Raw genomic sequence first — 57,671 nt, forward strand, 5'->3', positions numbered from 1 at the left:
CATAACTTCTTCAGTTAAAACAGGGGATTCAATAATAGTTGATGGTATTGAAGGTATATGTATAATAAACCCAGATGAAGCTACTATTAAAGAATACGAAGTTAAAAGAGAAACGTTCTTAAAAGAGCAAGAAGAACTTAGAAAACTTGTTGACGTAAAAACTGTTACTAAATCAGGTAAGAGAGTAGAAGTTTGCGGAAATATAGGAAAAGCTGAAGACGTTCAAGGTGTTATAGCTAACGGTGGAGACGGTGTAGGATTATTTAGAACTGAATTCTTATACATGGACAGAGATAGCGCACCTACTGAAGACGAACAATACGAAGCTTACAAATATGTTTTAGAGAACATGAAAAAGCAAGTAGTAATAAGAACTTTAGATATCGGTGGAGATAAAACTTTACCATACTTACCATTACCAGAAGAAATGAACCCATTCTTAGGATACAGAGCAATCAGACTTTGCTTAGATAGAAAAGATATATTCAAAGTTCAATTAAGAGCTTTACTTAGAGCTTCAATATATGGAAATCTTTGCGTAATGTTCCCAATGATTTCAGGACTTGAAGAATTCCTTCAAGCTAAAGAAGTTGTTGATGAGTGCAAAGCTGAATTAAGAAAAGAAGGAAAAGAATTCTCAGAAGAAATACAATGGGGTATAATGGTTGAAATCCCAGCTGCTGCTGTAATGGCTGACGAATTAGCTAAGCACGTTGATTTCTTCTCAATCGGAACTAATGACTTAATTCAATACACATTAGCTGCAGACAGAATGAGTGAGAAGGTTTCATACCTTTACAACCCAATGCACCCAGCTGTACTTAGATTAGTTAAAATGACTATAGATGGTGCACACAAACATGGTAAATGGGTAGGAATGTGTGGAGAGATGGCAGGAGATGAAGCTGCTATTCCAACACTTGTAGAATACGGATTAGATGAGTTCTCAATGAGTGCTTCATCAATTTTAGGAGCTAAGAAAATAATATTAGAACAAGAATAATATTGTTTGTATAACTTTTAAGCACCTAGGTTAAAGCCTAGGTGCTTTTTTACGTATAGTAAAAGTTATGATAACAACTTTTTTATTAGGAATTAGTTTTTTTTTATGGTTAAAATTTATAAAAGTATTAATATAATGTCCTTTTTTGGAAAAATAAAATAAAAATTCATAAAAAACCTAAAAAAATTATAGTTTTGTAGAAAAATGACGAAAAATAAGAGTAAAACTTATTTTTTAGGGGGAAATAAATTGATAAAAAAATTAAATTTAGCAGCTAAACTGAGTATAATAATAGGTTTAGTAACATTATTAGGAGTAATAATACTTGGAGAGATTTCTCTTCAAAATGTAAAACAAAGTTCATTTAGGCAAGCTAAAGAAGAAGCAAAGCAAGTAGCTAAAGCTTATTCAATAGAAATAGAAGATACTTTATTTATGTCAAAAGCATCATTAGAATCTATAAGAGAAACATTGATTTTTGCAAAAGAAGATAATAATTTAGGAAGAGATGATGTTATAGAATTACTTAAAGGAGCTCTTTCTAACAATAAGAGCATTCTTGGAGTATATACTGTTTGGGAAAAGGATGCCTTTGATAACAAAGATAAAAATTATAAAAATAAAGAAGGTTCAGATGAGTCTGGGAGATTCATACCTTATGCAGTTAGAAAAGGTAATGATATAGTATTAGAAAAGTGCGATGATTTTGAAAAAGAGGGAACAGGAAATTATTTTTTAGTTCCTAAAAAGACAAAGGAAGCATTTTTATCAGAACCTTATAAATATAATTTTTCTGGTGAAGAAAAATCTATAGTATCTTTAAGTATACCTATAATTATAGATAAAGAGTTTGTTGGTGTGCTTGGAGTTGACTTAGAGTTAAGTAAAATTGAAAGTATAGTTAATGAAGCGAAGCCTATGGGAGGATTCGGAACTGTTATGACAGATAAGGGAACTATAATAGCTGATGGTAATGATAAAGATATCGTTGGGAAAAACTTAAGTGAGGTTGATTCAGACTCTAAAGCTGTATTAGAAAAGTTAAAAGAAGATAAAATTTTTGAAACTGTAACTGTAGATCCAAAAATAAATGAAGAAATACTTTCAGCTTATGCACCTATGAAATTGGAGGGAATTAATAGTAGCTGGGCATTTTTAGCGAATGTACCTGAAAAGAATTATAAAGCAGAATATAATAAATTATTTAAAATATTAATTTCTGTAAATATAATAATAGTATCACTAATGATTTTGGCAGTATTTTTTATAGTTAGAAAAATGATTAAACCTGTAACTGTAGCTGCAAATTACTTAGAAAAATTAGGCGATGCAGACTTTACAGAAGATGTTCCAAAAGTTCTTTTAAATAAAAGTGATGAAATAGGGGTTTTAGGGAGATCTTTAGAAAAGATGCATCATAATATAAGTGATTTAGTTATTGGTGTTAAAGAAGAAGTTAAAAAATTAGATGATTCAGTTTATGAAACTGTTATTAATATAGGTGATTTAAATGAGAGTATTGAGGAAGTAGTAGCTACGACAGAAGAGCTTTCAGCTGGTATGGAGGAAACGGCAGCATCTACAGAAGAGATGACTGCAACTACAAACGAAATTGAAAGTTCAGTAGAGACTATAGCTGAAAAAGCACATTTTGGAGCTAAAGCAGCTATGGATATTAAATCTAGAGCTAATAATTTAAAAGAAAACTTCTTAAAAGCAAGAGAAGATGGAGTTAATGTTTATAATGATAACAAACAAAGCCTTGAATCTGCTTTAGAAGAAGCAAAATCAGTAGAAGAAATTAAAAGTTTAGCAGTAACTATAATGCAGATAACAGATCAAACAAACTTACTTGCACTTAATGCAGCGATTGAAGCTGCAAGAGCCGGTGAAGCTGGAAAAGGCTTTGCTGTAGTTGCAGATGAAATAAGGAATTTAGCAGAAAACTCAAAAGAAGCAGTAGAGAAGATACAAGAAATAATAGCAAAAGTAACTACATCAGTAAAAAGCCTTTCTTGTAGCGCAAATGATATGATGGAATTTGTAAATATAAACGTACAAAAGGATTATGAGACTATGCTAAATGCAACAGATAAGTATAATGAGGATGCTGAATTTGTAAAAAATATGGTTGATGAATTTGATAATGCATCTAATCAAATAGTACTTGCAATAAAAGAAATGGTAGAGGTTTCAGATAATATATCTAAAGCTTCAACAGAGGGTGCAAACGGAACTACAAACATAGCTGAAAAATCAAACGAGATTTCAGTTAAAGCACAAGAAGTAAAAAGGTTATCTGACGAGTCAAAAGAAGGAAATGATAAGCTTATAGAATTAATATCAAAATTCAAATTAGAAGACTAATAAAAGGCTTGCCAAAAATTTTGGCAAGCTTTTAGTTTTGTTTTAATCGTAATCTTAAAAAAGTATAAGATAAGAAAATTAGGTTATAGAGTGCTAAGCTAAAAATATCTATCTTTTCACTAAATAATAAAATAACCATTATATGAACATAAGTTAGAAAGAAGAAAAGATAAGAAAACCTCTGAATAGATTTCCATTTCTTATATCCTAAGGATTTTCTATATTTATCAAATGATGTTATAAATAGTGGAATCATAATAATAAAAGCTATAAGGCCTATAACTATTAAACTTATATAAGAAAGGCTTAAATTAGGTTTATTTATAAAGGCTATTAAAAATTTATAAAGGTATATAATTCCATGAGGTAATAAAAGAATAGAGGCTATTATTGCAAGTTCTGCACGTATTCTTAAAAGCCTTTTAGTTATTTCAAACCTTTTGTTAAGAGCACCTGCAAACATTACAAGAATAAAGAAAGATAAAGAAATAAAACCCTTCATAAAAGAACGTTCTATAACAAAGGGAAACCCAGATAATTTAAATCCAGTTGAGATTTTTATTATCTCATAAATAGATACTAATAATGATATGATTGCTGAAATAAAGAATAATAGATTTTTCTTAAGTTTAATTTGTTTTTCGAAAACTAAACTTAAGAAGCTAACTATTATTAATGATACTAATAAGTACATAATTGATACAACTCCTTAAATGAAAATAATTATCAATATTATAATATTGATTTATGGTATCCTTGTCAATGTAAAATATTAGAATTTAAAAAAATAATAAAAGAAGTAATAGTAATAGGCGCATTTAAAATAAAATTTAATAGTTGCCTTTTTGTGTTAAAATATGTTTATAAATTAAAGCCCAGGAGGAAGAGACTGTGGAAAAAGTTTTAAAGATGTTTATTTCATTTCTAAAAATAGGTGCATTTACCTTCGGTGGAGGATATGCGATGATTCCTATTATAGAAAAAGAAGTAGTAGAGAAAAATGAATGGGTAAGTAAAGATGAGTTTATGGATATGCTTGTTGTTGCGCAAAGTTTACCAGGTGCTATGTCTGTAAATACATCTATATTTATCGGATATAAAATAGGTGGAGTTTTAGGTGCTGTTATGGCACTTTTAGGAGTTGCACTACCTTCATTTCTTATAATTCTATTAGTAGCTACTGTATTTATGCAATTTAGATCTAATTATTATGTTAATCTTGCATTTAAAGGTATATCAGCTGCTGTTCCAGTTTTAGTTTTAACAGGAGTTGTAAGTTTATCTAAAGGTGTAGATAAAAATAAGCGAAATATAATTATATTTGTTATTTCTCTTATAGCACTTATAATTTTTAAGGTTAATCCTATAATAGTTATAATAATTTCAGCTATTTTTGGAGCAATATTTTTAAAAGGTAAGGTGGAGTAGATGGGATTATTGTTAAACTTATTTTTTACTTTCCTAAAAATTGGTGCAGTAAGCTTTGGTGGAGGGTATGCTATGATACCATTTATCCAAAGAGAGATTATAACAAATCACGGGTGGATAAGTAGTAATGATTTTATGGATATCATAGGTATATCTCAAATGACTCCAGGACCAGTTGCTATAAACTCAGCAACATTTGTAGGGTATAAGGTAGACGGGGTTTTAGGATCAGCTTTTGCGACTATAGGTGTTGTTTTTATGTCATTTGTATTAGTAAGTATCGCATCTAAAGCTATGGATAAATTTAAAGAGTCTAAGATATTAAAAGGAGCTCTGCAAGCTATGAGGCCGGTTTTAATTGCACTTATAATACAAGCTTTTTATGACTTAGCGCTAGAAGCATATGTTGACTTTAAAGCTATAATAATAACAGTTATAGTTGGATTTATATTATTTAGAACAAAGATACACCCGATACTTAGTATAGTGATAGCAGCTATACTTGGAATTATTATTTACGGAGGATTTTAATAAACTATGAGTAGAAAAATGGGGGAGCTTTATAATAAAGCTGTAAAATACCATGATGAAGGTGAATTAGATAAAGCTATAGAAGTATGTGAAAAAGCTATGGCAGAAAGTCTTAAAAATCAAGCGATTTTAAATTTAAAAGGTATTATTTTATATCAAAGAGGAATGCTAGATGATGCTATAACAGTTTGGAATATAAATAGAGAATTCAATGATAATGATATGGCAAAATCTTATATTAAAGATTCTATAAATGATAGAGAAAAAGTAGAACTTTATAAAACTTCAGAATTTCTTTTAAAGAAACTCGAGATAGATAAAGCTATAGAACTGCTTAATAGGTGTAAAAAAAGTGATTTTAATACTATAAAAGTTAATACAGCTTTAGGGAAATGCTACTTAAAAAAGGGAATGCCAAAAGAAGCTAAAGAATACTTAAATGAAGCTTTAATAGTAGATAAAAATTATAAAGAAGCAAAAGCTTTGATAAAAGAAATAAATGAAATTTATGGTGATAATAAAAGTCTAAAGAATAATAAAAAAATTTACATAATTACATTTTTGATAGCGATACTTGCTGGTGGGTGTTTTGGAATATACAACATGGTAACTAAAGGTGAAGCTAAAGCAAACTTGCCTTCAGAAACTGCAGATAATAAAGTAGAGGTTCAAAGTAAAGAGGAAGAGAAAAAGGTTACTGAAGATAAAAAAGAAGAAATAAATAAAGAAAAGGCTTTAGATGCAGATAAATTAAATAGTGCAATAAAAAATAATGATTATTATAGTATGGCAAGTATCTTAGGAGATTTAAATATAGATAATTTAAATGAAAAAGATAAAAAGTTATACAATAAAGCTAAAAAAGAACTAAAAGCTGAAGGCGTTCAAAAGTTTTATGATAACGGTCAAAAATATTTTAATGATAAACAATATAAAAAGGCACTAGATGAATTTTTAATAGCACTTCCTTATTCTAAAGGAACTTATTTAAACGAACATGTTTTATATTATTTAGGAGTAACAGAAAGTGAACTTAAAGATAATAAAGAAGCTATAAAGTATTTAGAAGTGTATTATAAATATTATAGTGATGGGACTTACGTAGATGAAGTTCTTTACAGACTAGCATTATTAAACGAGAAGACTAATATAGAGGATAGCAAATTATATGCAAGAATAATTAAAGATAAATATGCAAATTCTATGTATAATAACGATAAAATCAGTAAGATAATAGAAAACTAAAGTTTGGGATGTGATATATACTATGGTAAAGGTAATTAAAGATATTGAAATTTATAGTCCAGAGTTTATGGGTAAAAGAGATTTAGTTATAGTTAATGATAAAATCGAAGGGATTTATGAAAAGGTAAATATACCTAAAGATTTTATACAAATTGAAGAGATAGAAGGAAGCGGGAAACTGTTATTTCCAGGGTTTATAGATTCTCATATCCACCTAACAGGTGGAGGCGGAGAAGGAGGGTTTAAAACTAGAACTCCAGAGATCGATTTAAGTAGCATAACTAAAGGTGGAATAACTACTGTTGTAGGGTGTAGGGGAACAGATAGCGTTTGTAGAGATATGAGAAGTGTAGTAGCTAAGGTTAAGGCTTTAAAAGAAGAAGGTATATCAGCTTTTTGCTACACTGGCTCTTACGACGTTCCGGTTCAAACTATGACTGAAAGCATTAAAGGGGATTTAATGCTAGTAGAAGAAGTTATAGGAGTTGGAGAAATTGCTCTATCAGACAACAGAAGCACTCAGCCTAGATTAGACCAATTCATAAATCTAGTAGCTCAAGCTAGAGTAGGAGGACTTCTATCAGGGAAAGCTGGAATAGTTAACGTTCACTTAGGTGGCGGTGCAAGAAAGATGGACTTTTTATTTGAGATGTTAAATCAAAGTGAAATTCCAGCAGATCAAATCCTTCCAACTCATATGAGTAGGACAAAAGAACTATTAGAATCAGGGGTGGAGTGGGCAAAGAGAGGTGGCTCTTTAGATATAACTTCTAGTGCTGATATAAATCACTTAGAAAAAGATGAAGTTAGACCTTCTAAAGCTTTTAAATACCTTTTAGAAAAAGGAGTAGAGATAGAAAAGATAACATTCTCTTCTGATGGCAACGGAAGCATGCCTGTATTTGATGAAGGTGGAAAGCTTGTAGGTATGGGTATATGCAGCGTAGAAACTCTTTATAGAGAAATTAAAGACTCTATTTTAAGTGAAGGAATAGATATAGAAAAAGCTATAAGTACCATAACTAAAAACGTAGCAAATATATTAAAGCTCTCTAATAAGGGAAGTATTGAAAAAGGAAAAGATGCAGATTTAGTTATAGTAGATAAAGATACTTTAGATATAAATACAGTTATAGCAAGAGGCAAAATAATGGTTTCAGAAGGGGAACCTGTAGTGTTTGGAACTTTTGAAAATAAGTAAAAAAAAAGTAGGTTAAGATTTATAATAAATCTTGCCTACTTTTTTTAGATCGCAAAACTATCAAAATTAAAGACATTATTATAATATTATCCAATAATTAGAAAAATACAGGTAAAATAGATATAGTAAACAACTAATTTTCATATTAATTAGATAACTAATCTTTAGATTTCTTAATAAATTTTTAAAAATATAAAGTTTGTTTATCTTTCATTTACAGTAAAGTGCAACTGTGCTAATTTATATAAAGTATAGATAGTTTAGAAGGGGAATAAAAGGTGGAAAATTAATGGAGAAGAAAAAGCTTACTACAGCAAATAAAGTTAAGTTTATTATATTAATATCTATAATCGTAATTGCTGTTTTATTTATAGGAGATCATTACAAGTTTATTGAAAGTTTAGATGTAGATAAAATATGTGCATTTATTAAAGAAAGAAGTGGATATGCAGCTGGGATTTATCTTTTATCGTATGTTATAAAACCATTTTTATTTATAGTTCCAACAAACGTTATGGCGATAGTTAGTGGTATAGTGTTTGGCCCTGTTAAAGGGTTTATTTTAACTATGATAGGCTTCTTTATAACAGGAACAATAGCATTTTTTGTTTCAAGATATCTTGGGAGAGATTTTGTAGAAGGTTTTCTTGGAAATAAATTTATGAAGTTAGACGACAATATAGAGAAAAATGGATTTAAAATTTTATTTTTACTAAGATTACCACCTATTTTACCATATGACCCTTTAAGTTATGCTTGTGGATTAACTAAGATTAAATATAAAGATTTTATATTAGCTTCTTTATTAGGGGTATTGCCTGAAACTATTTGCTATTCAATAATAGGAAAGAATATAAGTAATCCTCTTTCACCACAATTTATTATTCCAATGTTATTTTTACTTTGTGGAGTAATATTTTCTAAAAAAATTATGGATAAAAGAAAAAAATAATAAAAGCTCTAAGATAAATTTAAATTTATCTTAGAGCTTTTTCTATATTTAAAATAATTTTAAAAATAAAGTATAAATAAGCATAGTATCTTATAAGAATATAGTAATAGTTATTTTAATTAGAGATTTAGAAGGGGGGATGTAATATGGGAAATTTGGAAGTTTTATTTAAAAAGGCAATAGAAGAAGGGAATATAAATAAAGTAAAAAAATTAATAGAGGACTGTGATTTTATAAAGGTAAAGGATAAAGTAGGCTATGGAATACTTAATAAGGCTGTCTTTACTTTCAATAAAGAAAAGGATGTAGATATTAAAAATAATATTATAAAAATAATAAATATTTTGTGTGAAAGTGGTGTTGATATAAATAGTGAATCTTTAAAGTTTAGTAATTTAGGAGTGACACCATTAAAGTCAGCAATAATATTAAACGATTTAGAATTAGTTAAAAGTTTAATAGATTTAGGTGCGGATGTTAATAAAGAAGATAAATTAGACCCTTATTCTCCACTTATGAGAGCCTTTGCACATTCAAATTTAGATATTATAAAGGAAATAATTAATAGTGGCGGGGACACAAAGTATAAAAATAATGTTTCGGAAGGACTATTACATGTGTTTTGTATGAATAGCAGAAAAGAGTTGTTTAATGAAATGATTTGGAGTGAGGTTAATTTTAGAATGGAACTTGATAGTAAAACAAAACAAGGAATGACACCTTTAATGGTAGCTTGTATATACGGAAATATAGATATGGTAAATTACTTACTAGAAGCAAAAGCAAGTATTAACGAAAAAGATACAAAGGGAAATACAGCACTTATTTGGACTGTCACTAATCCTTTAGATATAACAGAAGAGGAAAGACTAGATATAGTTAGAATACTACTAGAAAACAACTGCGATTTTAAGATAGTTGATAATAAAAAGATATCAGCCTTAGAATGGAGCATTAGTAAGGGGTATTTCAAAATTGCAAAAGAAATTATGGAAGAGTATAATGATGGAGAAAATATAGTTTTTGAAAGGTCAAAAACGCCAATACATTACGCAGTTACTGGTAGATCTAAGATTAAAGAAAGAATAAAATTTATAAATGATGCAGTTAAAAGAGGATGTGACATAAATTATGTTAGTGAAAAAGAAAAGTCTATCCTTCCTATTAATATTGTACTTGCACATTTATTAGGATATAAAGTAGAAAATATAGTAAAAGATGAGCTGCTTTTAGCACTTATAAAAAATGGAGCATCACTAGTTAAGGGTGTATTAGTCTCTAAAAAATTAGGTTTAAATCAAGAAGCTATTTTGGAGAGTATGATATAGATATATTTAGATAATGCTAAGATTATATGATCTTAGCATTATTTTAAACAATAAAAAAGTAATCGTTTTAAAATACTTATAGGTAATTACCTATAAGTACTATAAGAAATAAATCATTTTATTATTTCAAAATAATAGTAAAATTACAAAAGGAGAGGTGATTTACGTGAGCGAATTAAAAGAGATACTAAGAAAAGAAATAAGAGAATTTAGAGAGCAAGGTCATAAATTCGTAAATAAAGAACTAAATGTAGCACAATTTAAAGCTATATCTGGAGGAATGGGAGCTTATGCTCATAGAGGTGGAGAAACTTTTATGATAAGGATAAAAACTCCATCAGGAATGGCTTCAAAAGAAGATTTAAATAAAATCTATGAGTGGGCAACAAGATATAAATTAGAATCAGTTCACCCAACAACAAGAGAAGCAGTTCAATTACATGGGTTAACAATAGATGAAGTCTGTGATGTAATGGAAGAAGCTTTAGATTATGGAATAATAACAAGAGGCGGTGGAGGTAACTTCCCAAGAAACGTTGCAATGTCACCACTTGCAGGAGTTTTAAAGGATGAACCATTTGATGTTACTCCTTATGCAAAAGCGATAAATGATCATATAGCTAGTAAGGTTTATACTTACAAATTACCAAGAAAATTAAAAATTGCGATGTCTAGCAATGAGAATGATGAAGCTCATTGTACAGCTGTTGATATGGGGTTTGTAGCTATAAAAAATAACGGCGAAAATGCATTTTCATTATATATAGGAGGCGGACTTGGAAGAAATCCAAGAACAGCTGTAAAATTCGATGAAATAGTAAAACCAGAAGAAATAATATATCACGTTGAAGCTATGACAAATCTTTTCATGGCTGAAGGTGATTACAAAAATAAAGGAAAAGCTCGTATTAGATATATAGCAGATAGGATGGGAGACGAAGCTTTTAAAGAATGTTATAAAAAACATTTAGAAGAAGTTTTAAAAGGAAAAGACCTTACTATAAGCGTAAAGCCTGTAACTATATCTAAAAAAGGAATAAAAACTGATATAAAGCATAAAAGATTAGTAGAGCAAAAAACTGAAGGTCTATATAGTGTGTACTTCCACCCAATCGGAGGAATCTTAAAAACAGAAGATTTAAAAATGATAATTGACTTAACTAAAGATATGGAAGATGTTGATTATAGATTTGCAATGACAGAAGGAATGTATATAAGAAATCTTAACGGAGAAGAAGCTTTAAAAGTATTAGAACTTACTAATAACAAAGGCGGAGAGATTGACGTAATGCAATCTATTTCTTGTATAGGAGTTCCTGTTTGTCAAATGGGGTTATGTAATAGCCAAGGTTTATTAAATAACATAGTTAATCTTTTAAAAGAAAAAGATGTTACGAAAGATTTATTGCCAAAGGTTCACATTTCAGGTTGTGCAAACTCTTGTGGAGTACACGAAATTGGAGAAATTGGATTTACAGGTAAATCAAAAAGAGTTAATGATGAAGTTAAAAAATGTTTTGAATTACATGTAGGTGGATCATTTAAAGTAGGAGAAACTAAGCTTGCTAAAGTTTATGGAGATATCGTAGAAGACGAGATTCCAAACTATATTTATGATTTATATAAAACATTAGAAGAAAAAAATGTTAGATTCGAAACTTGGTATAAGGATAACGAATCAGAGTTTCTAAAAATAACAAAAAAATATTTAGTCTAATTAATTAAGAGGTAGCTTTAAGCTACCTCTTTTTTTGTATAGGAAATAAAATCAACAATAAAGTGGTTAGATAAATATATTAACGTAATATTTTTACTTAAAACATAAAATAAGTATAAAGTGGTTAAAAAAATGTATTAAAGTAGATTAAAATGAAGAATATGATTGAAAAAGATAAGAATATACATAATTCATAAATAATTTGTAAATGAATTTATAATAGTTTTTAAATAGGGGGATATAAGATGATACAGTGGGTAGTAAACAAAAATCTTAATTTTATAAAAAATGAATTAGGAATCACAGATGAATATAAAATAGATGATATAAGATATGGACTTGAAACTATAATAGGTGAGACTTTTAAGTTAACTATTATTATGATTTTATCTATTCTTATAGGAAAAGGTATAGAATTCTTTACTGTAACAGCTTTATTATTTACAATAAGGACAGCTATAGGGGGAACTCACGCTAAAAGTTTAATGGGGTGCCTCGTTAAGAGTACAATTTTATATATGTTTTTATTTTTTGTATCCTCTAAGATACATACTATTCCAATTGTTGTAAATTACGTTTGTATTGCGATAATAATGTATGTGTTAAGTACAGTTAAATATAAGACTAAGTTAGATAAAAGTGGAATAGATGAGAGAAAAAATTTATTCTTAAGGCTAAGGCTGATTATTACAGCTGGAGGATTCCTTTTATTAACTGGTTTTTGGTTCAATAGTTTATATAGCTTAGTTTTTTTTACTGAGTCTATTATGATATTAGATTACTTAAAAGTGAGGAGAGAAGAAAATGTTAAAGAAATTAGGGTTAAAGAGTAATGTTGCAAAGTATATGGGAGTTTTAAGCCTTTTAGTTGCTAATGTTGCATTAAGCAATTACTGCTATGGAATTATAGGTGAGCCAGAGTTACCAAAAAGAGTAAAAGAAGAAGCTTAAAATTTATATTATTTTTAAGAAACATATTTATCTTTAAGGTTAGTTCTATTATTATATAGAACTAGCCTTTATCTCGTTGGAATTTAAAGCATGGTGGTGTATAATATAGGTAAAATTGTATTTATAAGCAATAAAGAGAGGAAACGCGATGAGGGTTTTAATACTAGAAGATGAAAAAATACAAAGAGAAAATTTAGCAAAGCTTATAGAAAGATTATATATAGATATAAAGACCTATTCGGCACAAACTATAAGAGAAGCGGAAGAAATAGCAAAAAATAGTGAAATAGATATGTTTTTTATCGATATAAACTTACCTGATGGCTCAGGGCTTGAATTTGCGAAAAGTATAAGGAAGATAGAAAAGTATGAACACGTAGGGATGGTATTTATAACAACTCAAGTTATACAGATAATAGAGGCGTTTAAAAGTACACATTGCTATGATGTTTTAATAAAACCTTTTAACGAAGATGATATTAAAAATATAATAGATACATTTCACAAAAAGATAGTAAATACTTCTTCTTCTGATAATGGAAACTTTTTGATAGTCCCAGTAGAGTCTGGGGTATCTATAAAGATATACGAAGAAGAAATAATATTTGTTGAATATTTAAACAGAAAGTCTGTTATACATACCATTAAAGGTGTTTTTGAAAGTAAGAATCTAACTTTAAGTAATATACTAAATATGTGTGTAAACGGAAATATATTAAGGTCCCATAAATCATACCTTGTAAATGTTAAATATATAAATAAGATTGAAAAAGTATATGCTAAATTAAGTAATGTATATTTTACAAATACAGAAAAAAAAGCACAACTTAGTAGTAATTATAAAGAGATTGTTTGTGAAAAATGGGGTATAGAGTAATGCCTATAATAACAATACTTGAAATGCTAACTACAATTATTTTTAGGAATATAATTGTTGGAGAAAAGAAAACTAAATATTTATTAGTATTTTTTCCTGTATCTATATTTATAATGTTTTTAAATGAGTACTTTTTAAAATATTATAATAATATGGGAATAATAATCATAATGAGTTTAATTTCATTTATACTTTATAAATTAACTAAAGATGATTTGATTAAAGTTGTTATAGATGTAGTATTATCTACTACAGTTATGCTTTTAGGTGAATTAATAGGGTATGCATCTGGAGCTCTTTTAGAATTTAACAACCAGTGGATAATTCTAGTTTTAGCTATGATTATGTGGATAGTTTTTGGATATATGTTATATAAAATAGATATTTCTAATAAATTAGAATCTATATTTAAAATGCAAAACAGTAAAGTTGTAGTAAATATATTAATAAACAGTATATTAGTATTTTTATTATTTAAATCATTAAATGATAAAGGATTGCTTGGAAGTAGACTAGTTGTTGAAATGACAATTTATATAATAATATTTATAGGACTTACCGTTAATCTTTTTATAACTATTACAGGAGAATTAAAAGAAAAGAATAGATTACAGATGGAAAACGACTTTAAGCCGATATTTGATGAATATATTTTAAAACTTAGAGCAAATGAACACGAATATAAAAATCACCTTAATACAATTTATTCAATAATAAATATATCTGAGGAAAAAGATATAAAAGAAAATATAAACAATTATATCGGAAACATAAAAGATAATAATCATTTAAACAATCTATTATATATTGATAATACTATTTTAAAAGCTGTTTTATATAGTAAAATGTCTGCTGCAGAGGAACAAGGAATAGAAATAAAATACGATGTAACAGATAATTTAAACGACATAAAGCTAGATCAAATGGATTTAGTTGTTCTTTTAAGCAATTTATTAAATAATGCTATAGAGGCTGTCGAAGGTATAAAAGATCCTTGGATTTATGTAAATATAGAAAGTTCTGATTTTAAAGGGATCAAAAAGCATCATATAAGCGTTAGCAATAAAGTAGTAGATAAAATAGAAGCTTTAAGTGCTATAAATAAGGGAATAACAACTAAGGGCGCTAATCGTGGCTACGGATTATATAATATTAAAAAGATAGTAAATAAATCAAAAGGAGATATTCTTATAGAGGCTCTGGAGGATTACATAAAAATTGAAGTATTTATTTAAAGAGTAAGATATAAAAATCTTACTCTTTTTAAATTTATGGGAGAACATAAGGTTGACTTTTTTTGTATATAATATGAATAAAGTTACGAAATTATGTATGAAATTATTTTAAAAGTAAATATATGAGTGATTTTGATATTTTGAACTGATAAATAAAATTTCTTTGTCATAACGTGTAAAATAGGTTATGTAAAATAAATCAAATACATATAAGATATTGATTTATTCCGTGTTTTATGGGGGTTAAAGGGATTTAAAGTCTATTGTGTTTAAATAGCTAGAAAGGGTTGATATTGCATATTATGCTGTGGGGGCATAAAAAGTAGAGTGGGGACTTTACTTGTATCACTAGCTATGGACATAAAAAAGAATATATTAGGGTTACGTGGGGTTTAGGAGAGGTTTTTTTCATAAATTAGGTTAAGTCATCAAACAGAGAAAAGAGCTTAATTGAGGGGGAGTTTTTATAAATATTGTCTTAATTTCTTATAAGGGGTAAACTTAAATAAAGAAAATTATTTAAGGAGGAAATTATGGCAAAGAAAACAAGCAAAAACAATGATTTATTGTTTAGTGCAAGAGATAAAACTAACCCTAAAATATATTCTTTAATTCTTGATTTAGTTAATAACGGTATGGAAGTAGAGGCTAGAGAAGTTTTAAAGATAGATTATTTATTAGAATATACAAGTAGATGTATAAAACAAAGAGATTTAAATGAGGCTAAAGAATCGTTAGATAGTGCTATAACTAGAATAAACGGATTAAAAGTAAATGGTGTAGATACATCATACTTAGAGTACCTATATAATGGTATTTTAAAGAAGTTAAAATAGGGGAATAACTACATACTAAAAAAATCAATACATAGATTAAAGGTTAAAGTTTTTTATTTTTAAAAACTTTAACTTTTTTTTATTTATTTTTAATAATAATATGTTATAATTAATAAAAATTATTAGTTAATTAGAATTATAAAAGATGACGGTTATAAATATTAGTTAAATATCAAATAATATAAAAAAGGAGTGAGTATATGTTTAATAGAGAAGAAGATAATAGAATGTATTTTGGTAATTTAATAAACGGTAAGTGGGAGAATGGTTCAAATGAAAAAAGAATAGAAATAAAATCTCCAGTTGATGATAGATCAGTAGGGTTTATTCAAGCTATGTCAAAAGAAGAGGTCGATAAGGTAATAGATATAGCAGTTGATGCACAAGTTAAGTGGAGAGAGATGCCAACAAATCAAAAGTCAAGAATACTTCATAACGTAGCAGATCTTCTAGAAGAGAGAATAGAAGAAATTGCAGAAGTTCTTATGGTTGAAATAGCAAAAGATAAAAAGAGCTCAATGTCAGAAGTAAAAAGAACAGCAGACTTTATAAGATTTACAGCAGATACAGCAGAAAATATAAAAGGAGAATCACTTCCAGGAGATTCTTTCCCAGGATTTAAAAATGATAAAATATCAATAGTAACTAGGGAACCTTTAGGAGTAGTTTTAGCTATATCACCATTTAACTACCCAGTAAATTTAGCAGCTTCAAAAATAGCACCAGCTCTTATGGCAGGAAACACAGTAGTATTTAAGCCTGCTACTCAAGGGAGTATTTCAGGGCTTTATCTTGCAAAAGCATTTGATGAAGCTGGAGTTCCAAGTGGAGTTTTAAATACTATTACAGGAAGAGGTAGCGAAATTGGAGATTACGTAGTAACTCATCCTAAAATAGATTTTGTTAACTTTACTGGAAGTAGTGAAGTCGGTAAGAGAATTTCTAAAATAACAGAAATGAAACCACTTTTAATGGAACTTGGAGGAAAGGACGCAGCTATAGTTTTAGAAGATGCAGATTTAGATTTAGCAGTTAAAAATATAGTAAGCGGTGCATTTTCTTATTCAGGCCAAAGATGTACAGCAGTTAAGAGAGTTTTAGTTTTAGAAAGTATTGCAGATGAATTAGTATCAAAGGTTAAAAAAGAAATGGAAGCTTTAACTGTTGGTAATCCTTTAAAAGAACAATGCACAATAGTTCCTTTAATAGATAAGAAGTCAGCTGATTTTGTAGAAGGTTTAATAGATGAAGCTAAAGAAAAGGGAGCAACTCTTTTACTTGGTGGAAATAGAACAGGTAATTTAATTTACCCAACTCTATTTGATAATATTACCACAGATATGAGACTTGCATGGGAAGAGCCTTTTGGGCCTGTACTTCCTATTATAAGAATTAAAGATATAGAAGAAGGAATAAAAATTGCAAACGAATCAGAATATGGTCTTCAATCTTCTGTATTTACAAAAGACATAAATAAAGCATTTTATGTTGCAAACAAACTTCAAGTAGGTACTGTTCAAGTAAATAATAAAACTGAAAGAGGACCAGACCATTTTCCATTCTTAGGAGTTAAATCATCAGGTATGGGAACACAAGGAATAAGATATTCAATTGAGTCTATGTCTAGACCTAAGGTAACAGTTATAAATTTAGAAATGTAAAATAAAAATGGTGCTTTGAATTTTAGATAAATCTAAAATTTAAGCACCATTTATTTAGGTGAATTTTTATTGTTTAAAGAAAGTATGATTACCAATTTTTTTGGAATCTTTCTTAGACGTTTCTTTCATCCAAGTGCAAGTTGCAATAGATGGGTTATAGAAGAAAAGAGCATCGTTTGTTGGATCTTTTCCTCTAATAGCTTCGTAAACTGCATCATAACAAGACTGGTCAGGTTTAGCCACCAACTTACCATTAATTACGCAAGAAAACGCGTTTTTTTGGAAAACAACTTTTTCTATAGTATCTGGGAATTTAGGGTTTGTAACTCTATTTAGTACGACTGATGCAACAGCTACTTTTCCAGTAAAAGGTTCTCCTCTACTTTCGCAATATACTAATTTAGCTAAAAGGTCTATATCAGCTCTAGTAATCTCAAGGGAAGCACCATTGTGATTAAAAACCTCTATATCCTCTTTAGAATTTTTTTCGATTTTTTTTGAAGATGTTGTAGTTACGTCAGTACTTTTTGCATCTCCTATAATTTTTTCGTTTTTAATATTTAACTTTTCGTTTGTAATGCTTGAAAAGCTGAAATGAGGTGCTACAAAAGATATAGCTTCAGCTGTAATACAAGACGATACAACTAGATAAGTTAATAAAAGACTGAAAAATTTTTTCATAAAAAACCTCCTCTTTAATAACCCAGTCCAGTTGATAGTCTTGCCATATTTATTTAAACTTATACTTAACTATTTTTATATTTATCTAAATCTTTTAAAAATTTATCATAAAGCTTAGAAAAATCATCATATTTTGAACATGCATTTATGGAAGAATCTAATGATGAGGATATAGATCCTTTAAGTTCAGTTATATAAAGTCCATAGATATCTATTAGATTTTCTATAGATTTTTGAAGATATAATGCATCTTCTGGAACACTTAAACAAAAATACTCATCTTTTATTTTATTTAAAGTATTTTTTTTGTTTTCTATATCAGTAGTAAGAGTATCTAAAGACCTGTTGTTTTTGTATATATCTTCTATAGCTGGTTTTAAGTCTTCATTTATTTTGTTGAAATTAGTTATAATACTAGTTAAAGATGTGATGAAGTTTCTTTTAGTATCATTATTAATTTGTGTTAAGTTATTCATTTCAAGTAAAGTTTCAAAATATATCTTAGTAAACTTAAAAAAGCTTTCTGAATCCTTTGAAATTAAATTCTTAACTCCAAGTTTAGTTATGTTTTCTACTTCTTTATAAAAAGAATCAAGATTTTTATTATACTCATTAATTTTATCTTCTAATCTAGAACTTTTAGGGTTTGTATATAATTCTAATGAAATTTTAAAAAGATTAATGTTTGTATCTAGTGCTTTTAATATTGCTTTTTGTGTAGTGTCTAATGAAGTTAAATCTAGTGTATTTAGTTCATTTTTAATTCTTTCAAGTTCGACTAAATTAGAAGAAAGAACTTGTTTTGAGATTTCTGGATTTATACTATTATCATTTATAGCTAATTTTAAATTATCATTAGCTAAGTTTATTTCATTTGCTAATGTATTTAGTTTTTTTAAATTTCTATTTGTAGGACTAAAACTTGTAAAAATTAATAATACTATAGGTAATAGTATAGCGACACATAATATAGTAGCGAGCTTTTTATTTTTTGATAGAAAGCTTTTTATGATATTTTTAAGTTCTAAAAACTTTTTAGATATTTTCTCCAAAGTTTACCACCCCTTTTCATAATCTAACAAACGTAACTTTGTAAATTATATTCATGAAAGTAAAAGAATATTATAAAAAGCCACAAAAAAGTAATTCTATATATGTGTAAGGTAAGCTTTTTTGTTGTATAATTTAAATGGAGAAGAGGTGAAACTAATGCAGGAATTTTTCTTAGGAACTTTAAATTCAGTAAAAAATATATCAATTTGGTCTGTATTAGATATTTTAGTTGTTGCTTATATTTTCTATAAAGGTTATATACTAATAAAAGAAACTAGAGCAGAACAACTTCTAAAAGGAATTTTATTTATAGTTATACTTATACCGATAAGTTACATATTACATCTTAATATGCTTAATTTTATTTTAAATAAAACATTAACTATAGGTGTACTTTCTGTTGTGATTATATTTCAGCCTGAAATTAGGCGTGCACTTGAACATTTAGGAAGAAGTGCATTTGATGATATGCACACAGCAGGAATGACTAAAGAATATAGAGATAAATTAGTAGATGAGATAGTTACAGCAACAGAAGATTTAGCAGAAACTAAAACTGGTGCTTTGATAGTTATAGAACAAGGAACAGGTCTTGGAGAAATATTAGGGTCTGGAACGATTTTAGATGCTGAAGTTAGTTCAGCACTTCTTGAAAATATATTTGTTGTAAATACTCCACTTCACGATGGAGCTACAATAATAAGAGGAGATAGGATATATGCTTCTGGCTGTGTACTTCCTCTTACAAACAATAACGCTATAAACAAAAAATTAGGAACTAGACATAGAGCTGGTATAGGTCTTTCAGAAAACTCAGATGCTTTAGTTATAATAGTATCAGAAGAAACAGGAACTATATCGTTAGCTATGAATGGAAGGCTTACTAGAAATTATAACGGTGACAAATTAAAAACTACTTTAGTAAGTATAATGAATAGTAGAAGTGAAAAAAGAAGTAAAAATGCTAGTGAGAAGGTGAAGACATGGATAAGGGGAATAAAAAGGAAAAAATAATTATTAAACTTATATGCCTTTTATTATCATTTGGTCTTTGGATATATGTAACTAACGTTGAAAACCCAATTCAAACATATACCTTAAAAAATGTTCCAGTAAAGCTTACAAACACAGAACATTTAAAGGATTATGATTTAGCTATAGCTCCGAATCAAAACTTTACAGTAGATTTAAAACTAGAAGGTGATGCAAATCAACTTTATTCAGTTAATAAAGATCAATTTAATTTAGTTGCAGATTTAGGAGAGTATGCACTAAAAAAGGGTGAAAACAATGTTCCTATAGAAATAAAGGATATGCCAAGTAACATAAATGTTAAAAGTGATAAAACGCAAAGTATAAAAATTATTTTAGAATCGTACGAAACTAAAAAATTTAAAGTAACATCGAATGTAAATGTTAATTTTGCAAATGGTGTTTACAAAGATTCAGTAACTCCAACAGAACAAACAGTTACTGTTTCAGGTCCAGAATCTGCTGTAAACAGCGTAAGTGCTGTAAGTATGATTGGAGAAGTAAATGAAGTAAATGAAAATATTACTAAAAACTTTGGCTTGCAGCCTTTAAACGAAGATGGAAATCTAGTTAAAGGGGTAAGCCTAAGTGATACTCAGGGAACTTTAAATATAAAGGTTAGTAAGGGGAAAGTTGTAAATATTGACCCAGATTACACAGGGCACTTACAGGATGGATACTCTTTAAGTAAAAGCGAACTTTCAAAAAGTACAGTTCAAGTATTTGGAGAAAATAAAGATTTAGAGGCTATATCATCAATAAAAACAGAGAAAATAGATTTAAGTAATATTACTTCAGATGTAAGTAAAAAAGTTAATCTTGTAATTCCTCCAAACGTTAAGGTAAGTCAAAATACAGTAAATATTAATTTAGGTGTAACTAAAGAAGAACCTAAAACAAAAGAATTAAATGTTTCTGTAAATTACACAGGTCTTGGTGAAGGATTAACATTAACAAATCAAGGAACTACTACAAAAGTAGTAATACAAGGCTTAGATAGCTACATAAATACTGTAGGTGAAAAAGACCTTACTGCAACTGTAGATTTAAGTAGTTACAAGGATTCAGGGACATTTGATGTAGAACCTATAGTGAAATTAGTCACAGAAAATAAAAATATAACTATAAAAACTGTGGATAAAGTAAGTTTCACTGTGAATAAACCTGATAAGGAAAAAGAAGTATCAAGTGAACCTAAAAGATAGGAGAATTTTATGCCAATTAAATTAAACAATATAGTATTAGATATAGATGAAGATATAACTCTTTTGAAACAAAAAGCTGCAAAAAAGCTTAAAATAAAAAAAGAGGATATAAAGGATTTTAAAATAATTAGAGAAAGTATAGATGCTAGAAAAAAAGATATAATAAAGTTTAACTATAGTGTATTAGTTAAATGTGAAAACGAAAAGAAGATAGTATCAAAGCTAAAAGATAACTCTATAATTTTTGAAGAAGAAAAAGAAATGGAGCCATTTATCTATGGAGATAAAGAAATAAAAGGAAGACCGGTTGTAATAGGGCTTGGACCAGCTGGGCTCTTCTCGGCGCTAACTTTAGCAAAGCACGGATATAAGCCTTTGATTTTTGAAAGAGGAGAAGATGTTGATACTAGAACAGAAACAGTAGAAAAGTTCTGGAAAGAAGGAAAGCTTATCCCTAATTCAAACGTCCAATTTGGAGAGGGGGGTGCTGGAGCCTTTTCTGATGGAAAACTTACAACTAGAATAAAAGATAAAAGATGTGAGTTTGTAGTAGAAGAATTAGTTAAAAATGGTGCACCAGAAGAGACTGCATACCAAGGAAAACCTCATGTTGGAACTGATATATTAAAAGACGTAGTTAAAAACATAAGAGAAGAAATAAAATCTTTAGGTGGAGAAGTTCATTTTAATTCTTTATTAGAAAAAGTTAATATAGAAAATGGTGAATTAAAAAGTATAGTAGTTAACGGAAAAACTATAGAATGTAACTGCCTTGTTTTAGCGATAGGACATAGTTCAAGAGACACTTACGAAATGCTATATGAAAATGGAATAGAGATGGAGCAAAAAGCATTTGCAGTAGGTGTTAGAATTGAACATCCTCAAGAGATAATAAACGTAAGCCAATACGGAAAATATGCAAATCATAAAAGACTTAAAGCAGCAGATTATAGACTAACTTACCAGAGTGAAAAGCATAATAGAGGAGTATATTCTTTTTGTATGTGCCCTGGAGGAGTTGTAGTAGCGGCAGCTTCTGAAGAGGGAAGACTTGTATCAAATGGTATGAGTTATCACGCAAGAGATTTAGATAATGCAAACTCAGCATTAGTTGTTACTGTAGGACCAGAAGATTTTGAAGGAGATCATCCACTTTCAGGTATGGAGTTTCAAAGAAAGTATGAAGAACTTAGCTTTAAACTAGGTGGAGGAAATTATAAAGCACCTATACAGCTTATAGGAGACTTTTTAAATGACAGAAATTCAACGAAACTTGGAAGCGTTATTCCAAGTTATAAACCTGGATACGAGTTTAAAGAACTTAAAAACTGCCTTCCAGAAGAAGTAGTTGAATGTTTAAAAGAAGGTATAGTTTTCTTTGGCAAAAAGATAAAAGGCTATGATATGGAAGACGGAGTTTTAACAGGAATCGAAACTAGAACATCAGCACCAGTTAAAATGCCTAGAGATAAGATGCTTCAAAGCGTAAGTGTTAAAGGGCTATATCCTACAGGAGAAGGTGCAGGTTTTGCTGGAGGTATTATTTCAGCAGCTGTAGACGGTATAAAAGTTTCTGAAAGAATAATGGAAGAATTTAAAAAATAGCAGTTATATAAAGCTACCTCAAAACAAATATTTGTTTTGAGGTAGCTTATTTTTATAAATAAATATTCAATTAAATTTTCTGAAAACTTGGCTTTTGGATAAAAAATCTGATACAATGTATATGTATTTCGTTATAAAATTAACGATATTTTATTGAAAAAATGGATTATAGTTCAAAAAATATTTAATATATAAAGAAAATCAAGAGGTGTGGTATTACAATGAGTAAAAATTTTGACGATTTATTATCAAAGGTTAAAGAGGTTAAAATTAAAAAAGTAGCAGTAGCAGTAGCGCAAGATGAACCTGTTTTAGAAGCTGTTAAATCAGCAAAGGAACAAGGGATAGCAGATGCTATATTAGTAGGTAACAAAGAAGAAATCAAAGAATTAGCTGATAAAATAGGAATGGATTTAACTAAATTTGAAATAATTCATGAGCCTGATGTTAAAAAAGCTGCCCTATTCGCTGTTCAACTTGTTTCAAGTGGAAAAGCAGATATGGTAATGAAAGGATTAGTAGATACAGCTACATTCTTAAGAAGCGTTTTAAATAAAGAAATAGGTTTAAGAACTGGAAAATTAATGTCTCACGTAGCAGTTTTTGAAATAGAAGGAATAGATAGATTAATATATCTAACAGATGCTGCATTTAACACATTCCCAGATTTAAAAGCAAAATCTCAAATCATAAATAATGCAGTTACAGTAGCTCACGCTTGTGGTTTAAAACTTCCAAAGGTAGCACCAATTTGTGCTGTAGAAGTAGTAAACCCTGATATGCCAGCAACTATAGATGCATCAATCCTTTCAAAAATGAATGAAAGAGGTCAAATAAAAGGTTGTATAGTAGATGGACCTTTAGCTTTAGATAATGCTATTTCAGAAGAAGCAGCACACCACAAAGGTATAACAGGACCAGTTGCAGGTAAAGCTGATATATTATTATTACCAAACATAGAAGTTGCAAATGTTATGTATAAAAGCTTAACTTACACAGCACCTTCAAGAAACGGTGGATTATTAGTAGGAACATCAGCACCAGTTATCTTAACTTCAAGAGCTGATTCATTCCAAACTAAAGTAAACTCAATAGCACTTGCAGCATTAGTTGCAGAATCATTAAAAAGATAGACAGTAGGTATAAGAAGGAGGAGAAAATAATGGCTTATAAATTATTAATTATAAATCCAGGTTCAACTTCAACTAAAATTGGAGTTTATGAGGGAGAAAAAGAAATATTAGAGGAAACTTTAAGACATTCATCAGAAGAAATAGCAGCTTATGATACAATTTTTGATCAATTAGGATTCAGAAAAGAAGTTATCTTAAATGTTTTAAAAGATAAGAACTTTGATATAAATACTTTAGATGCTGTAGTTGGTAGAGGCGGAATGCTTAAGCCGATTCCAGGAGGAACTTATAAAGTAACAGATGAATTAATAGAAGATTTAAAAGTTGGAGTTCAAGGGCAACATGCTTCAAACTTAGGAGGAATCCTAGCAAGAGAAATAGGGGATAGCGTAGATGTTCCATCATTTATAGTTGATCCTGTTGTTGTAGATGAACTTTGTGATATAGCAAGAATTTCAGGTACACCTGAATTGCCAAGAGTTAGTAAATTCCACGCTCTTAACCAAAAAGCAGTAGCTAAAAGATATGGTAAAGAGTCAGGAAAAGGATATGAAAACTTAAACCTTATAGTAACTCATATGGGTGGAGGAGTTTCAGTTGGAGCTCACAAAAAAGGTCAAGTTGTAGATGTAAATAATGCTTTAGATGGAGACGGGCCATTCTCACCAGAAAGAGCTGGAAGTGTTCCAGTTGGAGAACTTATAAAAATGTGCTTTAGCGGAGATTATACAGAAAAAGAAGTTTACAGTAAGATATGTGGAAAAGGTGGTTTAGTAGCATTATTAAACACTAACGATATGAGAGATGCACTTAAAGCTATGGAAGAAGGGGACAAAAAAGCTGAATTAGTATTTAATGCATTTATCTATCAAGTAGCTAAAGAAATCGGAGCTATGGCTACAGTACTTGAAGGAAAAGTAGATAGAATTTTATTAACAGGTGGAATTGCGTATTCAGACGTAGTTGTTAATAAAATAAAAGAAAGAGTAGGATTTATATCTGAAATAACAGTATATCCAGGAGAAGATGAATTATTAGCACTAGCACAAGGTGCAATAAGAGTTCTTGATGGGGAAGAATCTGCAAAAGAATATTAAAATTAAAAAAGGCTTATGTACTATTTAGTACATAAGCCTTTTTTTATAAATTAATCTAATGTGAACTTTAAAACTTTATCTCTAACATCTTCAGCTGTATATAATAATTCTTGAGCACTATTATTTATAGTATCAAATGTTGAGCTTTGTTCGTTAGCTGAAGCATTAACTTCTTCAGTGATTGCAGCTATTTGCTGAGAAACACTAGCAACTTCTGAAATGTTTTTAAGAACCTCATCTTTTTTATTATTTACTGTAGATATTTCGTTTGATATATTTTGAGTTATATTTACCATCTCTTTTAATGATGATTGCATTTCAGTAAATGATGATTCCATAAGTGTGAAATACTCATTTTCATTTATATTAAGTTTTTCAGTAGTATTTAAAGTGTTTTTAGTATTTTTAACTAAACTATCAATTTTTGAAATTATCTTACCTATATTTAAAGTAGCAACTTGAGTGTCGCTTGATAATTTTCTAATTTCTTCTGAAACTACAGCAAAGCCTTTTCCAGCTTCTCCAGCTCTTGCAGCCTCTATTGCAGCATTTAAAGAAAGTAAATTAGTTTGTTCTGCTATTTGGTTTATAACTTCTAAGAAGTTTCCTATATTATTAACCCCTAAAATAAGGTCATCTATTGTTTTCTTTAATTCAATAAAGCTTTTTGAAGATTCTTCTTTTGAATCTAATAAGTTATCAAGGTTTGAATTGTTATTTGCAAGTGCATTAACTACATCATCACTACGGTCAACCATAATGTGATTATGGTTATCAAGAGTTATCATAGCTTCTTCTAATTCTTTAGTTTTAGATTCGCAATCATTAGCTTGGTTTGCTGAATCACAAATTCTTTCAGATATATCGTTAATAGCTAAGACTATTTCGCTATTAGTTGCACTAAGTTCTTCATTAACAGCAGACAGGTTACTTGATTGTTCGTTTACTGTGTTTATAGAACCTTGTATATTTAAAAGAGTTTTAGAAAGGTTTGAAACTGCAATATTTACTTCTTTAGCTAAATCTTCAATCTCATCTCCAGAATTAATATCACTTATTTTGAAGCTTAAATCTCCGTTTGCAAGCCTTTTAGTATAATCTTTAAGCTTTAATATTGGCTTTGTAAAGTTTTTAGATACAAATACTGTAGCTATTATAGCTAATATTAAAATAACAATAGTTGAAAGTAATGAACTATATAAAAGACTTCTTATTGGAGCCATTATATCAGTAACGTATCCAGTAGAACAAACTGTCCAGTTTAGTCCTGGAATTATAGTTTTAACGCCTATTTTATCTTCGCCGTTATAATTGTAATATATAGCTTCAGAATTTTCGCTTAATTTTTCTGATTTTTCAATATTTAAATTAAGAGGTTTACCTACAAGTTCTTTATTAACATTAAAAATAACATTAGATGTTGAATCTGTTAAAAATACATTATATCTATCGTGATTATAAGTTTTTAAAATATTTGCAAACTCATCAGCTGTTATATCTTTACCTATTATACCTACAAAGTTATGATTTTTATCATAAATACTTTTAGCAAGTACTATTATTGGTTTTGCACCAGCTTCATTTGAAATTAAAAGATTTGAAACTACGCTATCTTTACCATTTTTTAATTCTTTAAAGTAATCTCTAGTTGAAACATCGCAAAACTGCGCAGTAGGGTCACCAGTTGCTACAACTATTCCATCTTTATTTACTATATATTCATTGAAAATAGAATCAGATTCCATCTGTTTTTTAAAAGCATCAGTGATTTGTTTTTGAGAATCTTTAACTTTGCTATCATTATTTTTTATTTTATTTATATCTACTGTTGCAAAGTCAGAGAAGTTTGGATCGTATATAAATCTATCTAATTTAGCTAATTCATCTTGAACTGCATAGTGAATAGTATAAGATATTCCTTTAACATCAGAACTAAATGTTTTAAAAATTTGATCCTCTTGTGATTTTTTTGCAGTTAATAAGTTTATAGACGTGGAAGCTATTTGGCTAAGTATAAGCAAAATACCTATAGTTAAAAGTAATTTACCTGTAATTGATTTAAAAATCCGCTTGGTTTTTAGTGTTTTCTTAGAATTATTCATTTTAAATTCCCCTTTTGTTTATAATTTTTAAACTTTATTTAATTATATTATCGTTATAAAATAACTTTTATTAAGTAAAAAAAGGTAAAAAATAATAAGTAATATTATGGAAAATTGAATTTTAATGAGAATTATGGTTAGCCTTAAATGTATATAAGTAATATAATTAAAGTAAAAAAAGGTAGGGATGGATTTTGAGAACAAGTTTAAATATATCTAATTCACTTAACTTAATAGGAGAAATGACTAACGATTCAAGGTTTCAAGTTTTAGAATTTGATGAACTTAGAGGTGCAACGGATGTAGATACAGCCTTTGATTTAAATGTTTTAAATAGAGGTGGAGTTAGGCTAAAACAAGTTAGAGTTCTTTTAGAAGATAGCGCTGTTAGAATAGAAGCTGGGCTTTTAAGCTATATGAAAGGCGATATAGAAGTTTCTAATAAATCTGGCGGGGTTATAGGGATATCTAAAAAGTTTATTAAAAGCAAACTAACAGGAGAAGAAATGTTTAAGCCTAGATATCAGGGTCACGGTGAAATATATCTAGAACCTACATTTAATCACTATGCTCTAGTAGAACTTGAAGACGATGAAATAATAGTAGATGATAGACTATTTGTAGCCTGCGAAGATACTGTAGAAGTTAAAGTCACAAGCCAAAAGACTATATCATCAGCGCTTTTTGGAAATGAAGGATTCTTTCAAACTAAAATAAAAGGTGAGGGGATAGTAGTACTTCAAATTCCAGTTCCAGAAGAAGAAATATTTAAATGCAGAATAAATGAAGATGTATTAAAAGTAGATGGTAGTTTTGCAATTTTAAGAACAGGGGATATAGAGTTTACAGTAGAAAAGTCAGCCACATCTATCTTTGGAAGTGCAACTAGTAAAGAAGGGCTTTTAAATGTTTATAGAGGTACAGGAGAAGTTTGGCTTATTCCTACAAAAAGTGTTTACGATAAAATGAAAACAATGAGGATTAAAGAAGATATTTCAGATTTAGACTTAGATAATGATAAAAATTAATGCTTTTATACGATAAAGTTGTGAATTAATAAAGTAAAATGTATAATGAAAGCTAAGTAAGCATCATTTAGGAAGAGGGGATTTTATGGATTCAAGTAACTCAAAAATTAAAAGTGAAGAATTAGATTTATTATTTAAGGCTATCTTAGAATTAGAAAATATAGATGAGTGCTATAAATTTTTTGAAGACGTGGCAACTATAAATGAGATTAAAGCCCTAGCGCAAAGAATACATGTCGCTAAATTATTAAATGATAAAAAGACCTATACAGACATAGCAGATAAAACAGGGGCAAGTACTGCAACTATAAGTCGTGTTAATAGATGTCTAAATTATGGGAGTGAAGGGTACAAACTTATTTTAAAAAGATTAGAAAATGATGAAAAATAAGAATTTATAACATTGTCAAACAAATTGTGAAATTATATACTATATAGTAGAGGAAAATTACAATTAATCTAAAGAAAGAGGTAAATTTTTATGAGTAGAATGTTTGGAACTGATGGTGTAAGAGGAATCGCAAACACTGAACTTACAGCACAGACAGCATATAATCTTGGTAGAGCAGGAGCGCATGTTTTAACAGAAGGAACACACAAGCCTAAGATTTTAGTTGCTAAAGATACTAGAATATCAGGGGACATGTTAGAAGCAGCTTTAGTAGCTGGTATACTTTCAGTTGGAGCTGAAGCTATAGTTTTAGGAGTTATTCCAACACCAGCAGTAGCACATTTAACTAGAGAGTATGGAGCGGATGCAGGGATTATGATATCAGCATCTCACAATCCTGTAGAGTATAATGGTATAAAATTCTTTAATGGAAACGGATATAAATTATCAGACGATTTAGAAGATAAAATTCAAGCTACTATAGAAAATGGATTCGAAGGGGTATTAAGCCCTGTAGGAGTAAATTTAGGAAGAAATAGAGTTGAAATATCAGCTTTAGATGACTATATTGAGTTTGCAAAGAAAACTATAAATGGTAAGCTTGAAGGTTTAAAAGTTGCATTAGATTGTGCAAATGGAGCTGCATATAAAGCTGCAGTAAAAGCATTTAGAGAATTAGGTGCAGAAGTATACGTTATAAATGACAATCCAGATGGAACTAATATTAACGAAAAATGTGGATCAACTCACCCAGAAGAGTTAATGGATTACGTAGTTAAAAAAGGATGCGATATGGGATTTGCTTTTGACGGTGATGCGGATAGATGTTTAGCTGTTGATGAAAAAGGTAACCTTATAAACGGAGACTTTATCTTAACTTTATGTGCAAAATACTTAAAAGATAAAGGTGAACTTAAAGATGATACTTTAGTAGTTACAGTTATGAGTAACCTAGGATTAGATATTGCTTGTAAAAACTTAGGTATTAAAACTTTAAAAACTAAAGTTGGAGACAGATACGTTTTAGAAGAAATGGTTAAAAACGAATATGTTTTAGGTGGAGAGCAATCAGGACATATAATATTCTTAAATAACAACACAACAGGTGATGGACTAGTTACAGCACTTAACGTAGCAGCTGTATGCAAAGAATCAAAGAAAACATTAGGAGAACTTGCAAGCGTAATGAAAGAACTTCCACAAGTTTTAGTTAATGCTACAGTTCCAAATGAGATGAAAAACATCTACCTAACAGATGAAGAGATAAAGGCAGAGATAGAAAGAATGGAAAAACTTATGGATGGTAAAGGAAGAGTCTTAATAAGACCTTCAGGAACAGAACCATTAGTAAGAGTTATGCTAGAAGGTGAAGACCAAGAGGAAATCGATAGATTAGCTCATAACCTAGCAGATATGATATTAGCTAAATGTAAATAAGATATTTAAAAGCAGATATATTTTTATATCTGCTTTTTTTAATCCTTAAAAACAGCATTAAGCTAAGTAAATTATTACAAATAACTCTTTAAAATGGTATAATATTCCTAAAGGGTTTAGGAGGGGATTTTTATGTTTGCAACAGGTTATCCATCATTAATAATAATTAGAGTTAAAAATAACACTAAGGAAATTATCGACAATCTAGTTTTTTATTATGAAAACGGAAGTAAGAAAACAGAAATAAAAATAAAAAAAATCAAGCCGAATAAAGAAGTTCAAACTGGAATTTCAAGTATTTATGCAAATGGTAATGAGTTAAAGTTAAACTTTTACTCTAAAGATAGTTTAATCTATGAAAAAGTAGAGAGAGACGATAAAAAATTATTAGTAATAAATATAAATTCAGTAGATGAATTTAAAAATTTAGAATTTGAAGTAAAAGAAAAAGAGATGTGACTAGGATTTAAAAATCCTAGTTTTTTTATTTTCAGATTACTTTATAAGTAAATCTTAAAAAATATTTTAACCTTTATATAAAAATAAAAAAGACAAAAAATTAAAAAAGTATTCATATAAAAGACTTTTTATAAATAAACTATCAAAAATAAGAGGTTATTTTAAATATATTAATAATTGAATGTTTGCGAAGCTAAAACAAAAAGCTCAATATGTAAAAAATACCAATTTTTATTGACAGGGTAATAGTGGAGTAGTAAAATTTTACAAAAGACGAATTGAATATGTTTTAATATAAATGCAAAGAAGGAGACCTTTATAAGCAGTTTAAAGTTTTAGAGAGTCCGTGGTTGGTGAAAATGGATACTTTAAGTTTATAATTATCACTCCAGAGCAGAGGTCTGAAAAAAGAGTAGGATTTGTCCGGTGGCATCCGTTATATGCAAGGGTTTGTTAGAACCTAGTGATATTAGAATTAAGGCGGTAGTATATCCACTTCTTATGATTTTTATCATTAAGAGTGGTTTTTTTATACACAAAGAAGAAAATCAATATTTATAAAAGGGGGCTTTTTATGGATAAGCATGTGTTATCAGTATTAGTTGAAAACTCATCGGGGGTATTAAGTAGGGTTTCAGGACTATTTTCAAGAAGAGGATATAACATAGACAGCTTAACTGTAGGGAAAACTGAAAATCCTGAAATATCTAGGATGACTATAACTTTAAATGGGGACGATGATATTTTAGATCAATTTCAAAAACAGCTAAGTAAATTACAAGAAGTTATAAGGGTCTACGAACTCAAACAAGAGGAATCTATGTATAGGGAATTAGTTTTAATTAAAGTTCGGGCTGCTTCTGAAAATAGAGCAACTATAAACGAAATCGTAAAAATATTTAGAAGTAAGATTATAGACGTTTGTCCTGAAACTTTAACTATAGAATTAACTGGTGATGAAAACAAGATTTCAGCACTTATTAAGTTAGTTGAGGAATTTGGTATAGAGGAATTAGTAAGGACAGGTATTACGGCACTTGAGAGAGGAAATCACACAATTAATTCATAAATTATGGCAAATATTTATTAAAAAGGGGGTGGCTATAAATTATGGGGAAGGTTCAGATATTTGATTCTACACTAAGAGATGGGGCACAAGGGCAAGGAATATCTTTTTCAATGCAAGATAAGATAAAAATAGTAAAAGCTCTAGATAATATAGGTGTATCTTATATAGAAGCTGGAAATCCTGGTTCTAATCCTAAGGATATGGAATTTTTTAAGATGGTAAAAGAATTAAAATTAGAAAATTCTAAGCTTTGTGCCTTTGGTTCTACAAGAAGGCCGAATGTAAAGGCAGGGGAAGACTTAAATGTTATAAATCTTTTAAAAGCTCAAACTGATGTTGTAGTTATTTTTGGGAAGGCTTGGAGCTATCAAGTTGATAAAATTCTAAAAACTACTTTAGAAGAAAATCTAAGTATGATACGAGATACAGTAAGTTTTTTCAAAAGCAAAGATAAAGAAGTTATATTTGATGCGGAACATTTCTTTGATGGATATAAAGAAAATAGTGAGTATGCTATTAAAACAATTGAATCTGCAGAAGAAAGCGGTGCGACTACTATTGTTTTATGTGATACAAACGGTGGAACTTTACCAGAAGAAATAAAAAATATAACAAGTGAAGTTAGACAAATAGTTAAATCTAAAATAGGTGTTCATTGTCATGATGATATAGGAATGGCTGTTGCAAATTCTATAATGGGAGTTTTAGGAGGTGCAACTCAAATTCAAGGAACATTTATAGGGGTTGGAGAAAGATGCGGAAATGCTAATTTAAGTTCAATTATACCAACTCTTAAATATAAGCTAGGGTTAGATTCTATAGATGAATCTAAAATAAAAGATATAACTTCTACAGGAAGATATATAGCTGAGATATCTAATATAACTTTAAAAGAGGAGTTAGCTTATATAGGGACATCAGCATTTGCACATAAAGGCGGGATGCATATTGATGCAGTTTGCAAAGAACCTAAAGCTTACGAGCATATAAACCCTGAATTAATTGGAAATAATAGGAGATTTCTAATCTCAGAAGTTAGTGGAAAAAGTACAGTTTTAAAAGAGATTCAAAAGATATTCCCAAATTTAGATAAAAATAGTGAAGAGGTTGTAAAAATAACAGAAAAACTAAAAGAATTAGAATTTGAAGGATATCAATTCGAAGGGGCAGAAGGAACTGTAGAACTTGTTATGAGAAAGATGATAGGTAAATACAAACCTTTCTTTAAATTAAAAACTTTTAAAACTATTGATGAAAATATATTAGGTGATGATAAAGAATTCACATCATCTGCAATTATAAATGTTGTAGTCGATGGAAAAGAAGAGATAAGTGCAGCAGAAGGAGACGGACCTGTAAATGCTTTAGATAAAGCTTTAAGAAAGGCTTTAGAAGTATTTTATCCTATGTTAAATTCAGTAAAACTTGTAGATTATAAAGTTAGGGTATTAGACTCAGAAAGCACAACTAAAGCAAAGGTAAGAGTGTTAATAGAATCAACTGATGGAGTTGAAAATTGGAGCACAGTTGGGGTTTCAAAAGATGTAATACAAGCTAGTTGGATAGCTTTAGTAGATTCTATTGAATACAAACTTATAAAAGATATAGAAAGAAAAGTTAGAACGTATTTTTAAAAAGAGGGGGCTAAAAATCATGGGAATGACTATGACTCAAAAAATTCTTGCAAAGCATGCAGGACTTAAAGAAGTAAAGGCGGGGCAATTAATAGAGGCAGATTTAGATTTGGTTTTAGGAAATGATATAACAACACCTGTTGCTGTTAATGAATATAAAAAGTTTGGTTGTAAGGAAGTATTTAATAAAAGTAAAATAGCAATAGTTCCAGACCACTTCACGCCTAACAAAGATATAAAAGCAGCAGAGCAGTGTAAATATATTAGAGAATTTGCAAACGAAAAAGGAATTGAAAACTTTTTTGAAATAGGTGAAATGGGAATAGAGCATTGCTTAATCCCAGAAAAAGGACTAGCAGTAGCTGGAGATGTTGTAATTGGGGCAGACTCACATACTTGTACTTATGGAGCATTAGGTGCATTTTCAACGGGGATAGGCTCAACTGATATGGCAGCTGGTATGGCTACAGGGAAGTGTTGGTTTAAAGTTCCAAAAGCCTTAAAGTTTGTATTAAAAAATAAACCAGCAAAATGGGTATCTGGAAAAGATATCATACTTCATATAATAGGTGAAATTGGAGTAGATGGAGCTTTATATAAGTCTATGGAGTTTGTTGGCGATGGGTTAGATTATTTATCTATGGATGATAGGTTTACTATGGCTAATATGGCTATAGAAGCTGGAGCTAAAAACGGAATATTTAAAGTAGATGATAAGACTATAGAATATTTAAAAGAACATACAAAAAGAAATTGGACTGTATATGAAGCTGATAGTGATGCAGAGTATGATGAAGTTTATGAAATAGATCTAAGTAAATTAAAGCTTACTGTAGCTTTTCCACACTTACCAGATAACACAAAAACTATAGATAAAATTCCAGAAATAGAAATAGATCAAGTAGTTATAGGTTCTTGTACTAACGGTAGGATGTCAGACCTTAGAGTAGCTAGAGATATATTAAAAGATAAAAAAGTTAAAAAGGGAGTTAGGTGCATTGTTTTCCCTGGAACTCAAAAGATATATCTTCAAGCTATAAAAGAAGGAATAGTAGAAGACTTAGTTAAAGCTGGTGCTGTAGTTTCAACTCCAACTTGTGGTCCTTGTCTTGGAGGGCATATGGGAATCCTTGCAAAAGGTGAGCGTGCAGTATCGACTACAAATAGAAACTTTGTTGGAAGAATGGGACACGTAGAATCTGAAGTATACCTTGCAAGTCCAGCTGTTGCAGCTGCATCAGCTATAACAGGTAAGATAGAAAATCCGGAAAATGTGGTATAGGAAAGGGGAGATATAAAGATGTTAGCTAAAGGCAAAGTTTTTAAATATGGAGATAACGTAGATACAGATGTAATAATACCTGCAAGATATCTTAACACTTCAAGTCCAGAAGAACTTGCAAAACATTGTATGGAAGATATAGATTCTGATTTTGTAAATAAGGTTAATAAAGGGGATATAATAGTTGCAAATAAAAATTTTGGTTGTGGTTCAAGTAGAGAACATGCACCACTTGCAATAAAAGCTTCAGGGGTAAGCTGTGTTATTGCAAGCACTTTTGCAAGGATATTTTATAGAAATTCAATCAATATAGGTCTTCCAATATTAGAGTGTGAAGAGGCTGTGAAAAATATAGATCCTAGTGATGAACTTTCAATAGATTTTAATACTGGGGTAATTAAAAATCTTACTAAAAATGAAGAGTATAAAGGGGAAGCTTTTCCAGAGTTTATGCAAAAAATAATAAATAGCGAAGGACTTATAGGATATATAAAAAGAGAGTAGAGAAAAAGGGGGCTAGATAAATGAAATATAATATAGCGGTTATTCCCGGGGATGGAATAGGAAAAGAAATAGTTAAAGAAAGCATTAAAGTATTAAATGCAATTTCAGAAAAATTTGGGCACAGATTTGATTATAAATACCTTTTAGCTGGAGGGATTGCAATAGATAAAGAGGGAACTTCACTTCCTCTTGAAACTTTAAAAGAATGTAAAGAAAGTGATGCGGTATTACTAGGTGCTGTAGGTGGACCAAAGTGGGATGACCCTAATGCAAAGGTTAGACCAGAACAAGCTCTTTTAGGTTTAAGAGGTGAAATGAATTTATATTGCAATTTAAGACCGGCAGTATTATATGAACCTTTAAAAGAATCATCTCCTTTAAAAGAAGAAATAATAGGGGAAGGTCTTGATATCTTAGTTGTAAGAGAATTAACTGGCGGAATTTACTTTGGTAAAAGAGGAAAAAATGAAGTTTTTTATAATGATAAAAAAGTAAATAGCGCTTACGATTCTGAGGAATATAACGAAGAAGAAGTAAGAAGAATTGCTAAAATTGCCTTTGAATCAGCTATGAAAAGAAATAAAAAGGTAACTAGTGTTGATAAAGCTAATATATTAGAAAGTTCAAGGCTTTGGAGAAGGGTAGTTTCTGAAGTATCCAAAGATTATAAAGAAGTTACTTTAAATCATATGTATGTCGATAATGCGGCGATGCAATTAGTAAGAGATCCAAAACAATTTGATGTAATAGTAACAACTAATATGTTTGGAGATATTTTATCTGATGAAGCATCTATGATTACAGGCTCTATAGGAATGCTACCTTCAGCCTCGCTTGGAGAAGGAAGATTTGGTATGTATGAGCCGATTCACGGAAGTGCACCTGATATTGAAGGAATGGGAAAAGCTAATCCTTTAGCGACTATACTTTCAGTTGGAATGATGCTTAGATATAGCTTCGATCTAGAAGAAGAAGCAAACTCTATAGAAAAAGCAGTTATAAAAGTATTAGAAAAGGGATATAGAACATCCGATATTATGAGTCTTGGAAAAGAACAAGTAGGGACAGAAGAGATGGCGAGTTTAGTTATAAAAGAAATAGAAGGGATGTAATATTTATGAGAAGTGACAGAGTAAAAAAGGGAGCATCTAAAGCTCCTCATAGATCTTTATTTAAAGCTATAGGTTTAACAGATGAAGAAATAGATAGGCCTTTAATTGGTATAGTTACATCCCAAAATGATATAATTCCAGGTCATATACATTTAAATAATATAGTAGAGGGAGTTAAATCAGGAGTTTTATCAAACGGTGGAACACCTTTAGTATTTCCAACTATCGGTGTTTGTGACGGAATAGCTATGGGGCACATAGGAATGAAATACTCTTTAGCAACTAGAGAACTTATAGCTGATTCTATAGAATGTGTAGCAAATGCACATGGGTTTGATGCTTTAGTGTTTGTTCCTAACTGTGACAAGATAGTTCCAGGAATGATTATGGCAGCATTAAGACTTAATATACCCTCAGTAGTTGTAAGCGGGGGGCCTATGCTTTCAGGAAGACATAAAAATAAAAATATTTCGCTTTCTACTATGTTTGAAGCTGTTGGTGCTTTTGAAGCGGGGAAGATAGAGAAAGCAGAACTTCTTGATATGGAAAATAAAGCATGCCCGACTTGTGGCTCTTGTTCTGGAATGTTTACTGCAAATTCTATGAATTGTTTAACGGAAGCATTAGGGCTTTCTCTTCCAGGAAACGGAACAATACCAGCGGTTTATTCAGAGAGAATAAGACTTTCAAAAGAAGCTGGAAAGGCTGTTATGGAAGTATTAAAAAAAGATATAAAACCTAGAGATATAGTAAATGAAAAATCTATAAGAAATGCATTAACCGTAGATATGGCACTTGGATGTTCTACAAACTCAGTACTTCATTTAACGGCTATAGCAAACGAAGCTAAGGTAGAAATGAATTTAGATATTATAAACGAAGTTTCAAATAATACTCCAAACCTTTGTAGACTTGCGCCAGCTTCAGACACTCACATAGAAGATTTATATTTAGCTGGTGGAATAACTTCTGTTATGAATGAATTATCAAAAAAAGATTTATTAGATTTAGATTGTTTAACAGTTACTTGTAAAACTCAAGGTGAAAATATAAAAAATGCTACAGTAAAAGATTATAGTGTAGTTAAAAATATAGAAAATCCTTATAGCAAAACAGGTGGTATTAGAGTATTAAGAGGAAATATAGCATTAGATGGTGCGGTAGTTAAAAAGTCAGCAGTTTCAGATGAAATGCTAAAGCATAGCGGACCTTCTAAGGTGTTTAATTCAGAAGAGGAAGCTATAGAAGCTATATTATCTGGAAAAATAGTTAAAGGCGATGTAGTAGTTATAAGATATGAAGGTCCAAAGGGTGGGCCGGGAATGAGAGAAATGCTTTCACCTACAGCTGCAATATCAGGAATGGGGCTTTCAGGTAGCGTTGCACTTATAACAGACGGAAGGTTTAGTGGCGCAACTAGAGGGGCAGCTATAGGGCATGTTTCTCCAGAAGCTGCAGAAGGTGGAAATATAGCATTGATAGAAGACGGAGATATTATTTCTATAGATATATTAAATGGAAAATTAAACTTAGAAATTTCAGAGGAAACTTTAAAAGAGAGAAGAGAAAATCTAGTGCTTTTAGAACCTAAAATTAAAGAAGGATATCTTTATAGATATGCAAAATTAGTTAGTTCTGCAAGTTCTGGGGCTGTATATAAGTAATAGTTTAAGGAGGGGGAGAAATTGTTATTAACTGGGGCAGAAATATTAGTTAAAACTTTAATAGATGAAGGTGTAGATACTATCTTTGGGTATCCAGGTGGCGCTGTTTTAAATATTTATGATGAGCTTTATAAAAGTAAAGATAAAATAAATCACATACTTGCATGTCATGAACAAAATGCAGCACATGCAGCTGACGGATATTCAAGGGCAACTGGGAAAGTTGGAGTTTGCCTTGCAACTTCAGGGCCAGGTGCTACAAACTTAGTAACTGGAATAGCTACAGCTTATATGGATTCAATACCGCTTGTAGCTATAACAGGAAATGTAACTAAGCCACTACTTGGAAAAGACAGTTTTCAAGAGGTTGATATTTATGGAATTACAATGCCTATTACTAAGCATAACTATATAGTAAAAGATGTAAGAGATCTTCAAAGAGTAATAAGAGAAGCCTTTAAAATAGCAAAAGAAGGAAGACCAGGACCAGTCCTTATAGATATACCAAAAGATATAACAGCAAATAAAGCTATATATGAAGAAGAAATTGCCTGCACTATAAAAAAGGCTAAGAAAAACTATGATGATTTAGATGTTTTAATAGACCTTATAAATAAATCTAAAAAGCCTTTTATATATGCAGGTGGTGGAGTAATTGCATCAAATGCTTCAAAAGAACTTTTAGAGTTTAGTGAAAAGATAGATTCACCAATTTGTACATCTCTTATGGCGCAATCAGCTATAGATAATAATCATAGATTATATACAGGTATGATAGGAATGCATGGAACTAAAGCTTCTAATATAACAGCTACTAAATGTGACTTACTTATAACTTTAGGCGCTAGGTTTTCAGATAGAGTTGTATCAAACTCAGAACATCTAGGGAATGCAAAAATAATTCAAATAGATGTAGACCCAGCTGAAATAAATAAAAATATAAAAGTTGATGCGCATGTTATAGGAGATTTAAAAGAAGTATTAAAACTTATAACAGAAAATATAAATGAATCTAAAAAAATAGAATGGAATAAAGCTGTAAATAGTTTAAAAACAGAAAGTAATGATGATTCTTTAGAAAATCTAACTCCAGAGTTTTTATTTAAGACTTTAAATAGCTTAGATGATGGAAATATGCTTATAACAACAGAGGTTGGGCAGCATCAAATGTGGGCAGCACAGTATTTTGATTTTAAAACGCCTAGAAGTTTTATTTCATCAGGTGGACTTGGAACTATGGGATATGGGCTTGGTGCATCTATTGGGGCAAAGATAGGAAGACCAGAGTCTACTGTAATTAATATAGCTGGTGATGGAAGTTTTGGGATGAATTCTAACGAATTTGCAACAGCAGTAAAAAATAAATTACCTATCATAGTTATTATTATGAATAATAATGCTTTAGGTATGGTAAGGCAGTGGCAAACTTTCTTTTATGATGGAAGATATTCCGAGACAACTTTAGATAGACAAACAGACTTTGTAAAGCTTGCAGAAGCTTATGGAGGCGTAGGTTATAGAGTAACAAAGAGAAGTGAACTTAAAGAGGTTTTAGAGGAAGCTTTAAAATCAAAAGTTCCTGTAGTTATAGATTATTTAATAAATAATGATAAAAAAGTTTTTCCAATGGTTGCACCTGGTGCGCCAATAAATCAAATAATAAGTGAAGAAGATGTTTAAGATATAAAAAGGGGGAAGAAAAAATGGCAAAAATGTTTTATGAAAAAGATACTAATTTAGAATTATTAAAAGGAAAGAAAGTAGCAGTTATAGGGTATGGAAGTCAAGGACATGCACATGCATTAAATTTACAAGAAAGCGGAGTAGATGTAGTAGTTGGTTTATACGATGGAAGTAAATCAAAAGATAGAGCAAAAGAAGCTGGTCTTGATGTAAGAGAAGTTAGCGAAGCGAGTAGAATCGCTGATATCATAATGGTGTTAGTTCCAGATGAAAAACAAGCAGAACTTTATAAAAATGAAATAGAAGGAAATCTAGAAAAAGGTAATGCATTAGTTTTTGCACATGGATTTAACATTCACTATTCACAGATAGTACCACCTTCAGATGTTGATGTATTTATGGTAGCACCGAAGGGACCAGGGCATATGGTAAGAAGAACATACACAGAAGGTTCTGGAGTTCCGTGTCTTATAGCTGTTTATCAAAATCCAACAGGAAATGCTAGAGACTTAGCTTTAGCTTATGCTAATGGAATCGGTGGGGCAAGAGCTGGAATTTTAGAAACAACTTTTAAAGATGAAACAGAAACAGATCTTTTTGGAGAACAAGCTGTGTTATGTGGAGGGTGTACAGCTCTTATAAAAGCAGGGTTTGAAACTCTAGTAGAAGCTGGATATGCACCTGAAAATGCATATTTTGAATGCTTACACGAAATGAAATTAATAGTTGACTTATTATATCAAGGCGGAATGAGTATGATGAGATATTCTATTTCTGATACAGCAGAGTATGGTGATTATGTTGTTGGAAATAGAATTGTTACAGAAGATACTAAAAAAGAAATGAAAAAAGTTCTAAGCGAAATTCAAGATGGAACTTTTGCAAGAAATTGGCTTGTTGAAAATAAAGTTGGAAGACCTTACTTTAATTCAAAAAGAAGACTTGAAAGTGAGCACCAAATCGAAAAGGTTGGTAGTGAACTTAGAGAGATGATGAGCTGGATTGATACTAAAAACTTAGATTAATAAAAGCCACCTAAAGTGGATAGTCTATTAATAGACATTCCCTATAATATATATACAAACTTAAAAGAAGACTATGCTTTAAGAATTTATTGTATAGTCTTTTTCTATGCTTAAAGTATAAAATTAACATATTATAAATACTCTGTTAAAAGGTATATGAAATAATAAAGGTGAGAAACTATATTATATATAATGAAAGAGAGGGTAAACATTATGAAAGATTTAAAAGATAACGATATGAAAGACATAAAAGATTACATAGAGATAGAAGATTACAAAATGAACTGTGGGGACAAAGATAAGGATTGCCACCATATAAAAATAAAAAATGACAGAGATTTAGATGGAAAAGAAGACGCTATAAAAAATTATTTCAAAGATATAGACAAAAAAGATGAAAAAGGAAGCAAATTAGTAGAAGAAAAAGGTGACTTTTCAATATTTTTAGATAAGGTAAAATATAATTTAGGGACAGTAATAGAAGACTTAAATGTACTTTTAAATAGCTAGAGGGTATAAAAAACTATTATATGTTAATAATCTAAATATGAACTATATAATGAATGAAAAAGGATACTTTAAAGTTTTTAAAGTATCCTTTTTTTATAGGGTGGCTAAAGCCACTTTTTTTATTTAATTTAAAGCATATCTAGGGTTTACTGATTTAATAAGTCTTTCAATAGGTAAAAGTTTAAATATAACCATAGTTATTAGACACTCTGCTAAAAGAAGAGGGAAGTTTACTGATAGTGAATAAACTATAGCACTCATTCCAGCTGGTGCGTAAGAACCAAAGAATACTGCACCTGATATAAAGTGACATAAAAACTTAAAGAAAAAAGCTATCCCTATTCCAAGATAAGGTTTGTTTTTAAAATAACCAGCTAGTCCAATACAAATAGTTGGAAGTGGATAATCAAAAAGCACTTGTATAGGATTTATTATATAAGGATCAGTTAAAAGAGAAATTATTCCATATAAAAATCCAGTTAAAAATCCTACATAAGGTCCGTATGCAAATGTAATTATAAGGATAGGTATCATACAACCTAAAGTTACTCCACCTCCTTGAGGGAAGTGATATATTTTAAAAGTGTTAAGTATTGTAGATAAAGCTAAGGCAATACCTACATTAGTCATAAGTCTAGCATCTAGCTTTACTTTTCTTATCTTAAATAAAGCTATTAATATTAGTACACATCCTAAAACAGCTAAAATAGCAAAAGGATGCTTTCCTATCTCAATAAAATTATTAGATAGGGAGTTTATAAAATTTTCCATAAAAAAAACCTCCTATAGTGCTAGAAGGAAACATAGTTAATTTAAATATTAAAACTATTGCTTCCCTACGCTGGTGTTACCCAGATCAGGTTAAAAGGGTTAATGAATAAATCATCTCTCAGCCAAAAAGGCACCCCTAGCACAAAATTTATTACTATTTAATTTTAATTCTAATAAAAGGAAGTGTCAAATCATAAAATAATTAAAATTTTATTTTTATTTTTTACTTTTTAGGATAGGTTGGGGTTTTTGGGTTTTATATAGTAAAAATAAAAAAAAAATAAAACAAAATATTTAAAAATATGATAATAATGGTAAAATAGAATAAGGGGGGGATTCTATTGCAGAAAGGGTTAAAAAATATTTTTTATGGGTATATAATACTTATTTTAAACATTAATTTTTTCTTTGTAGATCTTACGGCAAATTTTCTAGGATATATTCTAATTGCAAACGGACTTAAAGAATTATCATTTAAAAATGAGAAATTTAAGGATGGAATAATTATAGCTAAATTTTTAGCTGTATATGAATTTTATACTTTGTCTTTAAAATTTATAGGGTTATTAAAGGTAGAAAATATATACTTAAATAGTCTTTTAAATATAGCATTAAGCATATTAGGACTACTTTTACTAGATTCTATATTAGGTGGGATTTTTTTAGAGGCTAAATATAATAAGAACGTGAAAATAGAAAATGAGTCTAATAATTTATGGAAATGCAATATAATATATACTTCTATATTTTTGATATATAGTGCATTTTATTTAAATTATAATCACGTAGATTTTATGAAGATAATTAGTTTACTATTAATTTTATTTTCTTTTATACTTTACATTTATATGATTTTGTTTTTAAGAAAGGCAGGTAAAAAATTAGATGTGGCGTAATAAAAAAATATTAATAATTTTAACTGCGTCAGTGATAACATCTTATGCATTTAACTTTTTAGTATTTGGAAAAACACACTTAGATAAAACTGTATACAGAAAAGTTAAAGGAGAAATTTATAGCGTAAGAGAAGATATACCGAAGATGAAATTTATAGAAGAGTCAAAAGAAGAATTCAACGAAAAGAGTTTAGACTATTTCCATTCAAGTGATAGTAAGATTGAAAATATAATATTTCCGGAACTAGGGGTTAGATTAAATCATTTCAAATATATAGATGATTACTATAATGGTAAATATTCAATAAAAGAAATTGATTGCCTAGGTGATAATGATTTGATTAATAATAAAGATAACTTAGTAAAAGAAGAAAAAGTCGTAACTAAAGCTATTTTAAATGGAGGAAGCGATGAAGAAGAATCTATTAACCTTGGAGAACTTCATCTAAAATTAAATGAAGAGAAGTTTAATCAAGGAAATTTATTAAAAAAGATAGGTATGCATTCTGATGATTTTGGATCTTATAAAAATTATACTGTAAAAGAAGATTGTTATATAAGTAATATTCAAAGTAATTATATGGAAGAACTTCTTGAAAAAGGAGATTTGTATATAAATCAACAGGAAATAAGAGATGTTAAGTTCCCTATGTACTTTAGTAAAGATGACATAATAAATATTGAGTATATTTTTAATGATACTAGTAAGGATTTTGTTAATTCTATAGTAACAGATATAGTTTTTGAAGTTTTAAATAAAGATTTGCATAATGAAACTATATATTTTAGGGTGGATACTACGAGAAATGATCTATCCTTTGAAAATTTAAAGAAAATAAAAGAGGAAGCAAATGAAAAAATATGATTTAACACATTTTATTAAAGAAGATATGTGTGTTTACTCAAAAGAAGAGAAAGTAGAGATTAAAAAAATAGCAGATTACGAAGAAGGCTATAGTGTGACTAAAGTAACATTTGGAACTCACACAGGAACTCATATTGACGTTCAGAAACATATCTTTAAAGACGGTAAATCTTTAGATGATTATGGTATAGATAACTTTTTTGGAAAAGTTTTAATTATAGATTGCAAGGAAAAAGAAAAAATAACTTTAAATTTTATAAAAGGTGAGATTAGACCTAATTTTGATTATATAATTTTTTACACGGGATACGAAAAATTATGGGGAAAAGATAGTTATTTTAATGGATATCCTATATTAGATAGAGATGCTGTAAATTTCCTAGGAAATTTGAAGGGTTTAAAAGGTATAGGAGTAGACTGTATATCTGTAGATTCTAGTGAAAACTTATATAATCACGAAATCTTACTAAAAAATGATAAGTTAATAATAGAAAATCTATGCAATTTAGATGGGAAATTAGGGGAATATGATATAATTGTAGCACCTATGAAAATAAAAAATGGAGATGGTGCTCCAGTTAGAGTGTTTATTTATAGGTAATAAAATAAATTGGGGGAAATAATGAATAAGAAAAAAAAGATAATAGTTTCTATAGTAAGTTTAGCTGTAGTAATTATTTTAATAGGCGTTTTTTATGGAATAAAAGAAGATAAAAATATAGACAAAGTAGAAGCACAAAAACCAAATGAAGAAATAGTAGAAGACATTAAACCTAAAAATGATAAAGAGGTTCTAGAACTTAAAAATAAAGAACTTAAAAAATACGAAAGCATAGAAAATGATTATTATATGATGCTTGTAAATAAGTTTAATCCATTAAAAGACGATTTTATTGCAAAAGATATCGTGCCTTCAGGATTACCTTTTATAGGGGGAAGTTCTAATACATATATCAATAAAGAGGCAAAAGTAGAAGCAATAAAGATGTTTAATGACGCAAAAAAAGATGGGTTAACTCTTTTAGGAGTTTCAGCATATAGAAGTAATGCCGTTCAGACTCAAATTTACAATAATAACATCAAGACAAAAGGGGCTGAACACACTAAAAAATATTCAGCAGCACCTGGAACTAGCGAGCATGAAACTGGACTTGCTATAGATGTTGTAAGTTCGGAACATATAGGATTGACTTGGGATTTTGATAAAACTAAAGCTTTTGAATGGTTAAGTGAAAATGCATATAAGTATGGATTTGTTTTAAGGTATCCAAAAGATAAGACAGAAGTTACTAAGTATGAGTATGAGCCGTGGCACTATAGATTTGTAGGATTAAATAATGCAAAAAAAATGCACGAAGGAAACCTGTGCTTTGATGAATATATAAACTGGGCTAGACAAAATGCTGATAGGTTAAGATTTGAAATAGAAGAATTAAAACAAAAGAAATAAAAAAGATTGATATATAAGATAAGCATCTTATATATCAATCTTTTTTTATAGATAAGAATCTAAATATTCCTTTTAAAAAAAATATATTATGTTATTATAATAATATAATTAAGAGTATTCCTATAGATATACTAGGAATTAAAATTAAGAATAAGAGATTAAGCTAAGTAAATACTAATTAAGAGGAGGGATTAGATGGATATATATTTAGATAATGCAGCAACAACTAAACCTTATAATGAAGTTATAGAAGTAATGGCAGACTATATGAAAAATTGTTATGGAAATCCGTCATCTTTGCATAGACTAGGGCTTGAAGCTGAAAAAAACTTAAATGAAGCAAGAAGCGGGATAAGTAAAATTATTAATGCATCAAAAGAAGAGATTTACTTTACTTCGGGTGCAAGTGAAGGGAATAACTTAATTATAAAAGGTCTTTCTAAGGAAAATTCACATATAATAACCACAAAATTTGAGCACCACTCAGTTTTAAAGACTTACGAGGAACTAGAAAAGTGCGGAGTTAAAGTTACATATTTAAAAGTAGATTCAAATGGAATGATATCTTTAGAAGAATTAAAAAATTCTATAACTAAAAATACAGTTTTAGTTTCAATAATGTTTGTAAATAATGAATTAGGTTCAATTCAAAAAATAGAAAAGATAGGTAAATTAATAAAAGAAGAAAGTAGCCGTGCTAAATTTCATGTAGATGCAGTTCAAGGCTTTGGGAAATTTAAAATAGACGTAAAGAAAATGCATATAGATGCATTAACTATTACAGGGCATAAGATACACGGACCTAAAGGCGTTGGATTTTTATATTTGAAAAAGGGAATAGTATTAAATTCACTTATTCATGGAGGAAGTCAAGAGGGAGGACTTCGTGCTGGAACTCAAAACGTACCAGGGATTATGGCTCTATTAAAAGCTTCTGAAATATCTTATGAAAACAAAAATGAAAACTATATTAAAGTTACTAAGCTTTCAGAATATATGGTAGAGAGGTTAAAAGAATTAGATGATATAAGCATAAATAGCTCGATAGATGAAAATCAATCACCATATATATTAAATGTATCTTTTAGAGGAGTTAGAGGTGAAGTACTACTTCATCTTTTAGAAGAAAATAATATTTTTGTATCTACTGGTTCTGCATGCACTTCTAAAAAAAGTATAGCTAGCGGAAGCTATGTAGTAAAAGCTATAGGAAAGTGTGATAAAGATGCAGAAAGTGCCATAAGATTTTCTTTTGATGAAAATAATACAAAAGAAGAAATAGATAAAGTTATCAGTATATTAAAAGATTCACTAAAATTTTTAAGGAGGATGAAAAGATGAGAAGATTAATATTAGTTAAATATGCATCAGAGATATTTTTAAAAGGATTAAATAGAAATAAATTTGAAAAAAAGCTTAGAGATAATATAAAAAAGAAACTTAAGGGATTAGAATATGAAATTATAAGTGACCAAGGAAGATATTTCATAAAGGTAGATGATTTAGAAGAAGGAATAGATAGAGTAAGAAAGGTATTTGGAGTATCAGAAGTATGTATAGTTACTGAAGTACTACCTGAATTAGATGTAATTAAAAAAGAAGCTCTAGAAAAAATACAGCTTTATAAACCTAAGGACTTTAAAGTTATAACTAACAGAGCAAACAAAAGATTTGAAGGAAAATCTATGGATATCTCAAGAGATATCGGAAGCTTTATTTTAGAAAATTATAAAGACGAATTAAGCGTAAAGGTTAAAGATCCTGAGTGTCAAGTATTCGTTGAAATTAGAGAAAGAGCATACGTCTACACAAACAAGGATAAAGTTAAGGGAGTAGGCGGACTACCTTATGGAATAAACGGAAGCACTATGCTTATGTTATCTGGAGGAATAGATTCTCCAGTTGCAGGATACTTAATGGCAAAAAGGGGAGTTGAACTTAATTGCGTATACTATCACAGTCACCCTTATACGTCAGAAAGAGCTAAAGATAAAGTTAAAGAACTTGCAAAAATATTAGGAGAATACACTGAAAAGGTAAGGTTATTTATAGTTCCTTTTACAGAAATTCAAATGGAAATAATGAAACACTGCCCTGAAGATGAATTAACTATAATAATGAGAAGATTTATGATGGGTGTAGCTTGTTCTTTAGCAGATAGAGAAGGGATACAATCAGTAGCAACAGGAGAGAGTATAGGGCAAGTTGCAAGTCAAACTATGGAAGGCCTAGTAGTAAGTTCAGATAAAGCAGACAGACCTGTGTTTAGACCTCTTATAACTATGGATAAAGAAGAGATAATGAAAATAGCAAGATATATAGGAACTTATGAAACTTCAATTTTACCGTATGAGGATTGCTGCACTATATTTGTTCCAAAGCACCCTAAAACTAAACCAGTTTTAGAAAAGATAATTAAATCAGAAAATGCATTAGACTTTGATGAGTTAGTAGAAAAAGCTATAAGCGAAACGGAAGTTGTAGTTTTTAAATAAAAAAAGGATAATCACTTAATTGTGATTATCCTTTTTGATTTAAGCTAATTCTTCTTCAGCATCTTTAAATTGACTGTTATAAAGATCTGCGTAGAATCCGTTTTGACTCATAAGTTCTTTATGAGAACCTTGTTCTATAACGTCACCGTGATTCATAACTAAGATTAAATCAGCATCTTTTATAGTTGAAAGTCTGTGTGCTATAACGAAGTTTGTTCTACCTTCCATAAGTCTTGTCATAGCGTTTTGGATGTAAGTTTCAGTTCTTGTATCAACTGAACTTGTAGCCTCATCTAAGATAAGAACTCTAGGGTTTGCAAGGATTGCACGTGCAATAGTTAATAATTGCTTTTGTCCTTGTGAGATATTTGAAGCTTCTTCGTTTAATACAGTGTCATAACCTTGAGGAAGAGTTCTTATAAAGTGGTCAGCGTGAGCTGCTTTACAAGCTTCAACTACTTCTTCAAAAGTAGCACCTTCTTTACCGTAAGCTATATTATCTTTTATGCTTCCGTTAAATAGCCAAGTATCTTGAAGAACCATACCGAACATACTTCTTAAATATCCTCTAGTAAATTCAGTTATATTAACTCCATCAAATTGAATTTCTCCACCGTTTAATTCGTAGAATCTCATTAATAAATTAATAAGAGTAGTTTTACCTGCACCAGTTGGACCTACTATAGCAATAGTTTGACCTTGCTTTGCAGTAACGTTCATGTCATTCATTAATAATTTTTCAGGAGAGTATCCAAATTTAACATTTTTAAAATCAACGTTTCCTTTAGGGTCTACTAAAGTCTTAGGATTTTCAGGGTCTTTAATTTCTTCTTTTTCATCTAAGATTTCAAAAACTCTTTCAGCTGAAGCCATAGTTGATTGAAGGATATTTGCAATGTTTGCAGTTTGGTTAATCATTTGAGTAAACTGTCTTGAATATTGGATAAATGATTGAATGTAACCTACGCTTAATTTGTTTTTAGTAACTAATATACCACCTACAACTGCAATAATTACGTAACCGATATTATTAACTAATTGCATTAAAGGCATTATTAAACCTGACATAAATTGAGCTTTCCACCCTGATTCATAAAGATTATCATTTATTTCATCAAATTCAGAGATAGCTTTTTTCTCGTGACCAAAAGCACGAACTACAGTGTGACCTGTATAAACCTCTTCTACGTGTCCATTAAGTTTACCAAGTTCTTTTTGTTGTGAAGAGAAGAACTTTTGTGAGCGTCCTATAATAGGTCTAGTTGCTATTATACAAACAGGTAAAGTTAATACGCAAATTAAAGTTAATAATGGGCTAAGACTTAGCATCATTATAGTAATACCTATAATTGAAACAACTGATGATATAAGCTGAGTTAAACTTTGTTGAAGAGTACTTGCTATATTATCTACGTCGTTTGTAACTCTACTTAAGATATCACCTTTTGAGTTTGCATCAAAGTAGCTAATAGGTAATCTATTAAGTTTATTTTCAACAGCAGATCTTAAATCTTTAACAGTGTATTGAGCAACACCTGCCATTAGGTATTGTTGAGCGTACATAAATATTGCACTTAAAATATAAAAACCAAGTAATAGTGAAATATAATAACCTAATTTACCAAAGTCAACTCCAGCGTTTGGAACTCCTTTAAACTTAGCTATCATTCCTTCAAGTATAACGTTAATAGTATCTCCTAGTAATCTAGGGCTAAATACTGTAAAAGCAGTACTTAGAATTGCCATAATTAATACAATGATTAATTTAGTTCTATGAGGTCTAAGGTATGATAATAATCTTTTACCAGTACCTTTGAAATTTTTTGCTTTTTCTCCGCCCATAACGACACCGTGGTTTCCGCCACCACCCATACCGCCTTTAGGAGCAGATTTTTGTTTATTCTTATCTATGCTCATTTGAAAGTTCCTCCTCTGATAATTGTGATGAGGCAATTTCTTTATAAATTGCACAGTTATTTAATAATTCTCTGTGAGTTCCCATTCCAACGACATTTCCGTCATCTAAAACTATGATTCTGTCTGCATCCATAATAGTACTTACTCTTTGTGCAACTATTATAACAGCTGATTTTGTAGTTTCACTTTTAAGTGCAGCTCTAAGTTTTGAGTCTGTCTTAAAGTCTAAAGCTGAGAAGCTATCATCGAAAAGATAAACTTCAGGTTTTCTAATTAAAGCACGAGCGATTGCTAAACGTTGTTTTTGTCCACCTGAGAAGTTTTTACCACCTTGCTCAACATTAGAATTAAAACCATCTTCTTTTTCTTCTATAAAATCATAAGATTGAGCTATTTTAGCTGCGTGAATTAATTCTTCTTTAGTTGCATCTTCTTTACCATACTTTAAGTTTTCTTCTATAGTACCAGAGAATAAGACAGCTTTTTGAGGAACAAATCCTATCTTGCTTCTTAAAGTTTCTTGAGTCATATCTTTTACGTTAACTCCATCAACTAAAATTTCTCCTTTTGATACGTCGTAGAATCTTGTTAATAGGTTAAGTATAGTTGATTTACCAGAACCAGTACCACCTATTATGGCTGTTGTCTCTCCAGGGTTTGTAACGAAGCTTAAATTATTGATAGCACCGTGTTCAGCACCAGGATAGAAGAATGAAACATCTTTAAATTCTACATGACCACTTTCTTTAAAAGTAGTTGTAGGATTTTTAGTATTTACTATAGTAGGGTCTATATCTAATACTTCGTTTATTCTTTCAGCAGAAGCAGAAGCTCTTGGAATCATTATAAATAACATACTTACCATTATTAATGAGAACATTATTTGCATAACGTATTGTAAGAATGCCATTAAGTTACCAACTTCCATAACTCCAGTATCAACTCTCTTTGAACCAAACCAAAGTATAGCAACAGAAGTTAAATTTAAGATTAACATTAATAAAGGCATTAGTGTTGCGATTATTTTATTAACTTTAATTGCATTTTGAGTAAAGTCATCATTAACTTTTTCAAATCTTTTAACTTCGTAATCTTGACGATTAAAAGCTCTTATAACTCTTATACCAGTTAAGTTTTCACGAAGAACTTTGTTTATGTTATCAAGTTTACTTTGCATTGCCTTAAATAGTGGCATACCAAGTTTACCTATAACAAGAATAGCTATAACAACTATTGGCATTGAGATTAAAAGTATTAGAGATAATTCCTTATTAACAGAAACAGCCATAATAATACCACCGATACACATAAGTGGTGCTGTAACCATCATTCTTAGTATCATAAGTACAACTTGCTGTACTTGGTTAACGTCGTTTGTAGTTCTAGTAACTAGTGAAGCAGTTCCAACTTGGTCTATTTCACCTAAAGAGAAAGTTTCAGCTTTTGTGAAAATTTTTCTTCTTAAATCTCTACCATATCCCATAGATATTTTTGAAGAGATGTAACTTGCAAATATTGTACTAGCACTACCAACGAATGCTATTAGTATCATTATTCCACCGATTTTAAGAATATAGTTTATATCACCGGTCATTATTCCAGTGTTAACTATATCTGAAAGAAGGGTAGGAAGATATAATTGAGCCATAGTTTGAATAAATAAAAGAACTAATACGAAAAATAATTCCTTTTTATATGGCTTAAGATGCTTAAAAATCTTTAACATCAAATTCACTCCTTATTATAAATTTTTATGAGTCTCTAAATTAGTTTTCATCTTATTTAATAAAATATTTAATTCTTCAGAATCTTTTTTTGAAAAATCCTTTAAACAGACTTCATCGATATTATCAGAAACTTCTTTAAGTCTAGTGCAGGCATCTCTACCTTTATCAGTTAAGAAGATCCTTGAAATCCTTCCATCTAGTTTGTCAGGTTTCTTATATATGAAACCATTTTTCTCTAAACGCTTAATCATAACTGTCATTGTTGCTGGTTTAATTAAAAGACAAGTAGAAATTTCCTTTTGGCTTTGACCGTCATTTTTCATAAGAGACGTTAAAAGATGAGGCTGCCCAGGGTATAAACCAAGCTTATCAAGTTCTGCATGAATTAAAGAAAAATGTAATCTCATTACTTTTCTGAAGATAGATGAAAAATTTGAATCATCCATTATAGATAAAACCTCCTAAATTAGTTAGTCGACTAACTTTATTTTGTTATTCTATTATATTAATGTGTCAATTTCAAGTCAATTTTATAAAAAAAATCGCGAATTTATTAATATTCGCGATAATTTAATAATTTATAACCGTTTATGGATATTAGCTCTTTTATTTCATTTGAACAGAGGATATCTAGTTCATTTAAGCGTCCAAATGTGTAGCAACTAGACTTAAGTAAAAAGCTATCAATATATCCAGGCTGACAGTTTATTTCTATGTTATTTTTATGAATATGTTCCTTAAAAACTCTTTTAAAGTCATCAAAGGTTTCTATCTTATCACTAAAAAAATCAATGTCAAATGAGTTTTTATATATGTATTTTTTTAAAAACTTTGATTTTAATTCTCTCTCTGCATAAGCTCTTAATACCATACCCGTTTTAAGTGAAATCTGAGAGGCTAAATTAAGTATTTCTGGTATAATACAAGGAGTATGATGAAAAGTTATATGAGTTGGTTTTATTCCAGATTCTAATATTTTTTTTAATTGAGCTTCTAATTCGGCTTTGATAATCTTTACTGGAATAGTAGCAAGGTATTCGTAATCTTGTTTCATGGTTCCAGTTGGAGCTAATATGTGTTTATAATCTTTACAAATAGGTTCACCAAGAGTAAGTGAGAAATGAACACCAATATCTAAATCAGGATTTTCTAAAGCTAAATTAACAGCGTGCTCAAAACCTGGAGTTGTACATATTATTTCTGTTGATGTTACTACGCCGTTTTTAAATGAATCTATTATTCCGTAATTAACAGCGTTAGAAAGCCCAAAATCACTAGCGTTTATTATAATATTTTTGTTTAACAAGCAAGGTCCCTCCCTAATATGTTTATAGGGAGATTATAACATAAAATGTAAAAAAATCAATATAAAGGAGGAGAAGTGATGAACTATGTATACATATTAAAGTGTAATGATGGCAGCCTTTATACAGGGTGGACAAACAATCTAGAAAAAAGGTTTAAGGCTCACTCAGAAGGAAGGGGAGCAAAGTATACAAAAGGCAGAGGACCTTTAGAATTAGTTTATTATGAAGAGTTTGAAGAAAAAAACGATGCAATGAAAAGGGAATATGCTATAAAGAAAATGACTAAAGCTCAAAAAAACAATATAATTTTAGATAAAATTAGTAAATAATATTAAAAAATATTAGCAAAAATTAAGAAATGAAAATATTATAATATATAGACAAATGAAAAAAATGTGATATTATGGGAGAGAGGCATAAAGTATATAAAAGGAGAGGATAGGATTAATTATATTTAAAAAATTAATAAAGAAATTTTAAAGCGCCAGAACTTAAGTAAATAGATAAAAGCTTAAATTAGGGGTCAGAGATAAATAAAATATTTCGCCTAACTAATAAGCTAAAAGTAGTTGGACTTTTAAAGCTAAGAGTAAATTATATTTAAAAATAGATTTTAAGATAGCGGAATTTAATCTTAATCTTTTTTAGAAAGATATATTTTAAATTAGTGTGTGGATAAGTTCAATTAACCAAATGGAAGATTTAATAGGTTAGAGGAAATCCAAATCACGTACGTTCTTTGGATAAGTTCACTCTACAAAATCGAAGATTTTGGAGTTCACTTAAGTTGACGAGGATGAAGTTTATCGAATTTTTCGGCGGATACTTCACGGTATAGCACTACCGTTAACGGCTAGCAAAACTAATTGAGCAATCATTAGCACAAATTTAGCCCGGTGCATTTTAACTTTGTTTTAAAAAGACAAGTTTCTCTAGGATAATTATGCCTGTTAATATCTGCTAGAGAGTTTTTTAGAAAATAGAGTTCTTTGAAAATTGAATAAAAAAATAGATTTTATCGCAAAAGGAAGGTTTTTAATTATGTGCGGAATAGTAGGATATTTAGGAAAAGGACAGGCAACAAACTTTTTAGTGGAGGGATTATCTAAGTTAGAGTATAGAGGCTATGATTCAGCTGGTGTAGCTGTATTAGAAAATAACTCTATAGAAATTAAAAAGCATAAAGGCAGATTAGCTAACTTAGAAAAAGATTTAGAGGAAAATAACCTAAATGGTAAAATCGGGATTGGTCATACAAGATGGGCAACTCACGGGGAGCCATCAGATGTAAACTCTCATCCACACCGTAGTTTTAAAGGAGAAATAGCTGTTGTTCATAACGGTATTATAGAAAACTACCTAGAGCTTAGAGAAAAGCTTAAGGGAGAAGGTGTAGAATTTAAATCAGAAACTGACACTGAAGTTATACCAAACCTTATACAGCATTATTATGAGGGAGATCTATTTAAAGCAGTAGTTAAAGCTACTAAAGAGCTTCAAGGAAGTTATGCTATAGGTGTAATCTCTGAGAGAGAACCAAACAAGCTTATAGCAGTAAGAAAAGATAGTCCTCTTATAGTAGGTTTAGGAGAAGATGAAAACTTTATTGCATCAGATATACCAGCAGTATTAAACAGAACTAGAAATGTATATCTTTTAGATGACAATGAGTTTGTTTTAATAGATGAAAACGGAGTAAAACTATTTAATGATAAAGGAGAGTCTTTATCTAAAGAAATATACCACGTAACTTGGAATGCAGATTCTGCAGAAAAAGGTGGGTATGATTCATTTATGCTTAAAGAAATTCACGAACAACCAAAAGCTTTAAAAGACACTATGAGTGGTAGAGTTACAGAAGGTGAGCCTATAACTTTTGAAGATTTTAAATTAACAAAAGAGGAATTAGAAGGTATAGATAGAATTTATATAGTTGCATGCGGTACAGCGTATCATGCTGGTTTAATGGGAAAAGAAGCTATAGAAAGATTAGCTAGAATACCAGTTGAAGTTGATATAGCATCAGAATTTAGATATAGAAACCCAATAGTTACAGAAAAATCTATGTTAATAGTTTTAAGTCAATCAGGTGAAACTGCGGATACTTTAGCAGCACTTAGAGATTGCAAAAGGTTAGGTGCAAAAACATTAGCTATAACTAATGTTGTAGGAAGTACTATTTCAAGAGAAGCAGATAGTGTTATTTATACTATGGCAGGTCCTGAAATTGCTGTAGCATCAACAAAAGCATACACAACACAAGTTGCAGTTATGCATATGATAGCAATATATTTTGCAGAACTAATGGAAAAAGTAAATATTGAAAGATTAAATGAATTAAAAAGCGGACTACTAAGTATTCCTGAGAAAGTATTAGGAGTATTAGAAGATAAAGAGAAGGTTTTAGATATCGCAAAAGAATTAAAAGATGAAAGAGATATATTCTTCTTAGGAAGAGGTGCAGATTTTGCTTTATCACTTGAAGCATCACTTAAATTAAAAGAAATATCTTATATTCATTCAGAAGCTTATGCAGGTGGAGAACTAAAACATGGAACTATAGCTTTAATAGAAGATGGAACAAAAGTCGTATCAACTCTATTACAGAGAGATTTAATAGATAAAATGGTAAGTAATATAGTAGAAATCAAATCAAGAGGAGCTAAGATATATGGAGTATCTTTTGATGATGTAAAGAAAGTAAATGAAATATCAGACAAGGTATTAACTGTACCTGAAGTAGATGATTCATTTGCACCAATTCTTGCAGCAATCCATATGCAATTATTAGCTTACTATGTTGCAAGTGAAAAAGGATGCGATATTGATAAACCTAGAAATTTAGCAAAATCAGTTACTGTTGAATAAAATTAGTAAATTTATGAAATAGTAATAAAGTAGAATTTTTAGGGAAAGAGGTAGAGAAGAGATGGAAGAAAAAATCTTAGAGCTTATTGAAGAGTACAAAGGAGCAGGAGAATCATTAGAACATGGTTTAGAATGGTTACCTACTAATGATTCAGCACGTGCTAAGATTGATGTCTTAAATATGGTCATTGAAGATTTACAAAATTTAAGCAAAGAATAAAAATAAATGCTAAGAGTAGTGTTAACTCTTAGCATTTTTATTTTTTATTATATTTTATAAGCTATTTTTATGATTATAGTTATATAGATTTGTTGACTGAATTTTACTGTAATAATATAATCAAGTAAAGAGATATATGAGAGGAGTTGAAGGGTATGTTAAATAAAGTACATACTGATAAGGCACCTAAGGCTTTAGGTCCTTATTCGCAAGCAATAAAATTTAAAGATATGGTATTTACATCAGGGCAAATAGCAATAGATCCAGCTACTTCTGAAATTGTTGGAACTGATATAAAAACTCAAACTAAGAAGGTTATGGAAAATTTAGAGGCTGTATTAAAAGAAGCTGGAACTTCTTTTGATAAAGTTATAAAAACAACTTGTTTCTTAGATGATATGGCGGATTTTGGAGAATTTAATCAAGTATATTCAGAGTATATAAAAAATGCTCCAGCAAGATCTTGCGTTGCAGTTAAAGAACTTCCTAAAAAGGTTCTTTGTGAAGTAGAAGTAATAGCATATGTAGAATAGTAAGGGGTCGGTTTTCCGACCTTTTTTTATTTACCTCAAAATATATTGTAGAAAATATTGTAAAAAAATCAATACTACTATAAAATAGAATATATAGAAAAATATAACAAAGGGTAGTGGAGGGTGCAGTTATGGAAGAAATGTTAAGTAGATTGGAATTGATGCTTATAGGGTTAAGACAGATGAAAACTACTGTAGTTTTTACCTGGTTTCCTAAAATAAATAAAGATGATATTTTAAGAGCTATTGAAGAATCACCTAAATTTAAAATTGTAGGTGATGTAGTGATGCTTAAAAGCGAAACAGAGATTTATGAAGAAGAACTTCAAAAGGAAGTTTTAAAAGAGTTAATGAATGAAAAAGATGACGAAATTGATATTCTTGATGATTACGATGATATTGAACTTATAGAAATTCCACTTGAAACTTTAGAAGATTTAAATAACGATATAGAAATAATAGAAGAAGTTAAAGAAACAGAAGAAATAGAGATAATAGAAGACGAGATTGAAATAGTAAATGAAGAAATAACTGAAGAAGCTAAAGTAGAAGAAGCTTTTAAAGAAGCTTGTGCAAGTAAAATTATTGAAGAGGTGGAAGAGAAAGTGGAGCAAGTTGTTGAGAGGGTTATCGTAAAAGATACAGCATCATTAAACGGTGCTGAAATTAAATATGAAGAATTAGTAAGATTAATTAGAGAATATAGTGCAAATACTTTAAATAAGCTATCATTATCAGATATTCACAAATTTGAAATGCAAGAAAAAGCTATTACTACTTTCTATAGTAGTAAATATAATGTTAGAATAAAGGAAAGAAATTTCTATGGAAGTGATACAAACATCTATGCTTTAATTCATAAAAAGAGAGGCATGGAAGTAGGGTATTTAGTTATATGTAACGTATTAACAGAAGAAATATTAAATTATATGCTAGATAATTACGACGATGAGGTTGTATACTTCTTACCACTTGCAGGTTCTGAAGTTAGATTTGAAGTTGGATTAAATGAATTCTTCTTAAAAGATAGCGGAATAATACTAGATAAATATCTAGAGCATTACGAAATTTCAGATGAATGTGATTTTAATATTAAAAAAGTAGAAGTTGTAATAGGAAGATAATTTTAAGGGATGTTAAATAGAAGTGTTTAGCATCCCTGATATTTTAATTAATTTTGGGGTGATACAAATGAATAAATCAAAAGAAACTATAAAACTAAACAAAAAAAGTATTAGAAAAAATATTATAGCTAAAAGAGATCTAAATAAAGAAGAGAATAGCTTAAAAGATTCTAAAATATTCAATGAATTAATAAGCTTAAATAGCTATAAGAGAGCAAAAAAAATATTTATTTATATTGGTTTTGGCTCAGAAATAAATACTAAAGATCTTATAGAAATTATGCTTAAAGAAGGAAAAGAAGTTTTTGTTCCAAAAGTTATAGAAAAAGAAATGATAGCCTTAAAAATAACTTCCTTAAGTAATTTAATAGAGAGTAAGTTTAAGATATTAGAACCCGTTGGGGAAAAATCAGATATAGACGGAGAAGAGTTCGATTTAATTATAATGCCTGGGGTGGCG

53 protein-coding genes, 2 pseudogenes and 1 riboswitch (2 of these 56 only partly in view) are annotated in these 57,671 nt (G+C 29.5%); of the genes and pseudogenes, 46 read left to right on the forward strand and 9 right to left on the reverse strand.

Annotated elements, in window-relative coordinates; all coding sequences use genetic code 11:
* Positions 1 to 1,003, forward strand: the 3' portion of a protein-coding gene (gene ptsP / locus INR60_RS11665; RefSeq protein ID WP_194191712.1) for a phosphoenolpyruvate--protein phosphotransferase. The gene continues 614 nt to the left of window position 1, outside the view; the window shows 1,003 of its 1,617 coding nt (coding positions 615-1,617); its start codon lies beyond the left edge, outside the window; the stop codon is at positions 1,001 to 1,003.
* 249 nt (positions 1,004 to 1,252) lie between these two features.
* Positions 1,253 to 3,370, forward strand: coding sequence for a methyl-accepting chemotaxis protein (locus INR60_RS11670; RefSeq protein ID WP_194191713.1), 2,118 nt, complete (start codon positions 1,253 to 1,255; stop codon positions 3,368 to 3,370).
* A 31-nt stretch (positions 3,371 to 3,401) separates the two neighbouring features.
* On the opposite strand, the gene INR60_RS11675 is transcribed toward INR60_RS11670, so the two are convergent.
* A complete protein-coding gene (locus INR60_RS11675) occupies positions 3,402 to 4,064 on the reverse strand; it encodes a ferric reductase-like transmembrane domain-containing protein (protein WP_207729569.1) in 663 nt (220 codons plus the stop codon).
* Between the two features lie 197 nt (positions 4,065 to 4,261).
* Here INR60_RS11675 and INR60_RS11680 point away from each other — a divergent pair, with 197 nt between their 5' ends.
* From INR60_RS11680 to INR60_RS11740, 13 genes are all read left to right on the forward strand, one after another.
* Positions 4,262 to 4,798, forward strand: coding sequence for a chromate transporter (locus INR60_RS11680; protein WP_194191714.1), 537 nt, complete (start codon positions 4,262 to 4,264; stop codon positions 4,796 to 4,798).
* Positions 4,799 to 5,329, forward strand: a complete 531-nt coding sequence (locus INR60_RS11685; protein ID WP_194191715.1) for a chromate transporter — start codon at positions 4,799 to 4,801, stop codon at positions 5,327 to 5,329.
* Between the two features lie 6 nt (positions 5,330 to 5,335).
* Positions 5,336 to 6,574: a tetratricopeptide repeat protein gene (locus INR60_RS11690; protein WP_194191716.1), complete on the forward strand. Its 1,239-nt coding sequence runs from the start codon at positions 5,336 to 5,338 to the stop codon at positions 6,572 to 6,574.
* A gap of 22 nt (positions 6,575 to 6,596) precedes the next feature.
* A complete protein-coding gene (gene iadA / locus INR60_RS11695; RefSeq protein WP_194191717.1) occupies positions 6,597 to 7,775 on the forward strand; it encodes a beta-aspartyl-peptidase in 1,179 nt (392 codons plus the stop codon).
* A 289-nt stretch (positions 7,776 to 8,064) separates the two neighbouring features.
* Positions 8,065 to 8,727, forward strand: coding sequence for a TVP38/TMEM64 family protein (locus INR60_RS11700; RefSeq protein ID WP_194191718.1), 663 nt, complete (start codon positions 8,065 to 8,067; stop codon positions 8,725 to 8,727).
* A 146-nt stretch (positions 8,728 to 8,873) separates the two neighbouring features.
* Positions 8,874 to 10,055 carry an ankyrin repeat domain-containing protein gene (locus INR60_RS11705; RefSeq protein ID WP_194191719.1) on the forward strand — a complete coding sequence of 394 codons (1,182 nt, stop codon included), beginning with the start codon at positions 8,874 to 8,876 and terminating at the stop codon, positions 10,053 to 10,055.
* A gap of 166 nt (positions 10,056 to 10,221) precedes the next feature.
* Positions 10,222 to 11,772: a ferredoxin-like domain-containing protein gene (locus tag INR60_RS11710; protein WP_194191720.1), complete on the forward strand. Its 1,551-nt coding sequence runs from the start codon at positions 10,222 to 10,224 to the stop codon at positions 11,770 to 11,772.
* A gap of 245 nt (positions 11,773 to 12,017) precedes the next feature.
* Positions 12,018 to 12,605 (forward strand): accessory gene regulator B family protein, encoded by a 588-nt coding sequence (locus INR60_RS11715; protein ID WP_194191721.1) that lies wholly within the window; start codon positions 12,018 to 12,020, stop codon positions 12,603 to 12,605.
* A complete protein-coding gene (locus INR60_RS11720; protein ID WP_194191722.1) occupies positions 12,577 to 12,723 on the forward strand; it encodes a cyclic lactone autoinducer peptide in 147 nt (48 codons plus the stop codon). The genes INR60_RS11715 and INR60_RS11720 overlap by 29 nt, the downstream gene beginning before the upstream one ends.
* 148 nt (positions 12,724 to 12,871) lie before the next feature.
* A complete protein-coding gene (locus tag INR60_RS11725) occupies positions 12,872 to 13,600 on the forward strand; it encodes a LytR/AlgR family response regulator transcription factor (RefSeq protein WP_194191723.1) in 729 nt (242 codons plus the stop codon).
* Positions 13,585 to 14,835: a sensor histidine kinase gene (locus INR60_RS11730; RefSeq protein ID WP_194191724.1), complete on the forward strand. Its 1,251-nt coding sequence runs from the start codon at positions 13,585 to 13,587 to the stop codon at positions 14,833 to 14,835. The genes INR60_RS11725 and INR60_RS11730 overlap by 16 nt, the downstream gene beginning before the upstream one ends.
* A 533-nt stretch (positions 14,836 to 15,368) precedes the next feature.
* A complete protein-coding gene (locus tag INR60_RS11735; protein ID WP_194191725.1) occupies positions 15,369 to 15,671 on the forward strand; it encodes a hypothetical protein in 303 nt (100 codons plus the stop codon).
* Positions 15,672 to 15,871: 200 nt separating this feature from the next.
* The gene (locus tag INR60_RS11740; protein WP_194191726.1) at positions 15,872 to 17,332 is read left to right on the forward strand and encodes an NADP-dependent glyceraldehyde-3-phosphate dehydrogenase; all 1,461 of its coding nucleotides are present in this window, start codon (positions 15,872 to 15,874) and stop codon (positions 17,330 to 17,332) included.
* Between the two features lie 66 nt (positions 17,333 to 17,398).
* Here INR60_RS11740 and INR60_RS11745 read toward each other — a convergent pair whose 3' ends face one another.
* Entirely contained in the window at positions 17,399 to 18,013 is a 615-nt protein-coding gene (locus INR60_RS11745) for a cell wall hydrolase (protein ID WP_194191727.1), read from the reverse strand.
* Between the two features lie 65 nt (positions 18,014 to 18,078).
* Complete coding sequence (locus tag INR60_RS11750; RefSeq protein WP_194191728.1) at positions 18,079 to 19,065, reverse strand: hypothetical protein; 987 nt, start codon at positions 19,063 to 19,065, stop codon at positions 18,079 to 18,081.
* A 157-nt stretch (positions 19,066 to 19,222) separates the two neighbouring features.
* Here INR60_RS11750 and cdaA point away from each other — a divergent pair, with 157 nt between their 5' ends.
* The 5 genes from cdaA to buk all read left to right on the forward strand — a co-directional run bounded on the left by cdaA (position 19,223) and on the right by buk (position 25,138).
* A complete protein-coding gene (gene cdaA / locus INR60_RS11755) occupies positions 19,223 to 20,080 on the forward strand; it encodes a diadenylate cyclase CdaA (RefSeq protein WP_194191729.1) in 858 nt (285 codons plus the stop codon).
* Complete coding sequence (locus tag INR60_RS11760) at positions 20,050 to 21,303, forward strand: CdaR family protein (protein WP_194191730.1); 1,254 nt, start codon at positions 20,050 to 20,052, stop codon at positions 21,301 to 21,303. Before cdaA ends, INR60_RS11760 begins: the two co-directional genes overlap by 31 nt.
* A 9-nt stretch (positions 21,304 to 21,312) precedes the next feature.
* Complete coding sequence (locus INR60_RS11765) at positions 21,313 to 22,908, forward strand: NAD(P)/FAD-dependent oxidoreductase (RefSeq protein WP_194191731.1); 1,596 nt, start codon at positions 21,313 to 21,315, stop codon at positions 22,906 to 22,908.
* 221 nt (positions 22,909 to 23,129) lie between these two features.
* On the forward strand, positions 23,130 to 24,041 hold the full coding sequence (ptb, locus tag INR60_RS11770) for a phosphate butyryltransferase (RefSeq protein ID WP_194191732.1): 912 nt from the start codon (positions 23,130 to 23,132) through the stop codon (positions 24,039 to 24,041).
* A gap of 29 nt (positions 24,042 to 24,070) precedes the next feature.
* The gene (buk, locus tag INR60_RS11775; RefSeq protein ID WP_194191733.1) at positions 24,071 to 25,138 is read left to right on the forward strand and encodes a butyrate kinase; all 1,068 of its coding nucleotides are present in this window, start codon (positions 24,071 to 24,073) and stop codon (positions 25,136 to 25,138) included.
* Between the two features lie 50 nt (positions 25,139 to 25,188).
* On the opposite strand, the gene INR60_RS11780 is transcribed toward buk, so the two are convergent.
* Complete coding sequence (locus tag INR60_RS11780) at positions 25,189 to 27,240, reverse strand: methyl-accepting chemotaxis protein (RefSeq protein ID WP_194191734.1); 2,052 nt, start codon at positions 27,238 to 27,240, stop codon at positions 25,189 to 25,191.
* A 194-nt stretch (positions 27,241 to 27,434) separates the two neighbouring features.
* On the opposite strand from INR60_RS11780, the gene INR60_RS11785 reads away from it, so the two are divergent.
* The 13 genes from INR60_RS11785 to INR60_RS11845 all read left to right on the forward strand — a co-directional run bounded on the left by INR60_RS11785 (position 27,435) and on the right by INR60_RS11845 (position 41,038).
* A complete protein-coding gene (locus INR60_RS11785) occupies positions 27,435 to 28,268 on the forward strand; it encodes an AIM24 family protein (RefSeq protein WP_194191735.1) in 834 nt (277 codons plus the stop codon).
* Positions 28,269 to 28,353: 85 nt separating this feature from the next.
* Complete coding sequence (locus tag INR60_RS11790) at positions 28,354 to 28,659, forward strand: YerC/YecD family TrpR-related protein (protein ID WP_194191736.1); 306 nt, start codon at positions 28,354 to 28,356, stop codon at positions 28,657 to 28,659.
* 90 nt (positions 28,660 to 28,749) lie between these two features.
* A complete protein-coding gene (gene glmM, locus INR60_RS11795) occupies positions 28,750 to 30,096 on the forward strand; it encodes a phosphoglucosamine mutase (protein WP_194191737.1) in 1,347 nt (448 codons plus the stop codon).
* Between the two features lie 132 nt (positions 30,097 to 30,228).
* Positions 30,229 to 30,555, forward strand: coding sequence for a hypothetical protein (locus INR60_RS11800; protein WP_194191738.1), 327 nt, complete (start codon positions 30,229 to 30,231; stop codon positions 30,553 to 30,555).
* Positions 30,556 to 31,129: 574 nt separating this feature from the next.
* Positions 31,130 to 31,624: an acetolactate synthase small subunit gene (gene ilvN, locus INR60_RS11805; RefSeq protein WP_194191739.1), complete on the forward strand. Its 495-nt coding sequence runs from the start codon at positions 31,130 to 31,132 to the stop codon at positions 31,622 to 31,624.
* A 41-nt stretch (positions 31,625 to 31,665) separates the two neighbouring features.
* Positions 31,666 to 33,258 carry a citramalate synthase gene (gene cimA, locus INR60_RS11810; protein WP_194191740.1) on the forward strand — a complete coding sequence of 531 codons (1,593 nt, stop codon included), beginning with the start codon at positions 31,666 to 31,668 and terminating at the stop codon, positions 33,256 to 33,258.
* Between the two features lie 19 nt (positions 33,259 to 33,277).
* Complete coding sequence (gene leuC, locus INR60_RS11815; protein ID WP_194191741.1) at positions 33,278 to 34,540, forward strand: 3-isopropylmalate dehydratase large subunit; 1,263 nt, start codon at positions 33,278 to 33,280, stop codon at positions 34,538 to 34,540.
* A gap of 18 nt (positions 34,541 to 34,558) precedes the next feature.
* Positions 34,559 to 35,044, forward strand: a complete 486-nt coding sequence (gene leuD / locus INR60_RS11820) for a 3-isopropylmalate dehydratase small subunit (protein ID WP_194191742.1) — start codon at positions 34,559 to 34,561, stop codon at positions 35,042 to 35,044.
* 20 nt (positions 35,045 to 35,064) lie between these two features.
* Positions 35,065 to 36,156: a 3-isopropylmalate dehydrogenase gene (gene leuB, locus INR60_RS11825; protein ID WP_194191743.1), complete on the forward strand. Its 1,092-nt coding sequence runs from the start codon at positions 35,065 to 35,067 to the stop codon at positions 36,154 to 36,156.
* Between the two features lie 5 nt (positions 36,157 to 36,161).
* Entirely contained in the window at positions 36,162 to 37,820 is a 1,659-nt protein-coding gene (gene ilvD / locus INR60_RS11830) for a dihydroxy-acid dehydratase (RefSeq protein ID WP_194191744.1), read from the forward strand.
* A gap of 21 nt (positions 37,821 to 37,841) precedes the next feature.
* On the forward strand, positions 37,842 to 39,500 hold the full coding sequence (ilvB, locus tag INR60_RS11835) for a biosynthetic-type acetolactate synthase large subunit (protein ID WP_194191745.1): 1,659 nt from the start codon (positions 37,842 to 37,844) through the stop codon (positions 39,498 to 39,500).
* A 23-nt stretch (positions 39,501 to 39,523) separates the two neighbouring features.
* On the forward strand, positions 39,524 to 40,528 hold the full coding sequence (gene ilvC / locus INR60_RS11840; protein WP_194191746.1) for a ketol-acid reductoisomerase: 1,005 nt from the start codon (positions 39,524 to 39,526) through the stop codon (positions 40,526 to 40,528).
* Positions 40,529 to 40,741: 213 nt separating this feature from the next.
* Positions 40,742 to 41,038, forward strand: a complete 297-nt coding sequence (locus tag INR60_RS11845; RefSeq protein WP_194191747.1) for a hypothetical protein — start codon at positions 40,742 to 40,744, stop codon at positions 41,036 to 41,038.
* A gap of 123 nt (positions 41,039 to 41,161) precedes the next feature.
* Here the strand turns inward: INR60_RS11845 and thiT are convergent, their stop codons facing one another.
* Positions 41,162 to 41,809: an energy-coupled thiamine transporter ThiT gene (thiT, locus tag INR60_RS11850; protein WP_194191748.1), complete on the reverse strand. Its 648-nt coding sequence runs from the start codon at positions 41,807 to 41,809 to the stop codon at positions 41,162 to 41,164.
* A gap of 45 nt (positions 41,810 to 41,854) precedes the next feature.
* A riboswitch (TPP riboswitch) is annotated at positions 41,855 to 41,957 on the reverse strand.
* Positions 41,958 to 42,150: 193 nt separating this feature from the next.
* Here thiT and INR60_RS11855 point away from each other — a divergent pair.
* The 7 genes and pseudogenes from INR60_RS11855 (at position 42,151) to thiI (ending at position 47,515) form a co-directional block, all read left to right on the forward strand.
* Complete coding sequence (locus INR60_RS11855; RefSeq protein ID WP_194191749.1) at positions 42,151 to 42,705, forward strand: hypothetical protein; 555 nt, start codon at positions 42,151 to 42,153, stop codon at positions 42,703 to 42,705.
* On the forward strand, positions 42,695 to 43,570 hold the full coding sequence (locus tag INR60_RS11860; RefSeq protein WP_194191750.1) for a hypothetical protein: 876 nt from the start codon (positions 42,695 to 42,697) through the stop codon (positions 43,568 to 43,570). The genes INR60_RS11855 and INR60_RS11860 overlap by 11 nt, the downstream gene beginning before the upstream one ends.
* The gene (locus INR60_RS11865; protein ID WP_194191751.1) at positions 43,557 to 44,171 is read left to right on the forward strand and encodes a cyclase family protein; all 615 of its coding nucleotides are present in this window, start codon (positions 43,557 to 43,559) and stop codon (positions 44,169 to 44,171) included. The genes INR60_RS11860 and INR60_RS11865 overlap by 14 nt, the downstream gene beginning before the upstream one ends.
* A 384-nt stretch (positions 44,172 to 44,555) precedes the next feature.
* A pseudogene (locus INR60_RS17720) lies at positions 44,556 to 44,840 on the forward strand (M15 family metallopeptidase); the annotation flags it as partial.
* Positions 44,814 to 44,907: pseudogene (locus INR60_RS17725) on the forward strand (D-alanyl-D-alanine carboxypeptidase family protein); the annotation flags it as partial. The pseudogenes INR60_RS17720 and INR60_RS17725, both read left to right, overlap by 27 nt.
* Positions 44,908 to 45,215: 308 nt before the next feature.
* Entirely contained in the window at positions 45,216 to 46,361 is a 1,146-nt protein-coding gene (locus INR60_RS11875; RefSeq protein ID WP_194191753.1) for a cysteine desulfurase family protein, read from the forward strand.
* Positions 46,358 to 47,515 (forward strand): tRNA uracil 4-sulfurtransferase ThiI, encoded by a 1,158-nt coding sequence (thiI, locus tag INR60_RS11880; protein ID WP_194191754.1) that lies wholly within the window; start codon positions 46,358 to 46,360, stop codon positions 47,513 to 47,515. The genes INR60_RS11875 and thiI overlap by 4 nt, the downstream gene beginning before the upstream one ends.
* Positions 47,516 to 47,554: 39 nt before the next feature.
* Here thiI and INR60_RS11885 read toward each other — a convergent pair whose 3' ends face one another.
* From INR60_RS11885 to INR60_RS11900, 4 genes are all read right to left on the reverse strand, one after another.
* Positions 47,555 to 49,432, reverse strand: coding sequence for an ABC transporter ATP-binding protein (locus tag INR60_RS11885; RefSeq protein WP_194191755.1), 1,878 nt, complete (start codon positions 49,430 to 49,432; stop codon positions 47,555 to 47,557).
* Entirely contained in the window at positions 49,419 to 51,158 is a 1,740-nt protein-coding gene (locus INR60_RS11890; protein ID WP_194191756.1) for an ABC transporter ATP-binding protein, read from the reverse strand. The genes INR60_RS11885 and INR60_RS11890 overlap by 14 nt, the downstream gene beginning before the upstream one ends.
* Before the next feature lie 15 nt (positions 51,159 to 51,173).
* Positions 51,174 to 51,605, reverse strand: a complete 432-nt coding sequence (locus INR60_RS11895) for a MarR family winged helix-turn-helix transcriptional regulator (RefSeq protein WP_194191757.1) — start codon at positions 51,603 to 51,605, stop codon at positions 51,174 to 51,176.
* 107 nt (positions 51,606 to 51,712) lie between these two features.
* Entirely contained in the window at positions 51,713 to 52,465 is a 753-nt protein-coding gene (locus INR60_RS11900; protein ID WP_194191758.1) for a ChbG/HpnK family deacetylase, read from the reverse strand.
* A 78-nt stretch (positions 52,466 to 52,543) separates the two neighbouring features.
* Between INR60_RS11900 and INR60_RS11905 the strand changes: the two genes are divergently transcribed.
* From INR60_RS11905 to INR60_RS11930, 6 genes are all read left to right on the forward strand, one after another.
* Positions 52,544 to 52,795: a GIY-YIG nuclease family protein gene (locus INR60_RS11905; RefSeq protein ID WP_194191759.1), complete on the forward strand. Its 252-nt coding sequence runs from the start codon at positions 52,544 to 52,546 to the stop codon at positions 52,793 to 52,795.
* Between the two features lie 712 nt (positions 52,796 to 53,507).
* Positions 53,508 to 55,334, forward strand: a complete 1,827-nt coding sequence (gene glmS, locus INR60_RS11910; protein ID WP_194191878.1) for a glutamine--fructose-6-phosphate transaminase (isomerizing) — start codon at positions 53,508 to 53,510, stop codon at positions 55,332 to 55,334.
* Between the two features lie 61 nt (positions 55,335 to 55,395).
* Entirely contained in the window at positions 55,396 to 55,554 is a 159-nt protein-coding gene (locus INR60_RS11915) for a hypothetical protein (RefSeq protein WP_194191760.1), read from the forward strand.
* A 155-nt stretch (positions 55,555 to 55,709) separates the two neighbouring features.
* Positions 55,710 to 56,087, forward strand: coding sequence for a RidA family protein (locus tag INR60_RS11920; protein ID WP_194191761.1), 378 nt, complete (start codon positions 55,710 to 55,712; stop codon positions 56,085 to 56,087).
* A gap of 131 nt (positions 56,088 to 56,218) precedes the next feature.
* The gene (locus tag INR60_RS11925; RefSeq protein WP_194191762.1) at positions 56,219 to 57,211 is read left to right on the forward strand and encodes a hypothetical protein; all 993 of its coding nucleotides are present in this window, start codon (positions 56,219 to 56,221) and stop codon (positions 57,209 to 57,211) included.
* A 67-nt stretch (positions 57,212 to 57,278) separates the two neighbouring features.
* On the forward strand, positions 57,279 to 57,671 hold the 5' portion of the coding sequence (locus INR60_RS11930) for a 5-formyltetrahydrofolate cyclo-ligase (protein WP_194191763.1). Its footprint extends 189 nt past the window's final position; the window shows 393 of its 582 coding nt (coding positions 1-393); it begins with the start codon at positions 57,279 to 57,281; the stop codon falls past the right edge of the window.

Origin of the sequence: Clostridium chrysemydis (genome assembly GCF_015234215.1) — a bacterium.
GTDB lineage: Bacteria > Bacillota > Clostridia > Clostridiales > Clostridiaceae > Clostridium > Clostridium chrysemydis.

Bases quoted from the DNA above. Each gene is read 5' to 3' on its own strand.
- INR60_RS11675 (WP_207729569.1), bottom strand. From the start codon at position 4,064: ATGTACTTATTAGTATCATTAATAATAGTTAGCTTCTTAAGTTTAGTT.
- INR60_RS11685 (WP_194191715.1), top strand. From the start codon at position 4,799: ATGGGATTATTGTTAAACTTATTTTTTACTTTCCTAAAAATTGGTGCA.
- INR60_RS11690 (WP_194191716.1), top strand. From the start codon at position 5,336: ATGAGTAGAAAAATGGGGGAGCTTTATAATAAAGCTGTAAAATACCAT.
- iadA (WP_194191717.1), top strand. From the start codon at position 6,597: ATGGTAAAGGTAATTAAAGATATTGAAATTTATAGTCCAGAGTTTATG.
- INR60_RS11700 (WP_194191718.1), top strand. From the start codon at position 8,065: ATGGAGAAGAAAAAGCTTACTACAGCAAATAAAGTTAAGTTTATTATA.
- INR60_RS11705 (WP_194191719.1), top strand. From the start codon at position 8,874: ATGGGAAATTTGGAAGTTTTATTTAAAAAGGCAATAGAAGAAGGGAAT.
- INR60_RS11715 (WP_194191721.1), top strand. From the start codon at position 12,018: ATGATACAGTGGGTAGTAAACAAAAATCTTAATTTTATAAAAAATGAA.
- INR60_RS11720 (WP_194191722.1), top strand. From the start codon at position 12,577: ATGTTAAAGAAATTAGGGTTAAAGAGTAATGTTGCAAAGTATATGGGA.
- INR60_RS11725 (WP_194191723.1), top strand. From the start codon at position 12,872: ATGAGGGTTTTAATACTAGAAGATGAAAAAATACAAAGAGAAAATTTA.
- INR60_RS11730 (WP_194191724.1), top strand. From the start codon at position 13,585: ATGGGGTATAGAGTAATGCCTATAATAACAATACTTGAAATGCTAACT.
- INR60_RS11735 (WP_194191725.1), top strand. From the start codon at position 15,369: ATGGCAAAGAAAACAAGCAAAAACAATGATTTATTGTTTAGTGCAAGA.
- INR60_RS11740 (WP_194191726.1), top strand. From the start codon at position 15,872: ATGTTTAATAGAGAAGAAGATAATAGAATGTATTTTGGTAATTTAATA.
- INR60_RS11745 (WP_194191727.1), bottom strand. From the start codon at position 18,013: ATGAAAAAATTTTTCAGTCTTTTATTAACTTATCTAGTTGTATCGTCT.
- cdaA (WP_194191729.1), top strand. From the start codon at position 19,223: ATGCAGGAATTTTTCTTAGGAACTTTAAATTCAGTAAAAAATATATCA.
- INR60_RS11760 (WP_194191730.1), top strand. From the start codon at position 20,050: ATGGATAAGGGGAATAAAAAGGAAAAAATAATTATTAAACTTATATGC.
- INR60_RS11765 (WP_194191731.1), top strand. From the start codon at position 21,313: ATGCCAATTAAATTAAACAATATAGTATTAGATATAGATGAAGATATA.
- ptb (WP_194191732.1), top strand. From the start codon at position 23,130: ATGAGTAAAAATTTTGACGATTTATTATCAAAGGTTAAAGAGGTTAAA.
- buk (WP_194191733.1), top strand. From the start codon at position 24,071: ATGGCTTATAAATTATTAATTATAAATCCAGGTTCAACTTCAACTAAA.
- INR60_RS11780 (WP_194191734.1), bottom strand. From the start codon at position 27,240: ATGAATAATTCTAAGAAAACACTAAAAACCAAGCGGATTTTTAAATCA.
- INR60_RS11790 (WP_194191736.1), top strand. From the start codon at position 28,354: ATGGATTCAAGTAACTCAAAAATTAAAAGTGAAGAATTAGATTTATTA.
- glmM (WP_194191737.1), top strand. From the start codon at position 28,750: ATGAGTAGAATGTTTGGAACTGATGGTGTAAGAGGAATCGCAAACACT.
- INR60_RS11800 (WP_194191738.1), top strand. From the start codon at position 30,229: ATGTTTGCAACAGGTTATCCATCATTAATAATAATTAGAGTTAAAAAT.
- ilvN (WP_194191739.1), top strand. From the start codon at position 31,130: ATGGATAAGCATGTGTTATCAGTATTAGTTGAAAACTCATCGGGGGTA.
- cimA (WP_194191740.1), top strand. From the start codon at position 31,666: ATGGGGAAGGTTCAGATATTTGATTCTACACTAAGAGATGGGGCACAA.
- leuC (WP_194191741.1), top strand. From the start codon at position 33,278: ATGGGAATGACTATGACTCAAAAAATTCTTGCAAAGCATGCAGGACTT.
- leuD (WP_194191742.1), top strand. From the start codon at position 34,559: ATGTTAGCTAAAGGCAAAGTTTTTAAATATGGAGATAACGTAGATACA.
- leuB (WP_194191743.1), top strand. From the start codon at position 35,065: ATGAAATATAATATAGCGGTTATTCCCGGGGATGGAATAGGAAAAGAA.
- ilvD (WP_194191744.1), top strand. From the start codon at position 36,162: ATGAGAAGTGACAGAGTAAAAAAGGGAGCATCTAAAGCTCCTCATAGA.
- ilvC (WP_194191746.1), top strand. From the start codon at position 39,524: ATGGCAAAAATGTTTTATGAAAAAGATACTAATTTAGAATTATTAAAA.
- INR60_RS11845 (WP_194191747.1), top strand. From the start codon at position 40,742: ATGAAAGATTTAAAAGATAACGATATGAAAGACATAAAAGATTACATA.
- thiT (WP_194191748.1), bottom strand. From the start codon at position 41,809: ATGGAAAATTTTATAAACTCCCTATCTAATAATTTTATTGAGATAGGA.
- INR60_RS11860 (WP_194191750.1), top strand. From the start codon at position 42,695: ATGTGGCGTAATAAAAAAATATTAATAATTTTAACTGCGTCAGTGATA.
- INR60_RS11865 (WP_194191751.1), top strand. From the start codon at position 43,557: ATGAAAAAATATGATTTAACACATTTTATTAAAGAAGATATGTGTGTT.
- INR60_RS11875 (WP_194191753.1), top strand. From the start codon at position 45,216: ATGGATATATATTTAGATAATGCAGCAACAACTAAACCTTATAATGAA.
- thiI (WP_194191754.1), top strand. From the start codon at position 46,358: ATGAGAAGATTAATATTAGTTAAATATGCATCAGAGATATTTTTAAAA.
- INR60_RS11885 (WP_194191755.1), bottom strand. From the start codon at position 49,432: ATGAGCATAGATAAGAATAAACAAAAATCTGCTCCTAAAGGCGGTATG.
- INR60_RS11890 (WP_194191756.1), bottom strand. From the start codon at position 51,158: ATGTTAAAGATTTTTAAGCATCTTAAGCCATATAAAAAGGAATTATTT.
- INR60_RS11895 (WP_194191757.1), bottom strand. From the start codon at position 51,605: ATGGATGATTCAAATTTTTCATCTATCTTCAGAAAAGTAATGAGATTA.
- INR60_RS11905 (WP_194191759.1), top strand. From the start codon at position 52,544: ATGAACTATGTATACATATTAAAGTGTAATGATGGCAGCCTTTATACA.
- glmS (WP_194191878.1), top strand. From the start codon at position 53,508: ATGTGCGGAATAGTAGGATATTTAGGAAAAGGACAGGCAACAAACTTT.
- INR60_RS11915 (WP_194191760.1), top strand. From the start codon at position 55,396: ATGGAAGAAAAAATCTTAGAGCTTATTGAAGAGTACAAAGGAGCAGGA.
- INR60_RS11920 (WP_194191761.1), top strand. From the start codon at position 55,710: ATGTTAAATAAAGTACATACTGATAAGGCACCTAAGGCTTTAGGTCCT.
- INR60_RS11925 (WP_194191762.1), top strand. From the start codon at position 56,219: ATGGAAGAAATGTTAAGTAGATTGGAATTGATGCTTATAGGGTTAAGA.